The organism is Stenotrophomonas maltophilia (genome assembly GCF_004920835.1).
Classification (GTDB): Bacteria; Pseudomonadota; Gammaproteobacteria; order Xanthomonadales; family Xanthomonadaceae; genus Stenotrophomonas; species Stenotrophomonas maltophilia_AQ.
In genome coordinates, this window is record NZ_QFHO01000002.1 from 114,203 (window position 1) to 169,607 (window position 55,405).

The 55,405-nt window shown below is 65.7% G+C and carries 54 protein-coding genes (2 of these 54 cut by a window edge); 27 read left to right on the plus strand and 27 right to left on the minus strand.

Going from position 1 to position 55,405, the window contains the following annotated elements:
* From DI041_RS02005 to otnC, 8 genes are all read right to left on the minus strand, one after another.
* Positions 1 to 617: the 5' end (the start) of a M1 family metallopeptidase gene (locus DI041_RS02005; protein WP_136638680.1), read on the minus strand. Its footprint begins 757 nt before the window's first position; the window shows 617 of its 1,374 coding nt (coding positions 1-617); it begins with the start codon at positions 615 to 617; its stop codon lies beyond the left edge, outside the window.
* A 153-nt stretch (positions 618 to 770) separates the two neighbouring features.
* Positions 771 to 1,853, minus strand: coding sequence for a calcium:cation antiporter (locus tag DI041_RS02010; RefSeq protein WP_211195196.1), 1,083 nt, complete (start codon positions 1,851 to 1,853; stop codon positions 771 to 773).
* 391 nt (positions 1,854 to 2,244) lie between these two features.
* The gene (locus DI041_RS02015) at positions 2,245 to 2,631 is read right to left on the minus strand and encodes a glycine zipper 2TM domain-containing protein (RefSeq protein WP_136638682.1); all 387 of its coding nucleotides are present in this window, start codon (positions 2,629 to 2,631) and stop codon (positions 2,245 to 2,247) included.
* Positions 2,632 to 2,788: 157 nt separating this feature from the next.
* Positions 2,789 to 4,045: a 3-oxo-tetronate kinase gene (otnK, locus tag DI041_RS02020; RefSeq protein ID WP_136638683.1), complete on the minus strand. Its 1,257-nt coding sequence runs from the start codon at positions 4,043 to 4,045 to the stop codon at positions 2,789 to 2,791.
* A 101-nt stretch (positions 4,046 to 4,146) separates the two neighbouring features.
* The gene (gene denD, locus DI041_RS02025) at positions 4,147 to 5,118 is read right to left on the minus strand and encodes a D-erythronate dehydrogenase (protein WP_136638684.1); all 972 of its coding nucleotides are present in this window, start codon (positions 5,116 to 5,118) and stop codon (positions 4,147 to 4,149) included.
* The gene (otnI, locus tag DI041_RS02030) at positions 5,115 to 5,954 is read right to left on the minus strand and encodes a 2-oxo-tetronate isomerase (RefSeq protein ID WP_136638685.1); all 840 of its coding nucleotides are present in this window, start codon (positions 5,952 to 5,954) and stop codon (positions 5,115 to 5,117) included. The genes denD and otnI overlap by 4 nt, the downstream gene beginning before the upstream one ends.
* A 26-nt stretch (positions 5,955 to 5,980) precedes the next feature.
* Positions 5,981 to 7,198 (minus strand): MFS transporter, encoded by a 1,218-nt coding sequence (locus DI041_RS02035; protein WP_248298457.1) that lies wholly within the window; start codon positions 7,196 to 7,198, stop codon positions 5,981 to 5,983.
* Between the two features lie 166 nt (positions 7,199 to 7,364).
* The gene (otnC, locus tag DI041_RS02040; RefSeq protein WP_136638687.1) at positions 7,365 to 8,015 is read right to left on the minus strand and encodes a 3-oxo-tetronate 4-phosphate decarboxylase; all 651 of its coding nucleotides are present in this window, start codon (positions 8,013 to 8,015) and stop codon (positions 7,365 to 7,367) included.
* A gap of 388 nt (positions 8,016 to 8,403) precedes the next feature.
* Here otnC and DI041_RS02045 point away from each other — a divergent pair, with 388 nt between their 5' ends.
* The 5 genes from DI041_RS02045 (at position 8,404) to DI041_RS02065 (ending at position 15,180) form a co-directional block, all read left to right on the plus strand.
* The gene (locus tag DI041_RS02045; RefSeq protein WP_169050340.1) at positions 8,404 to 9,918 is read left to right on the plus strand and encodes a tannase/feruloyl esterase family alpha/beta hydrolase; all 1,515 of its coding nucleotides are present in this window, start codon (positions 8,404 to 8,406) and stop codon (positions 9,916 to 9,918) included.
* Between the two features lie 84 nt (positions 9,919 to 10,002).
* Complete coding sequence (locus tag DI041_RS02050) at positions 10,003 to 11,298, plus strand: carbohydrate porin (protein WP_169050341.1); 1,296 nt, start codon at positions 10,003 to 10,005, stop codon at positions 11,296 to 11,298.
* A 63-nt stretch (positions 11,299 to 11,361) separates the two neighbouring features.
* Positions 11,362 to 12,684 (plus strand): spinster family MFS transporter, encoded by a 1,323-nt coding sequence (locus DI041_RS02055; RefSeq protein WP_136638690.1) that lies wholly within the window; start codon positions 11,362 to 11,364, stop codon positions 12,682 to 12,684.
* Positions 12,681 to 14,327 (plus strand): AMP-binding protein, encoded by a 1,647-nt coding sequence (locus DI041_RS02060; protein ID WP_248298451.1) that lies wholly within the window; start codon positions 12,681 to 12,683, stop codon positions 14,325 to 14,327. Before DI041_RS02055 ends, DI041_RS02060 begins: the two co-directional genes overlap by 4 nt.
* Positions 14,314 to 15,180, plus strand: coding sequence for an SDR family NAD(P)-dependent oxidoreductase (locus DI041_RS02065; RefSeq protein ID WP_136638691.1), 867 nt, complete (start codon positions 14,314 to 14,316; stop codon positions 15,178 to 15,180). The genes DI041_RS02060 and DI041_RS02065 overlap by 14 nt, the downstream gene beginning before the upstream one ends.
* 28 nt (positions 15,181 to 15,208) lie before the next feature.
* Here the strand turns inward: DI041_RS02065 and DI041_RS02070 are convergent, their stop codons facing one another.
* The gene (locus tag DI041_RS02070) at positions 15,209 to 15,454 is read right to left on the minus strand and encodes a hypothetical protein (protein ID WP_136638692.1); all 246 of its coding nucleotides are present in this window, start codon (positions 15,452 to 15,454) and stop codon (positions 15,209 to 15,211) included.
* A 104-nt stretch (positions 15,455 to 15,558) separates the two neighbouring features.
* Between DI041_RS02070 and DI041_RS02075 the strand changes: the two genes are divergently transcribed.
* A complete protein-coding gene (locus DI041_RS02075; RefSeq protein ID WP_046982877.1) occupies positions 15,559 to 16,341 on the plus strand; it encodes a 3-hydroxybutyrate dehydrogenase in 783 nt (260 codons plus the stop codon).
* Here DI041_RS02075 and DI041_RS02080 read toward each other — a convergent pair.
* The 4 genes from DI041_RS02080 to DI041_RS02095 all read right to left on the minus strand — a co-directional run bounded on the left by DI041_RS02080 (position 16,338) and on the right by DI041_RS02095 (position 18,452).
* Positions 16,338 to 17,102, minus strand: a complete 765-nt coding sequence (locus DI041_RS02080; protein WP_046982876.1) for a COG4705 family protein — start codon at positions 17,100 to 17,102, stop codon at positions 16,338 to 16,340. The genes DI041_RS02075 and DI041_RS02080 overlap by 4 nt on opposite strands.
* Before the next feature lie 101 nt (positions 17,103 to 17,203).
* A complete protein-coding gene (locus tag DI041_RS02085; protein ID WP_046982875.1) occupies positions 17,204 to 17,671 on the minus strand; it encodes an SRPBCC family protein in 468 nt (155 codons plus the stop codon).
* Between the two features lie 2 nt (positions 17,672 to 17,673).
* Positions 17,674 to 17,988 carry an ArsR/SmtB family transcription factor gene (locus DI041_RS02090; protein WP_046982874.1) on the minus strand — a complete coding sequence of 105 codons (315 nt, stop codon included), beginning with the start codon at positions 17,986 to 17,988 and terminating at the stop codon, positions 17,674 to 17,676.
* A gap of 8 nt (positions 17,989 to 17,996) precedes the next feature.
* Positions 17,997 to 18,452, minus strand: a complete 456-nt coding sequence (locus DI041_RS02095; RefSeq protein ID WP_136638693.1) for an SRPBCC family protein — start codon at positions 18,450 to 18,452, stop codon at positions 17,997 to 17,999.
* Between the two features lie 290 nt (positions 18,453 to 18,742).
* Here DI041_RS02095 and DI041_RS02100 point away from each other — a divergent pair, with 290 nt between their 5' ends.
* On the plus strand, positions 18,743 to 19,267 hold the full coding sequence (locus DI041_RS02100) for a GNAT family N-acetyltransferase (RefSeq protein ID WP_136638694.1): 525 nt from the start codon (positions 18,743 to 18,745) through the stop codon (positions 19,265 to 19,267).
* A gap of 12 nt (positions 19,268 to 19,279) precedes the next feature.
* Here DI041_RS02100 and DI041_RS02105 read toward each other — a convergent pair whose 3' ends face one another.
* A complete protein-coding gene (locus tag DI041_RS02105; protein ID WP_099783733.1) occupies positions 19,280 to 19,735 on the minus strand; it encodes a MarR family winged helix-turn-helix transcriptional regulator in 456 nt (151 codons plus the stop codon).
* Positions 19,736 to 19,817: 82 nt separating this feature from the next.
* On the opposite strand from DI041_RS02105, the gene DI041_RS02110 reads away from it, so the two are divergent.
* Positions 19,818 to 20,912, plus strand: a complete 1,095-nt coding sequence (locus DI041_RS02110) for an FAD-dependent oxidoreductase (RefSeq protein WP_136638695.1) — start codon at positions 19,818 to 19,820, stop codon at positions 20,910 to 20,912.
* 120 nt (positions 20,913 to 21,032) lie between these two features.
* A complete protein-coding gene (locus DI041_RS02115; protein WP_046982869.1) occupies positions 21,033 to 22,802 on the plus strand; it encodes an oleate hydratase in 1,770 nt (589 codons plus the stop codon).
* A 48-nt stretch (positions 22,803 to 22,850) separates the two neighbouring features.
* On the opposite strand, the gene DI041_RS02120 is transcribed toward DI041_RS02115, so the two are convergent.
* Positions 22,851 to 23,552, minus strand: coding sequence for an oxidoreductase (locus DI041_RS02120; protein ID WP_282567782.1), 702 nt, complete (start codon positions 23,550 to 23,552; stop codon positions 22,851 to 22,853).
* Positions 23,553 to 23,572: 20 nt separating this feature from the next.
* Between DI041_RS02120 and DI041_RS02125 the strand changes: the two genes are divergently transcribed.
* From DI041_RS02125 to DI041_RS02135, 3 genes are all read left to right on the plus strand, one after another.
* Positions 23,573 to 24,376, plus strand: coding sequence for an AraC family transcriptional regulator (locus DI041_RS02125; protein WP_248298453.1), 804 nt, complete (start codon positions 23,573 to 23,575; stop codon positions 24,374 to 24,376).
* A 122-nt stretch (positions 24,377 to 24,498) separates the two neighbouring features.
* The gene (locus DI041_RS02130; RefSeq protein WP_136638696.1) at positions 24,499 to 25,086 is read left to right on the plus strand and encodes a TetR/AcrR family transcriptional regulator; all 588 of its coding nucleotides are present in this window, start codon (positions 24,499 to 24,501) and stop codon (positions 25,084 to 25,086) included.
* 91 nt (positions 25,087 to 25,177) lie between these two features.
* Complete coding sequence (locus tag DI041_RS02135; RefSeq protein ID WP_046982867.1) at positions 25,178 to 25,672, plus strand: hypothetical protein; 495 nt, start codon at positions 25,178 to 25,180, stop codon at positions 25,670 to 25,672.
* Positions 25,673 to 25,705: 33 nt separating this feature from the next.
* Here DI041_RS02135 and ftrA read toward each other — a convergent pair whose 3' ends face one another.
* Positions 25,706 to 26,707, minus strand: a complete 1,002-nt coding sequence (gene ftrA / locus DI041_RS02140; RefSeq protein WP_136638697.1) for a transcriptional regulator FtrA — start codon at positions 26,705 to 26,707, stop codon at positions 25,706 to 25,708.
* Positions 26,708 to 26,968: 261 nt separating this feature from the next.
* On the opposite strand from ftrA, the gene DI041_RS02145 reads away from it, so the two are divergent.
* The 9 genes from DI041_RS02145 (at position 26,969) to DI041_RS02185 (ending at position 37,558) form a co-directional block, all read left to right on the plus strand.
* On the plus strand, positions 26,969 to 29,545 hold the full coding sequence (locus tag DI041_RS02145) for a TonB-dependent receptor plug domain-containing protein (protein WP_136638698.1): 2,577 nt from the start codon (positions 26,969 to 26,971) through the stop codon (positions 29,543 to 29,545).
* Positions 29,546 to 29,596: 51 nt separating this feature from the next.
* Entirely contained in the window at positions 29,597 to 30,178 is a 582-nt protein-coding gene (gene msuE / locus DI041_RS02150; RefSeq protein ID WP_136638699.1) for an FMN reductase, read from the plus strand.
* A gap of 142 nt (positions 30,179 to 30,320) precedes the next feature.
* Positions 30,321 to 30,698: a DUF3088 family protein gene (locus DI041_RS02155; RefSeq protein ID WP_219626372.1), complete on the plus strand. Its 378-nt coding sequence runs from the start codon at positions 30,321 to 30,323 to the stop codon at positions 30,696 to 30,698.
* Between the two features lie 14 nt (positions 30,699 to 30,712).
* Positions 30,713 to 31,690 (plus strand): MsnO8 family LLM class oxidoreductase, encoded by a 978-nt coding sequence (locus DI041_RS02160; protein WP_136638700.1) that lies wholly within the window; start codon positions 30,713 to 30,715, stop codon positions 31,688 to 31,690.
* Between the two features lie 18 nt (positions 31,691 to 31,708).
* Positions 31,709 to 33,052 (plus strand): LLM class flavin-dependent oxidoreductase, encoded by a 1,344-nt coding sequence (locus DI041_RS02165; protein WP_136638701.1) that lies wholly within the window; start codon positions 31,709 to 31,711, stop codon positions 33,050 to 33,052.
* A 4-nt stretch (positions 33,053 to 33,056) separates the two neighbouring features.
* Complete coding sequence (locus DI041_RS02170; RefSeq protein ID WP_136638702.1) at positions 33,057 to 34,277, plus strand: M20 aminoacylase family protein; 1,221 nt, start codon at positions 33,057 to 33,059, stop codon at positions 34,275 to 34,277.
* Positions 34,274 to 34,825, plus strand: coding sequence for a GNAT family N-acetyltransferase (locus tag DI041_RS02175; RefSeq protein WP_136638703.1), 552 nt, complete (start codon positions 34,274 to 34,276; stop codon positions 34,823 to 34,825). The genes DI041_RS02170 and DI041_RS02175 overlap by 4 nt, the downstream gene beginning before the upstream one ends.
* Positions 34,822 to 36,567, plus strand: coding sequence for an amino acid ABC transporter permease/ATP-binding protein (locus DI041_RS21505; RefSeq protein WP_136638704.1), 1,746 nt, complete (start codon positions 34,822 to 34,824; stop codon positions 36,565 to 36,567). Before DI041_RS02175 ends, DI041_RS21505 begins: the two co-directional genes overlap by 4 nt.
* A 16-nt stretch (positions 36,568 to 36,583) precedes the next feature.
* On the plus strand, positions 36,584 to 37,558 hold the full coding sequence (locus tag DI041_RS02185; RefSeq protein ID WP_136638705.1) for an ABC transporter substrate-binding protein: 975 nt from the start codon (positions 36,584 to 36,586) through the stop codon (positions 37,556 to 37,558).
* A gap of 126 nt (positions 37,559 to 37,684) precedes the next feature.
* Here DI041_RS02185 and DI041_RS02190 read toward each other — a convergent pair whose 3' ends face one another.
* The 3 genes from DI041_RS02190 to DI041_RS02200 form a co-directional block, all read right to left on the minus strand.
* Positions 37,685 to 38,056 carry a hypothetical protein gene (locus DI041_RS02190; protein WP_136638706.1) on the minus strand — a complete coding sequence of 124 codons (372 nt, stop codon included), beginning with the start codon at positions 38,054 to 38,056 and terminating at the stop codon, positions 37,685 to 37,687.
* Positions 38,057 to 38,075: 19 nt separating this feature from the next.
* Positions 38,076 to 41,195, minus strand: a complete 3,120-nt coding sequence (locus tag DI041_RS02195; RefSeq protein WP_136638707.1) for a discoidin domain-containing protein — start codon at positions 41,193 to 41,195, stop codon at positions 38,076 to 38,078.
* A 162-nt stretch (positions 41,196 to 41,357) separates the two neighbouring features.
* Positions 41,358 to 42,434: an MBL fold metallo-hydrolase gene (locus DI041_RS02200; protein WP_136638708.1), complete on the minus strand. Its 1,077-nt coding sequence runs from the start codon at positions 42,432 to 42,434 to the stop codon at positions 41,358 to 41,360.
* Positions 42,435 to 42,538: 104 nt separating this feature from the next.
* On the opposite strand from DI041_RS02200, the gene DI041_RS02205 reads away from it, so the two are divergent.
* Positions 42,539 to 43,150 carry a TetR/AcrR family transcriptional regulator gene (locus DI041_RS02205; protein WP_136638709.1) on the plus strand — a complete coding sequence of 204 codons (612 nt, stop codon included), beginning with the start codon at positions 42,539 to 42,541 and terminating at the stop codon, positions 43,148 to 43,150.
* On the opposite strand, the gene DI041_RS02210 is transcribed toward DI041_RS02205, so the two are convergent.
* The 4 genes from DI041_RS02210 to DI041_RS02225 all read right to left on the minus strand — a co-directional run bounded on the left by DI041_RS02210 (position 43,147) and on the right by DI041_RS02225 (position 47,341).
* Positions 43,147 to 45,093, minus strand: coding sequence for an EAL domain-containing protein (locus DI041_RS02210; RefSeq protein WP_136638710.1), 1,947 nt, complete (start codon positions 45,091 to 45,093; stop codon positions 43,147 to 43,149). The two genes, DI041_RS02205 and DI041_RS02210, sit on opposite strands and share 4 nt — an antisense overlap.
* Positions 45,094 to 45,187: 94 nt before the next feature.
* On the minus strand, positions 45,188 to 45,904 hold the full coding sequence (locus tag DI041_RS02215; RefSeq protein ID WP_136638711.1) for an SDR family NAD(P)-dependent oxidoreductase: 717 nt from the start codon (positions 45,902 to 45,904) through the stop codon (positions 45,188 to 45,190).
* Positions 45,905 to 45,932: 28 nt separating this feature from the next.
* Entirely contained in the window at positions 45,933 to 46,661 is a 729-nt protein-coding gene (locus tag DI041_RS02220; protein WP_136638712.1) for a GNAT family N-acetyltransferase, read from the minus strand.
* A 14-nt stretch (positions 46,662 to 46,675) separates the two neighbouring features.
* Positions 46,676 to 47,341 (minus strand): ArsR/SmtB family transcription factor, encoded by a 666-nt coding sequence (locus tag DI041_RS02225; protein ID WP_046982852.1) that lies wholly within the window; start codon positions 47,339 to 47,341, stop codon positions 46,676 to 46,678.
* 55 nt (positions 47,342 to 47,396) lie between these two features.
* Here DI041_RS02225 and DI041_RS02230 point away from each other — a divergent pair, with 55 nt between their 5' ends.
* The 5 genes from DI041_RS02230 to DI041_RS02250 all read left to right on the plus strand — a co-directional run bounded on the left by DI041_RS02230 (position 47,397) and on the right by DI041_RS02250 (position 51,570).
* Positions 47,397 to 47,900 carry a DUF2938 domain-containing protein gene (locus DI041_RS02230; RefSeq protein WP_046982851.1) on the plus strand — a complete coding sequence of 168 codons (504 nt, stop codon included), beginning with the start codon at positions 47,397 to 47,399 and terminating at the stop codon, positions 47,898 to 47,900.
* Between the two features lie 71 nt (positions 47,901 to 47,971).
* Entirely contained in the window at positions 47,972 to 48,745 is a 774-nt protein-coding gene (locus DI041_RS02235) for an APH(3')-II family aminoglycoside O-phosphotransferase (RefSeq protein WP_430543757.1), read from the plus strand.
* 97 nt (positions 48,746 to 48,842) lie between these two features.
* Entirely contained in the window at positions 48,843 to 49,433 is a 591-nt protein-coding gene (locus DI041_RS02240) for a TetR/AcrR family transcriptional regulator (protein WP_136638713.1), read from the plus strand.
* Positions 49,430 to 50,464, plus strand: coding sequence for a DUF418 domain-containing protein (locus tag DI041_RS02245; protein WP_136638714.1), 1,035 nt, complete (start codon positions 49,430 to 49,432; stop codon positions 50,462 to 50,464). Before DI041_RS02240 ends, DI041_RS02245 begins: the two co-directional genes overlap by 4 nt.
* Before the next feature lie 98 nt (positions 50,465 to 50,562).
* Positions 50,563 to 51,570, plus strand: coding sequence for an aminoglycoside phosphotransferase family protein (locus DI041_RS02250; RefSeq protein WP_136638715.1), 1,008 nt, complete (start codon positions 50,563 to 50,565; stop codon positions 51,568 to 51,570).
* 142 nt (positions 51,571 to 51,712) lie between these two features.
* Here DI041_RS02250 and DI041_RS02255 read toward each other — a convergent pair whose 3' ends face one another.
* The 4 genes in view from DI041_RS02255 to DI041_RS02270 are tightly spaced (at most 32 nt apart) and all read right to left on the minus strand, a layout consistent with a single transcriptional unit that may run on beyond the window.
* A complete protein-coding gene (locus tag DI041_RS02255) occupies positions 51,713 to 52,600 on the minus strand; it encodes a DMT family transporter (RefSeq protein ID WP_136638746.1) in 888 nt (295 codons plus the stop codon).
* 32 nt (positions 52,601 to 52,632) lie between these two features.
* The gene (gene murB / locus DI041_RS02260; protein ID WP_136638716.1) at positions 52,633 to 53,694 is read right to left on the minus strand and encodes a UDP-N-acetylmuramate dehydrogenase; all 1,062 of its coding nucleotides are present in this window, start codon (positions 53,692 to 53,694) and stop codon (positions 52,633 to 52,635) included.
* An 8-nt stretch (positions 53,695 to 53,702) separates the two neighbouring features.
* Positions 53,703 to 54,758, minus strand: a complete 1,056-nt coding sequence (locus tag DI041_RS02265) for a quinone-dependent dihydroorotate dehydrogenase (protein ID WP_136638717.1) — start codon at positions 54,756 to 54,758, stop codon at positions 53,703 to 53,705.
* A gap of 8 nt (positions 54,759 to 54,766) precedes the next feature.
* On the minus strand, positions 54,767 to 55,405 hold the 3' portion of the coding sequence (locus DI041_RS02270) for a class I SAM-dependent methyltransferase (protein WP_136638718.1). It continues 132 nt past the right edge of the window; only the last 639 of its 771 coding nucleotides appear in the window; its start codon lies off the right edge, out of view; the stop codon is at positions 54,767 to 54,769.

The window sequence follows — 55,405 nt, forward strand, 5'->3', positions numbered from 1 at the left end:
CCGCCGAAGAGGAGGATGGGCCGCGCGTTGTCGCTGCGGAATCGCCCCTGCGCGCCTTCGATGGCCGGGCTGCCGTTGATATACAGGAAGCGGCAACCGCTGCAGTCCACCTGCAGGTCGTAGCGGCTTTCGCTGCTGCGCAGGCGTGCCTTGGGGTCGAACGCCTGCGGCAGCCATGCGGACTGTTCGGTGAAGCGGGCGCTGTCGCCGTTGAAGGCCATCAGGCCCTTGAAGTCGGTCGGGGCATCGTGCCGGGCATAGACCGGGAAGGCGCCCACATACTGCACGCAGAGCGTGGCGGGTGGCTTGGTCACGGTGTACACGCGCGCCTCGCCATCCACGCCGGGGTCGTACCAGCCTTCGAAGTCCAGCGGCGCGCCATCGGCATCGGTCACCCGCGCGACGTTCAGGCCGGCGTTGAGCACGAAGGTGCCGAGGGAATCGGCAGGTCGATTGGACACGCAGACATCGCCTTCCACGCGGCCGGTCGCTATATCCACTCGCACGCTGCCGGTGGTGAGTGGCGTCGCGTCCTGAGCAGGCGGCGCAGCCAGGCTGGTGGCAGGGGCGAGCAGTGCGGCAACAACGGCGGGCAGCAGGGCTTTGCAGGGGTTCATCGGGCCATCCGTGGTGGAGTGCGTTGACTATAGCGCCAACGCAAACCCGCCCGAATGCCGGCTAGCCACCCGGACATGTGGCTCTGGCGGAATGCCGTGGCCTGGGGCAGGGCTCGAACGGCATGTGCTCCCTATGGAACACGTGCGATGCGGTTACGAATGGAACAGCAGTAGGCCGAACAGGCAGAACACGGAGATGTGCAGGAAGCCTTGGATGGGAGACGCGCGCTGGCCGTTGAGTGTCTGTGCAGTCAGGAACAAGGTGATCGCCAGCAGCGCAACTTCCATGTCCGATATGCCCATGATGACCCGCTTTCCGGTGAGCAGCCCAATGACCAGGATGGCGGGCACGGTAAGCCCCACGGTCGATACGAAGGCGCCCAGGCAGAGATTGATGGCCCTTTGCATTTCATTGTTCATCGCTGCCTTGATGGCGGTGATCGACTCCGGGGTGAAGACAATGATGGCGATCAGCACGCCACCCGCTGCGGCCGGTGCGTCGAGCGCGGCGATGCCGTAGTCGGTGACCACTGCCAGGTGGTGCGCCAGCAACACGATGGGCAGGATCAGGCTGACCAGAAGGATGGAACGCGCCAGCAGGGTACGCCGGGTAGCCGCGCTCACCGGAGCCTTCGGCGTGGCCGGTCCGCGGAGCTCTCCACGCATTGCCGGCATGACCATCATCTGCCCAATGGGCGGTTGGATGAAGTAGTGCCTTCGGCTCCTCATCTGCATCCAGAGGAAGACGACGTAGACAAATACGGTAATGGCCGTGATGCCTATCGCCTGAGCATTGGTGAAGGTGTTCCCGGTGCCGGTGTACTTCGGCAGAATCAGCGTCATGCCGGTCAGTACCATGATCATCGACAGGTAGGTAATGGCACCCTGTGCGTTGTACTCCTGATCACCATTGCGGGCGCCACCGATGAGGCAGGCGCCCAGTACCAGGTTCATGATGATCATCATGACCGCGAAGATGGAATCGCGGCCAATAGTCGGGTTGTCGCCGGGACCCAGCAGCACCGAGACGATGAGTACAACTTCAATGAGCACGATGGCAAGTGTGAGGATCAACGTTCCGTAGGGCTCACCAAGTGCCTCGGCAAGATGATCGGCCTCGCCGACCACGCCGAACGATGCGGCCAGGATCGTGGCGAACAGTGCGAGGAAGATTCCGCCCGCGATGGCCGGTGTGAGTCCTGCTCCCATCCAGCCCGGCCCCCAGAGCGTGAACACGACCACGACACTCCATGCGCCAAGCAGCAGGGCGATGCTGCGTGGTGGGAGAAGCGAAGATATGGGGGGATGTGCCTTGGCACTGTTCTTTCTTGTCATGTGATGGTCGTGATGCCCGGTGACAGAGGTGTGGCGCGCTTCATCGTCGGCACAGACGCCTGACGGAGTGGTTGTCCTGCTCGCAGGAGATCGGGCGTGGACAGCTGCCTAGCATCGTGTCTGCCTGATTTCCCGCCGGTGTTGATTGTTCTGACGGCGCAGGCAGGCTAGCGTGAATGTGCGCTGCATTCAAAAAAATCACATTTGTAATCTTTGGCACGATGTTGCTTGCAGAGACGGCCAGGAATCTCCCCGGCCGTCTGTTACACCTTCACGTCGGCCAGGAACACCACTAGCGCCCGTGGTTGCGTTGCCGCTGGCTGTGGCCCCGGCCATGGTGGCGGTTGCCGTAGTGGCGATCGCGCTGCCAACGGCGATCATGGCCACGGTCATGCTGGCTACTGCGGTAGTCGCGGCGATCGTAGCGGTCATGGCGACGATCATTGCCATGCGACGTGGACAGGTTGCCGATGGCACCGCCCGCTACGGCGCCGCCGACGGTGGCTGCAGGGTCGCCGTTAGAGAGCATGTGGCCCGCAATGCCGCCTACCACCGCACCGGCGATGGTGTGCTTGTCCTTCTTTGACAGTGCGCTGGCATTGCCGGCTGCCGCGATGCCAGCAAGCAGTGCCAACGTTATCGCCAGACCACGGAAGCGGGGCGCGGAAGTACTGGTCATGTTCGGATCTCCTGGGAGGTGTGTGCCACGTTGGATGGGGAGTACGCAGGCACCCGGTTCCTGCAGGTATGACGCTGGTGACTCAACATTGTCGGAACATTGCCCTGGCCCGAGGCCCGCTGCGGGTATTCATCTGGCTGCCGGAAGAATGGGCTCGCTAGCCCAACGCTTTTAGGAAGAACTCCGGTGAGCCGAAATTGCCGGATTTGAGCGCGATGCTGATCGACGTTCCCGCGATTGCCGAATGGCCGGTGCACCAGGGAACACCGGGGTCGATCTGCTCGCCGACCTGGAGCTGTTCAAGCCGAAGCGCCTGTACGACGGCGCCGGACGTCTCGCCGCCAGCCACCACCAGCCGACGCACGCCGCGCTTGACCAGGCCGCAGGCGATCCGGGCGATCTCGGCTTCGATCAGGGCGCCAAGCTGTCCTGTGCCGTCCTGCGCCTGTACGCGGCGTACATCCTCGGGAGATGCGGTTGAATAGATCAGAGCAGGCGTGTGGCCGGCATGCTGCATGGCCCAGCGCAGGGCTTCACTCGCGACGTCTTCGCCTGCGGCAATGCGCAGTGGATCCAGCGCGAGCGCAGGATGCCCGGCGGCGATGAACGTGGCGATCTGCCCACGTGTGGCTTTGGAGCAGCTTCCGGCTAGCAGGGCGCACGGTCCCGTTGCGCGCGCGGGCAGTGCGGTACCTTCGGGCTGCAGGTTCCAGTTCGCGGGCAGGTGAAGGGCAATCCCGGACGCCGCGGTGATGAGTGGAAGATCCTTCAGTGCCGGTGCCAGCCGTTCCATATCCTGGTTGTCCAGGGTATCGACGATGGCGATCTCCACGCCCTCTGCCTGCAGTCTGGACAGCGCCTCGCGTATGGCTGCGCCGCCACCGGCGACGACCGAATGCGGTAGCAGCCCAACCCGCCGCCGGGTCTGCGCACCGAGCACGCGCACGAGATTGGCATCGGTCATCGGCGTAAGCGGGTGATGCTGCATGCCGGACTCGCTCAGCAGCGCGTTACCCACGAATAGATGCCCTTTGAACACCGTGCGCTGGTTGTCCGGAAACGCGGGTGCAGCGATGGTGAACTCCGCACCCAGGTACTGCATCAATGCATCGATGACGGGCCCGATGTTGCCCTGCGGTGTACTGTCGAACGTGGAGCAGTACTTGAAGTAGAGCTGATCTGCACCCTGGGTGCGCAGCCACTGTGCAGCGTCAAGCGACTGCTGGACGGCGTCGCTGGCGGGTACACTGCGCGTCTTGAGCGCGATGATGACTGCGTCGGTAGCTTCCCGGAGGGGACTGTCGGGCACGCCGAGTGCAAGCACCACCCGCATGCCGGCACGTACGAGGTTGTTGGCCAGGTCGGTGGCACCGGTGAAATCGTCGGCGATTCCGCCGAGTTTGATGCGTGGCATGGCCGCACCGCCGGAGATTCCGTCGGTGCGATGGGAAGGGGCGTGGCGCATGTTGAATGGGACTCGGCAGAGGAGGGACCTTCTGGGCAGCAGACAGGCAGTCAGCGCATGAAGTCGTCATCCATGTAGGCGCGGATGATGGACTCGAAGTCTGGGTCGGCGCGCAATCCCAGTGCTTGGGCGCGCGTGGTGTCCCAGCGTCCGGGCCAGCTGCCGACGATCCGTTCGATGCGCTCGTCCGGTTGCCAACGGATACGGTCGGCGGTGGCGTCGCCCGCTACGATGCGGAGCGCCTGCGCCATTTCGCACGCGGTGACACTGACGCCCGGAAGATTGATGGGCGATCCGTTGTCGAGCCGCGCCGCATCCAGTTCGCTGCCTGCAATCAATGCGGCGATGGCACTGCGGGGGGACAGCAGCCAGAGGCGGGTTTGGGGATGGACCGGGCAGGCGGCGGGCTCTCCGTTGAGCGGTTCGCGGATCATGCCGCTGGCGAACGAGGACGCCGCTGCATTGGCCCTGCCGGGACGGACGCTGATGGTGGGTAGGCGCAGTACGCGGCCATCGACGAAGCCGCGCCGGGTGTAGTCGGCCAGTAGCAGTTCGGCGATGGCCTTCTGCGTGCCGTAGGACGACTGTGGGCGCAGTGCGGTGTCGTCACGCACGGTGTCGGGCAAGGCGCCACCATAGACGGCCACCGAGCTGGTGAAGATCACCCGGGGTCGATGGCCCGCGTCGCGGCAGGCGTCCAACAGGTGGCGCGATGCATCCAGATTGATGCGCATGCCCAGATCGAAGTCTGCTTCGGCCTGGCCGCTGACCACGGCGGCCAGGTGGAAGATGATCCGTGTATTGCCATCGATGGCGTCGCGCAGTGTTGATTGATCGGCGATGTCGCCGACGCGAGCCCGGACGCGGAGCTCGCCGAGAGTATCGGCCGGGACGACATCGAGCAGGTCGATGCGGGTAATGGGCACTTGCGTGCCGTCGATCCGGAGGTGCCCTTTCGCGAGCAACCTGCGAGCCAGGCGCTGGCCGAGGAAGCCGGCCCCGCCGGTGATGAGTACTTTCATGTGATGGAACCTCGATGGGATGGCAATGGGGTATCCACCGCCGGGCTTGTACCCGTGGGCCGCAGATACGGGCGCGCCCACCCCAGGCCTTGGCGCGTTCCGGCTCTGGGGTGGTACTCGCACCCGACCCAGCCCGGGTAACCGAGCGTGTCCAGCTGCTCGAACAGGTAGGCGTAGTTCACTTCACCCAGGTCGGGTTCGTGGCGATCCGGGACGCCGGCGATCTGGATGTGGCCGATGCCGGCAATATCCCGGCGCAGGGACATGGTCAGGTCGCCTTCGACGATCTGGCAGTGGTAGTTGTCGAATTGCACCTTCAGGTTGTCGACGTTGAGTTCGCGGCGGATGGCGTGGGCCTCGGCCTGCCGGGAGAGGAAGTAGCCGGGCATGTCGCGCGGGTTAATCGGCTCGATCAGTACGGTGATGCCGGCGCTTGCAGCTTCCGACGCGGCATGTGCGAGATTCTCCAGATAGATGGCCCGGTGCGCGTCCGGGTCTTGGTCGCTGCGCAGCAGGCCCGCCATGACGTGCAGATTGCGATTACCGAGCCTGACGGCATACTCGAGCGCTTGCTGCACGCCCCGGCGGAAATCGTCTCCGCGGCCTGGCAGGGACGCCAGTCCGCGCTCACCGGCGTGCCAGTCGCCGGGAGGTGTGTTGAACAGCACCAGGTGCAGTCCATGCTCCTGCAATCGTGATTGGATCTCGGCCACCGCGTGCTCGTAGGGAAACAGGAACTCCACGCCCTGGAACCCTTCGCTTGCCGCAGCGGAGAAGCGCTGCAGGAATGGGTGCTCGGTGAACAGGGTGCTGAGGTTCGCGGCCAGGCGTGGCATACGTGTTCCTTGTCCAGCGGGAGAGGTCAACGATTAACCAGACGTGCCGGTGTCAGCCAGACGGCGATCGCGCCGAGCACCAGCAGCCCGGCCAGCACGTGCATGCCGGTCTGCGTGGAGTGGGTCACGTCCTTCAGGTAGCCGATCATGTAAGGGCTGACGAAGCCCGCCAGATTGCCCACCGAATTGACCAGGGCAATGCCTGCGGCGGCTGCGGTCCCAGAGAGGAAGGCCGTGGGCAGCGACCAGAACAGTGGGGCGCAGCTGAGCACGCCGGCCGCTGCCAGCGACAGGAAGACCAGCGACAGGGCCGTGTTGTCGGCGAAGGAAGCGGCGGCGGTGAATCCAACCGCACCGGCCAGTGCAGGCACGATAAGGTGCCAGCGACGTTCACGATGACGGTCGGCGCTGTGGCCCAGCAAGTTCATCACCACAATGGCGCAGAGGAAAGGAATGGCACTGAGCAGGCCGATGTGCAGCGCGCTGCTCACACCAGTGGACCTGATCAGGGTGGGCATCCAGAACGTCAGGCCATACTGCCCGGCAACAAAGGTGAAGTAGATGAGGCACATCCACCAGACACGCTTGTCGGTGAAGATCCCGCGCAATGAATGCTGCTGGGTACCCGAAAGCGATTGATCGACTTTGATTGCGTGGGCCAGTACGCGCTTCTCGTCTTCTTTCAGCCACTTTGCACTGCCAATGCCGTTGTCCAGATAGGCCACGGTCACGAAGCCGATGGCAATGGCGGGTATTGCTTCGATCACGAACATCCATTGCCAGCCCTGCAGGCCGTGGACGCCCTGGAAGGCTTCCATTATCCAACCGGACAGCGGATTGCCGAAGATGCCGGCCACCGGAATGGCTGACATGAAAAGTGCGATGATGCGCGCTCGACGCTGCGCCGGGTACCAGTACGTCAGGTACAGGATCACGCCGGGGTAGAAGCCCGCTTCTGCGACACCCAGCAGGAAACGCAGGATATAGAAGCCCGTTGGCGTTTCAACGAACATGAACATCGCCGACAGGATGCCCCAGGTCACCATGATGCGGGCGATCCACAGGCGTGCTCCGACACGTTGCAGCAGCAGGTTGCTGGGTACCTCGAACAGGAAGTAGCCGAGGAAGAAGACGCCTGCGCCGAGGCCGAACACCGCCTCACTGAACCCCAGGTCCTGCGACATCTGCAGCTTGGCAAAGCCCACGTTGACCCGGTCCAGATAGGCGATCACGTAGCAGAGCATCAGGAACGGAACCAACCGCCAGAAGACCTTCGCGTAGGCGCGTGTGGCGATGTGGATGTCCGCATCCGAGGATGGAGTGGCGGTGACCGGATGGCTCATCGAGTGTCTCCGAAGGGCAGCATGGCTCTGGGCTGTATTGGATGGCGTGGGCCGAGCGAGGCGGAGATCACCATCGCACCCCGAACGTGGCGTGTAGATCGGCCAGCGCGATGGCATCCAGTGGCTCTGGCCTTGGACGAGTCATCAGCCACAGCCGCGCGGTTTCCTCGAACTCTTCCAGCGCATACGCGGCATGACTCACGCTGGGGCCCCACAGCACGGGTCCCAGGCGCTCGAGCAGTACGCCACGAACCAGTCTGGCCAGTGCAGCAACCTCCTGGGCAACGGCAGTGTGTCCGGGGCGTTGGTAGCGGATCAGCGGTATGCGGCCGACCTTCATGACCTGGTAGGGCGTGACGGGCGGCAGCACTTCGTGCTCGCGCCATACCCCAGCGAGGGTGAGGGCGACCAGATGTGTGGAGTGGGTATGCACGACGCCGCCGGCGTTGGGATTGCCGTGATAGATGCCCTGGTGCAGGACCAGGGTCTTGGAAGGCCTTTCCCCGGAGAGCCAGTTGCCTGAGCGGTCAACCTTGGAAAGTGCCGCCGGATCAAGTTGGCCAAGGCAGGCGTCGGTGGGGGTGATCAACCAACCGTCGTCCAACCGCGCGCTGATGTTGCCGGCCACGCCTACGGTATAGCCTCGATCAAAAAGTTGAGTGCCGACCCGGCAGATCTCCTCCCGGATGCGTGCTTCGTTGCGATCGTGCGTGCTCATTCAGCACTGCCTCGGAGCAGACGGGAATCGCCGAGCGCCGGTGACGGCGTCCCTGCGCTGAACCGACAGCAACAACTCGCTTGCCCACTGCTTCACGTGCATGCATCCGATATCTGCGGAAGTGCCTGTGTATGTCAGTTCGAATCTGCCGCCAACCGAAAGATCGTGAAAAAGTGTGTCGTTGCACCGGTACGCAGCGCATTGGCCTGTGCCAAGCGTTCGAGGATGGTGGCGGCTCGCAGTGACGGCGCGCGATGCGGCATTGGGCTGTACGGGAGCGCACTGAAATGAATCGCAACATCTGCACAATTGCGCAGCGCCTGGGGCCCGGCTAGCGTTCTTCCACCACCGCGGGGTTGCCATGCGGTTCGTTGCGGAGGACAGCAGGATGATCCTTGAAGTGCACGTTGGCGCGCGTCCAACACACGTGATCTCCCGGTCGCTTGGGATTGCACTTCTGGTGGGAATTGCCTGCTGGAGTGATCGATCGGCGGCGTCGGACCTGGCAAGGGCGTGCGACGATCTGGGCGCATCAGCACGCGCGGGATCGATCCAGATTCATCGTCACCTCAACGATGATCCCAACAAGGTGGTGTTCAATGCCAAGGACATCCGGGGAGGGGCCGGGGTGGCGGTAGGTGGTCAATCCGCATTTCTGACCGAGGCGATGATTGCCCGGATGGATACCTCTCCATCGCGGGAACTCAGGACCGGTGGTGCCTATGTCACCTCTGCCAGAAAGGCGGATGTGGGCTCGATTGCAGCGTGTGACATCGTCGGCGTCATTCTGCCGGAGAGTGTTCGGGATCCAGCGGTTGCCAGTCCCCGGCACGAAGTGCCCAGCATCAGCTTCAGGCTGCTTGTGCCCCTCGACTGGAATGGGCTGTTGAAAGGAAAGCTCATCCAGTTCGGTGGCGGACTGTTCAATGGTGAGGTTGGAGATCCGGGATCGGTTCTGCAGAACTTCAATTTCTGGTCTGGAGGTGTTGCGCCGCTCGGCAAAGGCTATGCGCTGGTGACCAGCGATTCGGGACATCGAGGCAAGAGCAGTTCCCTGGCCTTTGCGAAGCTCCCCGCACCTGGCTACACAGTGGCTCAGCAAGTAGCAGTGAAGAACTACGCCGGTGAGCACATCAAGCGCGTCCGCGATACCACCACGGCCATTCTCCAGCAGCTGTCGCTTGCCCGGCCGGCACGAACCTACTTTGTGGGCATCTCGACAGGCGGCAGGGAGGCGCTCAAAGCGGTTTCCCGGTTTGGCGCTGACTACAACGGTGCGATTTCCGTGGCGCCAGCCTGGGACGTGACCGCAGGTACCGCAACGGGCGAGCGCTGCAATGGCCTGACTGTCCGGTCAAAGGGTTTCCGCGATCTGGTCAAGCCAACCGCACCCGGCGCGACGTTGGATGAGAAGCTGGACAACTTCTGCCAAATGGTGGATCTGGCCTGGCAGCCCGCGGACGATCTGATGGCGTTCGGCGCAGCCGGCGGCAAGCTGCTGATCGTGCAGGGTACGAGTGACAAGATCGTGCCTGCGAGCAAGACGGATCTGTACTGGAACCGTTTCGCGGCGCTGACGCCGGAATGGGATGAGTTTGCTCGCTATTACCAGATCCCGGGCTTCGATCACGGTTATGGCTACGTCCCTGATTTCGATCTGATTGGTGTGCTGGATCGCTGGGTGGATGACCACGCACAGGCGCCGGAGGTGCAGCAGCTTGGCTACCGGTACGCGCTTGCGACGGTTCCCGGGGTGCTCTGGGAGGGGCTCTTCCATGGCATCCGCCTGCCATGGAACGTGCATGCGCAGGAGAGGAAGACGGTCTGCCAGTACCCATCGACTTCCACGCTCGCGGTCAACGCCTTCAACTGGCGTGATGCCGGGGAGTGCACGAAGCGCTAGCCACGCCTTCGGTACGGACGACAGCGGCTTGCCGATACCGGCGGCCCTACCGCGACTCATCCACCAGAAACGATGGACCATCCGATGAAGATCAGATCCAGGGCGTCTGCAATCGTCATGGCCTCGCTCGGCTCGCTGGCAGCGCCTGCGATGGCCGCGGAGTTCGACGCACGCAGATACCTCAGCGGCGACTGGAACGGGGCCCGGAAATCGCTGGCGGAGACTGGCGTACAGCTCCGGCTGCAGTACATCAATCAAACCGCGCATAACGTGAGCGGTGGTGATCGTCGCACAACGGCCTATGCCGATCAGATATTCGCTGCCGGCATCTTCGACCTGGAAGCCTTGTGGGGCTGGAAGGGGGCGGAGTTCCAGATTGAAGTGGCCAACCGCAACGGCGCTTCGGTGAGCAGCGAGGCCGGCATTGGCGCGTTGATGGGACCGCAGTTCATCTACGGTCGCGGCACCGTGACACGCCTGCGCCAGTTTTCGATCACCCAGCGCTGGCTGGATGATCGGTTGAGCCTGAAGGTGGGCCGGATCCACCCGGGAGCGGATTTCTTCGGTGCCAGCTGCACCTTCCAGAATCTGACGTTCTGCAATGCCGGTGTGTCGAATCGCATCAGCGACCGTTGGTTTGGCGCGCCGCTGAGTGCGCTGGGTGCGCAGGTGACATTCAGTCCTGACGCCCGATGGTTCTTCAGGGTTGGAGGGTACGACGCCAATCCGCAGAACCTGTCGAAGGAGCAGGGCTTGAGGCTCGGCACCTCCGGCGATGACAACGGGACGCTGCTGGTGGCCGAAGTCGAGTTCAGGCCCGCATCCGGAAGCGGAAAAGAAGGCTCGTACCGCCTTGGCGTTGCCCGCAACAGCAGCGACCTGCCACGGCTCGTCAACCGGGCGGGGTATCCCCCCGGCACTACTGCAGATGCGGTCGGAACACACGATACCGATCGCGCGCTCTACGCCAGCTTCGAGCAGCAGCTCACGCGCAATGATGCGGGAGGAGGACTGCGCCTGTTTGGTAGCGTGATCCGCGGCGATCAGCAGGTAACCCGGATCGGTGAGGTGATCAGTCTCGGTGCGACCTACCGAGCGCCGTTCGCATCAAGGCCGAACGATCGTATCGGCGTGGCGATCGGGCGCGCGTCGATCAGTTCCGAGCTGACATCGGCCCAGCGGCGGCTCGCCCTTGATCTGCCGGACCGAATGGGCGCCGTTGGCGTGCAGCGGCATGAGATTCCCATTGAAGTGAACTACGGGATTGCCGTGGCCCGCGGTATCGAGCTCATGCCGAACATCCAGCACGTGAGGCACCCGGGCGGCCGCGACGTGAGCAGCGCCACGATCCTGGGCCTGCAGTTGAACGTTGAACTATGACGGGGACCGGGCCAGCTGCCCGGCAACCGGATCCAATCGTGGGTAGCGGACAGTGGAGATGACATGAAGGATCCGTCGATCGCGTTGCAGCAGGGAGCTCATGCTGCGCCCCGAAAAGGGGCATGGTGGGTTCTGGGTATCCTGTGTTTCGTGTACATGCTGAACTTCCTGGATCGTCAGCTTCTTTCGATCCTGGCCAAGCCCATCCAGGACGAGCTGGGAGTCAGTGATGGCCAGCTCGGTCTGATCGGTGGCCTCTACTTTGCGCTGTTCTACTGCATCCTTGCCATTCCGGTCGGATGGTTGGCGGACCGGACCAATCGGGTCAAGGTGCTCGCGTTCTCCTGCGGCCTCTGGAGCGCTGCCACTGCGACATGCGGCATGGCATCGAGCTATCCGCAACTGGTGATGGCACGGATGATGGTCGGTGTGGGCGAGGCCGGTGGCGTGCCGCCTTCTTACGCGATCATCACCGACTATTTCCCACCACACCTGCGCGGTCGGGCACTTGGGTTGTTCAACCTGGGGCCCGCGATCGGCCAGTCGCTGGGTGTAGCACTCGGTGCATGGATCGCTGCCGCATACGACTGGCGGCTGGCGTTCATCGTGCTGGGCGTGGTGGGGGTGGTCGCGGCCGTGTTCGTGTACGTGGTCGTCAAGGAACCCGAGCGGGGCGGGCTTGATGCCAGGCCTGCAGTGGCTGCGAATGCACCTGTGCAACGCGCCGAGCCCGCCCGCTTCTGGTCCACGTGCAGGATGTTCCTGACCACGCCCAACCTGATGATTGCCGCACTGGGCGCGGCCGCAAACCAGTTCGTAACCTACGCCATCATGGGGTTTGCGACCTTGTTCCTGATGCGCGAGAAGGGCATGACGCTTCAGCAGGTGGCGTTCTTCTACGCACTGGTGGTGGGCGTGACGGTCTGTGGCGGCATGTATGCCTCCGGCCGCCTGCTGGATGCCTTCAAGAAGCGATCCAGAGCGGTCTATGGCGTGCTGCCGGGTGTGGCCATGATCCTGGCATTGCCCTTCTTCATCGGCTTCGTCTGGGCCCCTACCTGGCAGCTTTCGCTGCTGATGCTGGCCCCGCCGATGTTTCTCGGCTTCTTCTATCTCACGCCATGTGTGGCTCTGGTCCAGGAGGAGGTGCAGCCCAACCAGCGCGTACTCTCCGGAGCGATCCTGCTGCTGATCATGAACCTGATAGGCCTGGGGCTGGGACCGACCTACCTGGGACATGCCAGCGATGCATTTTCGGGGACCAGCCCTGGGAACTCGTTGCAGATGGCGTTCTATACGCTGGCGCCCTTCTTTGTCCTGGCATCAGTGCTGTTCCTGGTGCTGGCCCACCGCCTGCGCCGTGAGCGTTCCCCGGAGGTTCCGTGACGACGCCCTGGACGTGTGACGGAGACATGCAGCCCTTTGCGCTGACCCTGGACAAGTTCCTGCTGCATGCAGCCAGGTGGCGCGGTACGGTCGAGGTATCGACGGCGCATGAGGATGGGACGGTCAGCCGTACCAGTTATGCGGACCTGTGCACTCGCAGCCGGCGGGTATCGAGGCTGCTGCAACTGCATGGGGTAAATCGTGGTGAACGGGTGGCTACGCTTGCATGGAATACCCAGGGACACCTTGAAGCCTGGTTCGCGATCATGGGCATCGGCGCGGTGTGCCACACACTGAATCCCCGCCTGACGGCAGAGCAGCTGGCGGCGATGGTGATCCAGTCGGGGGCACGTATCCTGCTGGCGAGTGCGGATCTGCTCGCGCAGGCGCAGCAGATTGCGGCGCTGGCTCCCGACATCCGTTGTATCTGGATGCTGGATCAGGCCAGTCATCCGGCTGCTGCGGCCGGACCGGTGGACCTGCAGGCGCTCGAGCGTCTGTTGGGTGATGTCACTGAGCCGGCGGAGTGGGGGGACTTTCCCGAGACTTCACCGAGCGGGCTGTGTTTCACCTCCGGGACGACGGGAGCGCCCAAGGGCGTGACGTACACCCATCGTTCCAGCTACCTGCACACGTTGCGCGTGCTGCAGGCCGAGATGATGGCGATCACGGGTGAGGACAGCGTGCTGCTGGCCGTGCCGATGTTCCATGCCAATGCCTGGGGGCTGCCGTTCGCCGCTGCGGCGGTTGGCGCACGCCTGGTCTTGCCTGGTCGTCATCTTGAGGGTGCGCGTCTTGCGCGCCTGCTCCAGTCGGAGGCGGTAACAGTGGGGGTAGGGGTGCCGACTGTCTGGTTGGCGCTGCTTGAGCATGTGGAAGCAGAAGATCTCGCCCTTCACTCTCTGCAGCGCATCATCGTAGGTGGTGCGCCGCTGGCGCCCGCGCTGATGGAGCGGCTGGAGCGGCGCCTGGATGTGGTGGTACAGACAAGCTGGGGCATGACCGAACTTTCTCCCTGTGGCACGTTGGCGCCGCCGGAGGGGGCGCGTTCGGCGGCACAGTCCGGGCGACCGGCGCTCGGTCTGGATCTTCGGATGGTTGATGAGTTTGGGCAGCCTTTGCCAACGCAGCGTGGCGTGGAGGGACACCTGCAGGTACGCGGTGCGGCTGTGCTCCAGCGCTACTTTGGTGAAAAGGAGGATGCGGTGGATGCGGAGGGCTGGTTTGCCACCGGTGACCTTGCACGCCTCGACGCCAAGGGCAATCTTTCCATTACCGGCCGCGCCAAGGACCTGATCAAATCGGGCGGCGAGTGGATCAATCCGGCCGAGATCGAAGCACTGGTGGGCGCAGTTCCGGGCGTGGCCCTGGCCGCCGTCATTGGACGTCCGGACCCCAGGTGGGGCGAGCGGCCGATACTGATTGTAGAAGTTTCCGGAGAAGCGTCGCTGGACGACAACGCATTGCTGGCCGCGCTGCGCGACCACGTCGCGTCATGGTGGATTCCCGACGCGGTGTACCGGCTTGAGCGCATGCCATTGGCTGTCACTGGAAAGATCGACAAGAACCGGCTGCGGGCAGAGTACGCATCGGCCCGGGAACGGAACAGGGCGGGAGGAGACCAGCACAATGAGATTGGATGAACGCGTTGCCATCGTGACGGGAGCAGGACAGGGCCTGGGCCGTAGTCACGCTCTTTACCTTGCCGGGAAAGGGGCGCGTCTGGTGATCAACGATCTGGACGTACACGCTGCCGAAGCGGTGCAGGAGGCGGTGGTAGCGGCCGGGGGGGAAGCCATTGCCTGCAGCGGCTCAGTCACGGACGAAGCATCCGTGCAGTCGATGGTGGCCGATGCGCTCGCGCGCTGGGGCAGGATCGACATCCTCGTCAACAATGCCGGAATCCTGCGCGACAGGAGCTTTGCGAAGATGAGCCTGGATGATTTCCGTCAGGTGATGGACGTGCATCTGATGGGTGCGGTGATCTGCAGCAAGGCGGTCTGGGACATCATGCGGGCGCAGAACTATGGGCGGATCGTGATGACGACATCATCGTCGGGATTGTTCGGGAACTTTGGCCAGGCGAACTATGGCGCGGCCAAGATGGCACTGGTGGGTCTGATGCAGACGCTTGCCATCGAAGGCGCGAGATATGGCATCCGGGTCAACGCGCTGGCGCCCACGGCGGCTACCTCGATGACGTCCGGCGTGCTTTCCGATGATCAGTTGATAGCACTGGATCCGGCGTTGGTGAGCCCTGCGCTGTTGGCGCTGGTAACGGAATCTGCTCCGACCCGTGCGATTCTCTGTGCGGGTGCCGGACACTTCGCGCGAGCAAACGTGACACTGACTCCCGGTATACGCATTGGCGGAGGAGCCTGGGCAGGAGAAGCAGTGGTGGCGCACTGGGTTGCGGTGTCCGACCGGGATGGCGAGATCGTGCCGGAGTGCGGGTGGGAGCAGGTTGAGCAGGAAACGGGTCGTTCGCCGGGGTGATTCGATGAAATGGCACGGGCCGTGAAGATCAGTCGTCGATCAGCAGGTGCGCCAGTGCGCGTCCCGCCTCCACGGCAGAGTCCAATGTCGGGAAGCGGCGTCCTGTTCCAGCGAAAGGTGGGTGGCCCTCGATCACCACTTCGAGTATCTCGAATATGCCGGGATAGGATTGGGTGATGGTGCATTCATATCTGCATCTGGCGTGGTAGCCGTGGATTCGTGCGCGCAGTAGTACAGACGGCATGGATGCTTCCATAGATTCAGCGGCGCGCATGCTAAACGCGTTGGCAGGTGGACAAAAGTCACATTCCGTTGCTGATTCAGCAAAGACCGTGTTAACCGCTACACTGGCGGCCTACGCTCGATGGAGTCACGCCCATGTTCAGTGGAAAGGTCGCGGTGGTTACCGGATCCACCAGCGGTATCGGCCTTGGCATTGCCACCGCGCTGGCGCGGCGAGGCGCCGATATCGTGTTGAACGGATTCGGCGATGCGTCGGAGATCGAACGCATCCGTTCCAACCTGGAAGCTGAGTTCGGCATACGGGTGGCGCATGATGGCGCCGATCTTTCCCGTGGCGAGGCGGTGCGCGGAATGATTGACCACGCCGTTGCGAAGATGGGGCGCATCGACATCCTGGTGAACAATGCAGGTATCCAGCACACCGCGTCGATCGAGGAATTTCCCATCGAGAAGTGGGATGCGATCCTCGCGCTGAATCTCTCGGCGGTGTTCCATGCAACGGCGGCCGCCTTGCCCCATATGAAGCAGCAGGGCGCCGGCCGCATCATCAACATTGCGTCGGTACATGGGCTGGTGGGCTCGGTGAACAAGTCGGCCTATGTGGCGGCCAAGCATGGTGTGGTGGGGTTCACCAAGGTGACCGCGCTGGAGAACGCGGGCACCGGCATCACCGCCAATGCGATCTGCCCGGGCTGGGTGCGGACGGCGCTGGTCGAGCGGCAGATCACCGCGTTGGCCGAGCGCGAAGGCACGGATCAGGAATCCGCCGCGCGCGCGCTGCTGGCTGAGAAGCAGCCTTCGTTGCAGTTCGTGACGCCCGAGCAGCTGGGCGAGATGGTGGTGTTCCTGGCCTCGGACGCTGCGGCGCAGATTACCGGCACGGCGCTGCCGGTGGACGGGGGCTGGACGGCGCGCTAGCTGGCGGGCTGTGCCCGTCGTTGCAGCATCGGCAGCGCCACCAGCGTGGCGAGAATGGTGAACAGCACCAACGACGAACCCACCGTGCCGAAGCCCAAGCCGCCCTTTTCCAGTGGCTTGGTGAGCAGGTCGCCGAAGGTGGCACCGAACGGGCGGGTGAGCACGAAGGCGATCCAGAACAGGATGACCCGGTTGATGCCCTTGATGCGGGTGGCCAGTGCGGTGAGCGCGATGAGGCTGCCGATCAATAGCGCGCCGCCGGTGAAGCCGAGCCCGGAATCGTCGGCGAGGAAATCGCCCAGGGCGGTGCCGAGCGTGTTGGAGAACAGCACGGCGGTCCAGTAGAAACCTTCGGCGCGGCGCGATGCGATGTTGCTGACCGAGATCGACTTTTCCGACAGGCGCCACGCCAACAGCACCAGCGCCAGGCAGCCGGCCAGCAGGCTGGCGCCGGTGGCGTAGCCCAGGCCGAGCGTGCGGTCGAGCAGGTCGGACATGGTGGTGCCGGCGGTGCTTGTGGCCAGCACCACCGACCAGAACAGCAGCGGATGGAAGCGTCGCGCGGACAGCTGCACGGCCAGCAGGCCGGCGAAGACCGTGAGCAGGATGGCCGAGCTGGCCACGTAGCCCAGGTTGAGCGTCATCGACAGCAGATCGCCCGCGGTCTCGCCGAGGGTGGTGGCGGCGATCTTCATCACCCAGAAGCCGAGGGTGACCGCCGCCACTTTGCTGTGCAGGGACTCTGCGTCTGAAGCACTCATCGAAGGTCGCCAAGGATGCCTGCGGGCGATCGTGTCGGTGCGCGCGTCGGAACGCGGTCGAAGCGGCCTTCGTATTGCGTCAACCTATTGCCGCGATTCAGCTAGCCGGCAGCACTCGGCTTCGCAAACACATCCAACCCCTTGCCCGTCTCCAACAACGACTTCAGGCTCGACAACACGATCGGCCAGCCCTGGCGGATGCCGGTATCCATGCCGCTACCGGGCTCCAGTTCGTCGTGGGTAACGGTCAGCCGCACCATGTCCTGGTAGGGCACGATGTCGAAGGTGACGCGGCTGTAGGCATCGGGGTTTTCCGCCTGCGAAGCGGCGGCCCAGGTGATGACCAGCCGCGAGGGCGGGGTGCTTTCCACCACTTCGCCGACCAGCTCGACCGAGCGCGTTTCGTTGGCGCGCACATGCTGCCAGCGCGAGCCGGGTTTCCAGTCCGAGACGTTCTCGTGGCCCCAGTAGCGGCTGGCGATCTCGGGCCGGGTGATGGCCTCGAACACCTTCTGCGGTGTGGAGGCGATGTAGATCACGTGGATGAAACGGGTGGATTCTGCGGTCATCGTCATTCTCCTTCCAGTTCCTGTTTGAGGTCATGCAGCAGGCTCAGGCGCTGCTGTTCGAACTTGCGTACCCAGCGCTCGTAGACTTCATGTAGTGGCACCGGGTTGATGAAGTGCAGCTTCTCGCGGCCACGGCGCACGGTGCTGATCAGGTTGGCGTCTTCCAGCAGGCCGAGGTGCTGGGTGACCGATTGCCGGGCCATCTGCAGGTGCTCGCAGAGCTGCCCCAGCGTCTGCCCGTTGCGCTCGCACAGCAGGTCCAACAACGTGCGGCGCGTGGGGTCGGCCAGGGCCTTGAACACCTTGTCTGCATCCATGGGGGCCTTCAGTTCCAGTTGTCGATCTTGACGTCGTGCGGGCTGGGCTGGCCGCGCCCGGTTTCCAGCAGGGATTTCAGACTCATCAGGAAGATGGCCCATTTGGTGCTGCAGTGGTGCATGAATTCCACGCGTTCTTTCCAACCTTCATGGCTGAACAGCACGATGCAGCAGTCGCCGTCCTGGTGCAGGGCGAAGCGCGCGGTGGTGCCGATCCATTCCGGTGGGCCGTCGATGAATTCCCACAGCACCAGCTCGTTCGGCTGCAGCTGCAGAAGCTTCATCTGCATGGCGCCGATTTCCTGGCCGTTGGCGGTGAAGCGGGCGGTGATTGTGCCGCCGATGTGGCGGTCGCCGGTGGTGTCTTCGGCCCACCAGGCGGCGATGCCTTCGGGGGTGGCCAGGGCCTGGTAGACCTGGGCAGATGGGGCGTTGATGCCGACTCTGTGTGCGATATCCACCATGACTGCGGCTCCACGGTGGGCGGCGGGGTGCCGTCCGTGGGATCACAATAGGCAGGTAAATGCCTGCATGTCAACTCCGCCGCCGTGAATGCCCGGCCGTGGTAGTGCCAGCCGCTGGCCGGCACCCTGGTGGAGTTGGAGGATTGCAGCTGCCGGCCAGCGGCCGGCACTACCGGTTGGCGGCGCGCAATGGACTTTTGGCCGTGGTGATGCCTGGTGCGCGGCGGCATTCTGGGCGGAGCCGGGTGATTGCAGCCGTTCGGGTTCGTTGAATGAAAGGAGTACTACGCGTGAGTGATGCTGGAAAAGAGGCGCTGACGATCCGTCGCGCCAGCGCGGCCGATGCGCCTGCGGTGCTGGAGTTGTTCGATGAAGTGATTGCGTGGTTCGTGGCCATCGGCAATCCGCAGCAGTGGGGTACCGAGGCGTGGTCGTCCATTCCGCGCCGCATTACCCAGGTGACCGATGCCTGCGCACTGCCCGGTGCGTGGGTGGCGGAAACCGCGCAGGGTGAGGTGCGTGCGTTCCTGGCGTTGGGCGAGGCCATGCCCTATGTGCCCGCGGCGACCGAGCCGGAGCTGTATGTACGCGTGTTGATTGCTTCGCGCGATGCGCGGGTGCGTGGCATCGGCCGGCGTTTGATGGCGTTCGCGGACGAGCAGGCACGCGCAGCGGGATTGGATTACCTGCGCGTGGATTGCTATGGCGGTGGCAGTGGCGAGCTGGTGCGCTTCTACGAATCGTGCGGTTACGAACGGCTGTCGACCTTCAACGTGGATGGCTGGCCGGGGCAGGTGTTGGGCCGCCGTCTGTGACCTGGCGGCGTCTCAGTTCTCTGCGTCCTGTAGTGCTGCATGCAGTTTGTCGGTGATCTGCTGCAGCGCGGCCAGGTCATCGGCTGAGAGGTGGTCGAGGAAATTCCGGCGCACGCTGGCGACGTGTACCGGCCGCGCTGCGCTCAGCTGGGTGCGGCCTTCTGCAGTCATGCGGATCACCACCACGTTGTCACTGTCGGTGTCGCGCTCGATCAGGCCACGGCCGGCCATGCGGGTGAGCTGGTGCGAGAGGCGCGTCTTGTCCCATTCCAGGTAGTCCAGCAGTTCCCGCTGGCGGCGGCAGCGGTCCTTGGCCTTGCTCAGTTCCATCAGCACGACGAAGTCGGCACTGGAAAGCCCGGTGCTGCGGGTGATGTCGTGGACGATGCGGCCGGAGGTGATCTCGGCCATGCGCCGGAAGCCGCGCCAGGCGGCCCACTCGTCAGGGGTGATGGTGGGTGGGGTCATGCGCTCACGTTGCCCGGGACGGGTTGACGTGTCAACCCGAACGTTCTACGGTTGATATATCAACCAAGATGCAGGCCGCTCCATGCCACACCCTCCACGTATTGCCATCATCGGCGCGGGGCCCGCCGGCCTGACCGCTGCGCTCATCCTGCATCGCGGCGGCCATCGCGCGAGCGTGTACGAGGGCGAGTCGTCCGGGCAGCAGCGCACCCAGGGCGGCACGCTGGACCTGCACGAGGACTCCGGCCAGGTGGCGCTGCAGCGCGCTGGTCTGCTGGAGGCGTTCCGGGCGGTGGCGCGCCATGAAGGCCAGGAGGAGCGGACGGGCGACCCGTGGACTGGAGCGATTGTCGCCGGTGGATTCGGGCCGGAGGGCAGCATGGACAAGCCGGAGATCGACCGCGGCGACCTGCGCCAGCTGCTGCTGGACGCGTTGCCGGCCGACACGGTGCAGTGGGGCCACTGCTTGACCGAGCTGGCGCTTGCGCAGGCAGGATCCCACAGTCTGCGCTTCGCCAATGGTGTGCAGGCCGAGGCCGACATCGTGATCGGTGCCGATGGCGCATGGTCGAAGGTGCGCACAGCCCTGAGTGCCTGCCAGCCGTTGCCGACCGGCATTACCTTCTTTGAAGGATGGATCGCGCAGCCGGCGGCGGATATCGCGGCCATGGTGGGTCAGGGCAGCCTGTTCTGCTTTGGCGGCGAGGAAGCGCTGTTCGTGCAGCGCAACAGCGGCGATCGATTCTGCGTGTACGCGGCGCTGAAGCGGCCCTCTGATTGGCTTGATGCGCAGATCGCGCAGCAAGGCATGCGTGCGCTGGTGACCGGCAGCTACATCGGCTGGGCACCGAACCTTCGGCGGCTGCTGGAGGCGTGCACCGACTTCGTGCGGCGGCCGATCTACAGCCTGCCGGCGGATTTCCGTTGGACACCGCGCAACGGCGTGACGCTGATCGGCGATGCTGCCCATCTGATGCCGCCAGTGGGTGTGGGCGTGAACCTAGCGATGCTGGACGCGTCGGATGTGGCGATGGCGGTGTGCGCGCATCCGGATGCAGTGAGTGCTATCCGCCAGGCCGAATCCGTGGTCTGCGAGCGCGCCTGCGCGCTGATGCCGGACGCCATACAGGGGTTCCAGCGCTGGTTCACTACGGAGTCGACGGCTGACGGCGGTTGAGGCCGCTGGAAATGCGGGGACAGCAAGCACCTGCGTCACTGCGTCGCAGCCTATCTGCAGGATGCGGTACATCGGATCAGCGCTAGAGTGGGGGCTACCCCCTCCAGGAAGGAGCAACGCATGTACTACAGCAGTGGCAACTACGAAGCCTTCGCGCGTCCGCGCAAGCCCGCCGGTGTCGATGGCAAGCGCGCGTGGTTCGTCGGTTCGGGCCTGGCCTCACTTGCCGGCGCCGCGTTCCTGGTGCGCGATGGCCGCATGGCCGGTGAGCGCATCACCATTCTCGAGCAGCAGCAGATTGCCGGTGGCGCGCTGGATGGCCTGAAGGTGCCGGAGAAGGGTTTCGTGATCCGCGGTGGCCGCGAGATGGAAGACCACTTCGAGTGCCTGTGGGATCTGTTCCGCTCGATTCCGTCGCTGGAGATCGAGGATGCCAGTGTGCTGGACGAGTTCTACTGGCTGAACAAGGACGACCCGAACTATTCGCTGCAGCGTGCCACGATCAATCGCGGCGAGGATGCGCATACCGACGGCCTGTTCACCCTGAGCGAGCAGGCGCAGAAGGACATCATCGCGCTGTTCCTGGCCACTCGTAAGGAGATGGAGAACAAGCGCATCAACGAGGTGCTGGGCCGGGACTTCCTGGACAGCAACTTCTGGTTGTACTGGCGCACGATGTTCGCGTTCGAGGAATGGCACTCGGCGCTGGAGATGAAGCTGTACCTGCACCGCTTCATCCACCATATCGGCGGCCTGCCGGATTTCTCGGCGCTGAAGTTCACCAAGTACAACCAGTACGAATCGCTGGTGCTGCCGCTGGTGAAGTGGCTGCAGGAGCGCGGCGTGCGGTTCCAGTACGGCACTGAAGTGACCGATGTTGACTTCGACCTGCAGGAGGGCCGCAAGCAGGCCACGCGCATCCACTGGACGCGGGACGGCCAGGCCGGTGGCGTGGACCTGGGCGCGGACGATCTGGTGTTCATGACGATCGGCTCGCTGACCGAGAATTCCGACAGCGGCGATCACCACACCGCTGCGCACTTGAATGAAGGCCCGGCACCGGCGTGGGACCTGTGGCGGCGCATCGCGGCCAAGGATGCGGCGTTCGGGCGCCCGGATGTATTCGGCGCGCATATACCGGAAACCAAGTGGGAATCGGCGACGGTGACCACGCTGGATGCACGCATTCCGGCGTACATCGAGAAGATTGCCAAGCGCGATCCGTTCAGCGGCAAGGTGGTGACCGGCGGCATCGTGAGCGTGCGCGATTCGCGCTGGTTGATGAGCTGGACGGTGAACCGCCAGCCGCACTTCAAGAACCAGCCGAAGGACCAGATCGTGGTGTGGGTGTATTCGCTGTTCGTGGATACGCCGGGCGATTACGTGAACAAGCCGATGCAGGACTGCACGGGCGAGGAGATCACCCGCGAGTGGCTGTACCACCTGGGCGTGCCGCTGGAAGAGATCGATGAACTGGCTGCTACCGGCGCGAAGACGGTGCCGGTGATGATGCCGTACATCACCGCATTCTTCATGCCGCGCCAGGCCGGTGACCGCCCGGATGTGGTGCCGGAGGGAGCGGTGAACTTCGCCTTCATCGGACAGTTCGCCGAATCGAAGCAGCGCGATTGCATCTTCACCACCGAGTATTCGGTGCGTACACCGATGGAAGCGGTGTACACGCTGCTGGGTATCGAACGTGGCGTGCCGGAGGTGTTCAATTCCACCTATGACGTGCGCTCGCTGCTGGCCGCCACCGGTCGCCTGCGCGATGGCAAGGAACTGGACATTCCAGGCCCGGCGTTCCTGCGCAACCTGCTGATGAACAAGCTGGACAAGACCCAGATCGGTGGCCTGCTGCGCGAGTTCAAGCTGGTGCAGGAAGACTGAGCAGGTAGGAGGGAGGTCGCCGGTGACGGCATCGGCGGCCTCAAGGTCTCACGCTACGCCGTCGGTCGAACGGCTCAGCTGTTCCCACGCGTCGATGCTTTTGGCCATCGTATCCAGCTTCGCTCGTACCAGCTGCAGTGCGTCGCTGCCCAGCAGCAGGTGGCTGGGCGGGGCATCGCTGTCGATGATCTGCAGCATGGCCTGTGCAGCCTTCACCGGATCACCCAGCTGGTGACCACTCTTTGCCTCACGCGCGCTGCGGATGGGGTCGAACAGGGCATCGTAGTCTTCAATGCTGCGCGGTGCCCGCGACATCGAGCGGCCCGCCCAGTCGGTGCGGAATGAGCCCGGCGCGACGGCAGTGACGTGGATGCCGAACGGCGCAACCTCCTTGCCGAGCACTTCGCTGATGCCTTCCAGGGCGAACTTGCTGCCGCAGTACCAGGCGATGCCGGGCAGGGTGATGAAGCCGCCCATGGAGGTGATGTTGAGGATGTGGCCACGGCGGCGCGTGCGCATGTGCGGCAGCACGGCCTTGATCAACGCCGCAGGGCCGAACACGTTCACTTCGAACTGCTGCCGCAGCTCGGCGAGCGTGGATTCCTCGAGGATGCCTTCGTGGCCGTAGCCGGCGTTGTTGACCAGTACGTCGATGGCCCCGATGTCTGCTTCGATATCGGCGACGAGCGCGTCGATGGCGGCGGTATCGGTCACGTCCAGCAGGCGGCCGAGCGCGCGGCCGGGCGCCAGCGTTTCGAACGCGCACGCCGGTGTTGTACGATCCCGGCATCGTAATCGTCTGCCAGGGCGTGAAGCGCGGCTACCTGGGCGGGCAGATCTACCAGTACGACGCGCAGCACTATCTGGCGGTGTCGGTGCCGGTGCCGTTCACGATGGAAACCGATGCCTCTGCGGAGGCGCCGCTGCTGGCGATCTACCTGCATCTGGATCTGCAGTTGGCGGCAGATCTGCTGATCGAACTGGGTGAACAGGTAGGCACATCGCAGGCACCGGCACAGAGCATGATGTCCAGCCCGATGCAGGCGCCGATGCAGGCCACGGTGCTGCGCCTGCTGGAAGCGCTGGCCGACCCGCTCGAAGCGGCCGTGCTGGCCCCGGCGCTGGTACGCGAACTGTACTTCCGCGTGCTGACCGGCGCGCAGGGCGGTGCGATGCGGGAGGCGCTGGCCATGCGCGGCCGCTTCGGCAGCATCGGCAGGGTTCTGCGTACGATCCACGCCTCGTATGCCACTGCGTTGGACGTGGGCCAGCTGGCGGCCGAGGCGGGCATGAGTGTGGCCACCTTCCATGACCACTTCCGCGCGATTACCGGCACATCGCCGATGCAGTACGTGAAGTCCACCCGCCTGCATCAGGCGCGGCTGCTGATGCTGCGGGAGGCGATGACCGCCGAGGCCGCATCGCTGGCGGTGGGGTATGCCAGCCCGTCCCAGTTCAACCGTGAGTTCAAGCGGCTGTTCGCGCTGCCGCCGGCGGCCGAGGTGGCGCGGATGCGGCGCAGCTTTGCGCTGCCACCAGCGCCAGCGGATGCGGTGTACGTGTCTTCGCATTGAGGCGCAATCGAAGGTCACGTTGCCAGCAAGCCGGCCAGCGGTGGGCTCTACCGGGGACGATGCCTCGCGAGTGCGGCAGTGGATGGTTGACAGGGAATCTACCTACTAGTAGGTTAAGTGCCATGAAAGAGTCGCTCTCCCCCAAGGCCCAGGAAATCCTGGCCCACGCTCGCTCGTTGCTGGAGGCCGGTGGCTACAACGGTTTCAGCTACGCGGATGTGTCGGCGCGGGTGAACATCAGCAAGGCCAGCATCCATCACCATTTCCCCAGCAAGGCGGATCTGGTGCGCACGGTGGTTGAACTGTATCGGGCCGAGGCACGCGAGGGCCTGGCGCTGCTGGACCGGCAGCTGGATGACCCGCTGCAGGAGCTCAACGCCTACGTGGACTACTGGTCCAGCTGCATCGCGGGTGGCACGTCGTCGTTCTGCATCTGCGCGATGCTGGCGGCGGAGACGCCGATGATCCCTGCGGAGATTGCCGATGAAGTACGGGGGCATTTCGAGGATCTGAGCGGGTGGCTGACCGTCACACTGGAAAAGGGTGCCGCGCAGGGCCAGTTGCGACTGCAGGGTTCGGCTGTGGACGAGGCCAAGGCGTTCATGTCATCGGTGCATGGCGCGATGCTGGCAGCCCGTGGTTTTGGTGATGCGGCGACGTTCGCGACGCTCGCGCGGTTGGCAATCGCGCGGGTGAGTGCGGCCACCTGAGGTGATGTGTAGTGGCCTGCGGCAGCGCGGGCCTTCTTTTTGCATCCAATGCCTACCTACTAGTAGGTTTATTTAACTGATGGAGATTCCCATGGCACATCCGCTTTCCCTTCCCGGTGCGATCCATACCGCCATCAGCCTGGTGCCGATCCTGGCTGGCCTGTATGGCTTCATCCGCTACCGGGCGATCGATCCCGGCACGCGCTCGGGCAGGGTTTATCTGATCGGCCTGGTGCTGTCGGTGGCGACCTCGTTCACCGTCTCCAGCACGGGCGGGCTCAATCCGGGCCATGCATTCGGTGTGATCGTGCTGCTGGTGGCCTTTGGCGGTGTGCTGGCGGCACGCCTGAGCTGGCTGGGACGCTCGGCGCGTTACCTGTCGACGTTCGCGTTGTCCTTCAGTTTCCTGCTGTCATTGGTGCCGGGCGTAAACGAAACGCTGACGCGCTTGCCGCTTGCGCATCCGCTGGCAGCAGCGCCGATGGCACCGGTGGTGCTGCAGACACTGCTCGGCTGCCTGGGCGTATTCGTGATCGGTTTTGCGGGGCAGTGCTGGCGAATCCATCGACGCGCCATCCGGTCGTGAACCCTGCCGGTCAGCGGCCGGCACTATCTGGAATCAGCAGCCCACCAAGCGGTCCGCACCGATGCCACTGCGATGATGGCTGCGGTATTCGGTGGGGCTGGCATCCACCTGCAAACGGAAGTGGCGGCGGAACGATTCCTGCGAACCAAAACCGGCCTGCTCTGCGATCCATTGCAATGGCCGGTCGGTGGTTTCCAGCAGGTCGCGGGCGAAGGCCACGCGCTCACGGATCAGCCAGTCGATGGGCGACAGGCCGGTGGCTTCCAGGAACTGACGTTGCAGGGTGCGCTGGCTGAGTGAGGCCTGCTCGGCAAGGCTGCCGAGTGAGTGTGGCTCGCGAAGGTTGCGGCGCATCCATTCCATCAGCTTTGCCAGCCGCGTTGGCTCGCCATTGGGAATGGCCCGGCTGACGCGCTGGCTGCGCCCGGCGTCACGCCATGGCGCCAGCACCAATCGCTCGGCAACCAGGTTGGCCACGCGGGCACCGTAATCCTTGCGCACCATGTGCAGCATCATGTCCATGCCGGTGGCCGAACCGGCCGAAGTGATGATGCTGCCGGTGTCCACGTACAGCACATCCTCGCGCACATCGATGCGCGGAAACTCGCGTGCCAGCGCTTCGGTGAGGCGCCAATGGGTGGTGGCCTGGCGGCCATCGAGCAGCCCGGCCCAGGCCAGCACGAACGCACCGGAGCAGATCGAAGCGATGCGCGCGCCGCGTGCGTGGGCGCGGATCAGTGCATCGAGCAGTGCCTGCGGCGGACGTTCGCTGGGCTCGCGCCAACCAGGGATGACGATGATGTCGGCATCATCGACGCTGCTGAGATCGTAGGGCAGCTGCACCTGGGTGCTGCCGAGCATGCGCAGCGCACCGGGCTCGCCTGCGCACAGCTGGGTGCGGTACCAGGCTACGCCCAGCTCTGGCCGCACGGGTGCGAACAGGCCGACCGCACAGCCAAACTCGAACAGCCCCTGGCCGTGGCAGGCGACGATGGCAACGAGCGGCGCGGTGGGATCGGCGGGTGGGCTGGGCATGTCCTGATGCTACGGGGGCGGTGCGTGGCGCTGCGTGGTGCGAGGGCATGAGGTGATACCGGGTGGGTATATGGAGGCTGGGGTCAGAGCCCTTTCCTTTGGAAAGGGATCCGACCCCGTGCGTGTGGGCTGCCTAACGTCATTACCAGCGGTCATGTGGATGGCCGGATATGACGGTTGGGTGACGTGATCCCGCCTGTCGCGGCAGGTGAACAGGCCCTTGAATGGAAGCGTGTTTCCGGCCCACCCCGACGAGCCCACATGCCTGCCGCCCACGCCCCTGTCCTGCGCACTCTCGCTGTTCTGATCACAGCTATTCTCGCCGCCACACCGAGCCATGCGGCTGAAGCCGATGCAGATCCTGCTACCACCGGCGCGACGGCCAACGTGGCGGCCTCCACGCTGGATGCGGTGGTGGTGACCGGCTCACGCACCAGCACGCGCACGGTGAAGAACAGTTCCACACCGATCGATGTGATCTCCGCCGAGGACCTCGCTGCTACCGGACAGGGCAATCTGCTCGAAGCGTTGCAGCGCAGCCTGCCGTCACTGAGCCAGATCGGTGGCTACCAGAGCGACCAGGAAAGCCTGATCCGCGGTTACCAGCTGCGCAATCTGTCACCGGGCTACACGCTGGTGCTGGTCAACGGCAAGCGCCGCAACGCCAGCGCCTATGTGAGCGGGGCCAATGGTGGCGGCTTCCCCGGGCATGCCTGGGCTGACCTGGCGCTGATTCCGGTGTCGGCCATCGACCACGTGGAAGTGCTGCGCGATGGTGCCTCGGCCATCTACGGTTCGGACGCGATCACCGGCGTGGTCAACGTGATCCTGAAATCGCAGGCACACGGTGGCGATGTGTCGGTAGAGAGCGGGCAGGGCACCGATGGCGATGGTTCGCGTACCAGCGTGCGTGCCAACGTGGGCCTGCCGTGGGGCGAGGATGGCTTCGTCAACCTGTCCGGCGAGACCACTCGCCAGCATCATGCAATCCGCACGCGCCGCTACATCGACGGCTATCTGAGCTATCCGGCGGTGGATGGCAATGGCAATCTGGTGGCATTGCGGCCGAACAATCGATTGCCAGCAGGTGCTACGCCGAACCCGGCGGAAGCCAACCGCGATGCTGAGGCCAACACCATCCTCAGCTCGCCGTCGTATGCGTTGAAGGCCTTCGCGGTGAACGTGGGCCATGGCCTGGGCGAGAGCGCGCAGTTCTACGCCAATGCTACGGCCAGCGATCGCACCGCGCAGGCGATCCAGAACTTCCGCCTGCCGGCGACCATCTTCACTACCTACAAGGCACCTGGCGTGCTGAGCGTGTTTCCGGATGGCTTCCTGCCGGTGCTGGAAACCAAGGAAAAGCAGTACACCGGTACGGCCGGGGTAAAAGGCCAGATCGCTGGCTGGGACTACGACGCCAGCCTGACCGGTAACCGCAGCACGGTGCGCACCTACACACGCAACTCGGTGAACTACTCACTGCCGTACCCCGGTTCGCCCACCGACTTCTACGACGGCAAGCTCGATTACCAGCAGGGCATCGCCAACCTGGACCTGCGCCGTGGCTTCGAGGTGGCGGCATTTGCTTCGCCGCTGGAAGTCAGCGCCGGCGCCGAGTACCAGCATGAACAGTACGAGCGCGGGGCAGGGCAGTGGGAGTCGTACACCGGCTTCGGTGCCGCGGCCTTCGTCGGCTATTCCACTGCGGATGCGGTGAAGGCGACCCGCAACAGCAAGGCGGTGTACGCGGGTGCGGCCACCAACATCACCTCGCGCTGGTACCTGGATGCGGCCGCGCGCTGGGAAGACCATTCCGACTTCGGCAGCGTCTCCACCGGCCGCCTGACCACGCGCTTCGACTTCACCGATGCGCTGGGCGTGCGCGCCACGGTCAGCAACGGCTTCCATGCGCCCAGCCTGGGGGCGCAGTACTACCAGGCCACCGGCAGCTGCCCGTGCGGTACCACGCTGGTGGCGCAGGTGTCTTCGCCGGCGGCGATTGCGTTGGGCGCCACACCGCTGAAGCCGGAAAAGGCCACCAACTACAGCCTGGGCGTGACCTGGGACCCGAGCCCGGCCTTCCACCTGGCAGTGGATGCCTATCAGATCGACATCCGCGGCCAGCTCGGTCAGTCCAGCCAGATCGGCTACAACGCGCAGGATCCGGCGCGCGTCACCGACAACAGCGGCACGGTGCTGAGTGCGGTGCAGAAGAACACGATCGATGCACTGCTGGGTTCGGCCGGCATCAGCATCCTGCCGGGTGATGCGTTCTACGCCAGCTACTTCACCAACGTGGGCAACACCCGCACACGCGGTGTGGAGCTGACCCTGGAAGCGAACCAGGAAACGGCGTGGGGCAAGCTGCGCTGGAGTTACGCGGCCAACGTCGGCCGCACCACCATCCAGAAGGTCAGCGACATTCCGGCGGCGCTGCAGGGGCTGCCGAACATCAACCTGCTGACCAAATCCAGCGAGTACGCGCTGCGCTTCCGCACGCCCAGCTATACGCAGGTGGCGGGACTTGGCTGGCAGAACGGACGCTGGCGCTCGAACCTGGACTTCACCTACTACGGCCCCATCAAGCGCCTGAACAACGGCGTGGAGTACAAGCAGCCGCCGGTGCTGGTGACCAATCTTTCCGGTGCTGTGGAACTGGGCGCGGGCTGGAGTGCGGCGCTGGGCATCAACAACGTGTTCGACAAGCGCACCCGCAAGGTGCCGGAGTATGCGCGCAGTGCCACCGATGTGGCCAGCATCCAGACCACGTGGGACAGCGGCGATGTGCTGGGCAACGTTGGTACGTACTGGTATGGGCGGATCAATTACCGGTTCTGAGGTTCAGGCGAAGCGTCGCCGGGCATGGCCCGGCGCTACGAGGAGGGGGTCATGTCTTCTGCATTGAGGGTGGTTGCATTGGTGGGGTCGCCGACCAGCTCGGCGACATCGCGCACGTTGCTGCTGGTGCGTCATCTGCTGGACTCGCTGCAGCAGCGGGTGCATGTCAGCGTGGAGCTGGTGGAGCTGGCACCTATCGCGCGCGCGCTGGGCCAGTCGCTGTCGCGCGGCGAGGCAGAGCCGGCAGTGGAGCAGGCATTGCAGACCATCGAGGCGGCAGAGCTGCTGGTGGTGGCCGCGCCGGTGTATCGCGGCTCCTATCCTGGGTTGTTCAAGCACCTGGTCGACTTCATCGAGCTGGAGGCGCTGGTGGATGTGCCGGTACTGCTGGCAGCCACCGGCGGCAGCGAGCGACATGCGCTGGTGATCGACCACCAGCTGCGGCCGTTGTTCAGTTTCCTGCAGGCGCACACGCTGCCGATCGGGGTGTATGCCACAGCGGCCGACTTCGAGGGCGAGCACATCAACAGTGCCGCCCTGCAGGCGCGCATCGAACTGGCGACCGAGCGCGCAGCCGGGCATCTGGCCGCGCAGGCGCTGACTGTTCCGGCGCCGCTGCGACGTATTGCCTGACGCCATAACCGGCGGCGCTTTGCTTATGGCTACACCGCATCTGCATGGCCGGATCTGACCGCCGATTGTCGCCAGGCATCGCTGCTGCGGCCGTCGGCATCTCTAGCATCGATATCGAAGCGGCATCGCATTGCCGGCCCCGATGAGGACGACCCCAGTGACCTTCGACGCAGCAAGCAAACCCATCCTGTTCCTGCTCGACCGTGAGTTCGAGGACGGCCAGATTCCCGGCCAGCGCTTTTTCTGCCGGCACAGCCTGTTGCTGGAGGGCGCGCTGTCGAGCATCGACGGCCTGGACGCGCAGCTGGACGTGCGCCGCATCGGCTTCGCGCGGCCGCGCCGTGAGGTGATTGCCGAGATCGGCGAGCAGGACCAGTCGCTGCCGAAGCTGGTGCTGCCGCAGGGCGTGCGCAGCGAGCTCGCCAGTGGCGCGCACCAGGACCGCCAGTACATCTCCGGTGCCGAGCCGATCCTGGCTGCGCTGAACGGGTTGCTCGGCATTCCCGTGGCCCACCCCTGAGCGAGGACGTAACCATGAGCTATCAGATCAGCGTGTTGGACAAGAGCCCGGTGGCCGAGGGCGCTTCGCCGGAGCAGGCACTGCGCAACAGCCTGCAGCTGGCGCAGCGCGCCGAGCAGCTGGGCTACCACCGCTACTGGTTTGCCGAACACCACGCCGCACCGACGCTGGCCAGCCCCGCACCGGAAGTGCTGGCGGCCTGGGTGCTGGCGCAGACCCGGCGCATCCGCATCGGCAGTGGTGGGGTGATGCTGCGCCACTACGCGCCCTACAAAGTGGCGGAGAACTTCAATCTGCTGGCGGCGTTGGCGCCGGGGCGCGTCGATCTGGGCGTGGGCAAGGCCCCCGGTGGCCTGCCGGCCTCGACTGCCGCGCTGGCGGCCGGGCGCCCGGCGTTCGCCGACTTCGATCAGCAACTGCGCGACCTGGAAGGCTATCTGTCGGGGGCAGACACCGAGGCGCTGGCCCGACCGGTGCCGCAGCAGGCGCCGGAGCGCTTCCTGCTCGGGGCCAGCCCGCAGAGCGCGCAGCAGGCGGCCCAACTGGGCTGGCGCTTTGTCTATGCCGCTCATTTCGATGGTGAGCCGAAGCACATCGAAGCTGCGTTCGACGCCTACCGCAGCGTCTCCTCGCAGCCACCGTTGCTGGCCACGGTGGCCTTCGCCGCGCCGACGGCCGAAGCCGCAGCCCGCCATATCGGTGCACTGCGCGTCTACAAGCTGCACCTCGGTCCCGGGCAGACGGTGAACCTGCCCAGCCCCGAAGCAGCTGCCGAGTACGCGCGCCAGGTGGGCGTGGCCGACTTCCGCATCGAGGAGACACGCCCGAGCGTGTTGTCCGGTGATGCGCAGCACGTGCGTGACGAACTGGACGCGCTGCACCGCCGCTTCGGCGTGGGTGAATTCATTCTCGATGCGCCGGTAGCCGACCTCGACGCACGCCTCACATCCCTTGAACTGCTGTCGCCCGCGCCGCGCGCGGCGGTGGCCTGACCTGCAGGAGCGATTCCCATGAGCACGACCCCGCGCCACATTCCGTTCGGCATCATGTTGCAGGGCCCCGGCAGTCACATGCATGCCTGGAAGCATCCGTCCAATCCGGCCGATGCCAGCGTCAACCTGCAGTTCTACATCGACATCGCGCGTACCGCCGAGGACAACGGCATCGCCTTTGGTTTCGTGGCCGATGGCCTGTACATCAACGAGAAGTCGATCCCGCACTTCCTCAACCGCTTCGAGCCGATCTCACTGCTGTCGGCGCTGGCCACGGCAACGAAGAAGATCGGCCTGGCCGGCACGCTGTCGACCTCCTACAGCGATCCGTTCACCGTGGCCCGGCAGTTCGCTTCGCTGGACCTGCTCAGCGGCGGCCGCGCCGGCTGGAACGTAGTGACCTCGCCACTGGAGGGCTCGGGCCGCAACTACGGTCGGCCGCATCCGGAGCACGCGCTGCGCTACCAGATCGCCGACGAGTACCTGGACGTGGTGCAAGGGCTGTGGGATTCCTGGGATGACGATGCCTTCGTGCGTGAGCGCGACAGTGGCACGTTCTTCGCGCCGGAAAAGTTCCGCCGCCTCGACCACAAGGGACGCTTCTTCCAGGTGGAAGGGCCGCTCAACATCCAGCGCTCGCCGCAGGGCCAGCCGGTGATCTTCCAGGCGGGGTCGTCCGACGATGGCATCGCGCTGGCCGGCAAGTACGCCGATGCGGTGTTCACCCATTCGCCATCGCTGGAGGAGACCCGCGCGTTCACCCAGAAGGTGAAGAACTCTGCGATCGCCCATGGCCGCAGCGGCAATGACGTGAAGATCTTCCCGGGCATCGGCCCCATCGTCGGCCGCACCGCCGAGGAGGCCGAGGCCAAGTACCAGGCGATTGCTGCGTTGGCGACGCTGGAGGATGCGCTGGCCTATCTCGGCCGCTTCTTCGATCACCACGATTTCAGCCAGTACGACCCGGATGCGCCGTTCCCGGAACTGGGTGACATCGGCAGCAACTCGTTCCGCTCCACCACCGACCGCATCAAGCAGGACGCGCGCGAGAAGGGCCTGAGCCTGCGCCGGGTAGCGCTGGAAGCGGTCAGCCCGCGGCCGAACTTCATCGGCACACCGGAGCATGTAGCCGATGAGCTGATCCGCTGGTTCGATGCCGGTGCCAGCGACGGCTTCATCCTCGGCTTCGCGGCGCAGCGCGAAGGCCTGGACGATTTCGTGACCCAGGTGCTGCCGATCCTGCAGGCGCGTGGCTACCATCAGCGTGAACTGGAAGGGCAGACCCTGCGTGAGCATCTGGGCCTGCCGTACAAGGCCAGCCGCCATTCGACCGACGCCGAACCGGCGCGGAAGGTGGGGTAAGGCGATGAGCGGAGAAAACGCCGTAGCGCCGGGCCATGCCCGACTGAATTCCCCAACGACTGGCGTGCTGCCGGAAATTGCGGCACGCGCCGAGGTGGCCATCGCGATCCGCCATGACCTGCACCGCCACCCGGAGCTGGCCTTCGAGGAACACCGCACCAGCGCTCGCGTGGCCGAGCTGCTGCAGCAGTGGGGCTATGAGGTGACCACCGGCCTCGGCGGTACCGGCGTGGTCGGTACGTTGCAGCGCGGGCAGGGCAGCCGTCGCCTCGGCCTGCGCGCCGACATCGATGCACTGCCGATCCACGAGGACTCCGGCCTGGCCTACGCCAGCCAGAACGAGGGACTGATGCATGCCTGCGGCCACGACGGGCATACCGCCATCCTGCTTTCCGCGGCGCATTACCTGGCCCATCACGGCGATATCGACGGCACCCTGCAGCTGGTGTTCCAGCCGGCCGAAGAAACCGGCTCGGGGGCTTCGAAGATGATTGCCGATGGCCTGTTCGAACGCTTCCCGGTCGATGCCATCTATGGCCTGCACAACTGGCCGGGCGTGCCGGTGGGGCACTTCGGCTTCGTCGACGGACCGGCGATGGCATCGGTGGACTGGGCGCGTCTGCGGGTGATCGGCAAGGGCGGCCACGGCGCCGAGCCGCAGGGCAGCGTCGATCCGATCCTGGCTGCCGCGCACATCATCACCGCGCTGCAGAGCGTGGTGTCGCGCAATGTCGATCCGCGGCAGATGGGCGTGGTCACCGTCGGCTCGATCCACGGTGGGCAGGCAGCCAATGTCATCCCCGATGTGGTGGAGCTGAAGCTGACCGTGCGCGCGTACCTGCCGGAGGTGCGCGATACGCTGCGCCGGCGGGTGACCGAGATTGCCGAGCAGACCGCCGCTGCCTTCGGTGCGCGTGCCGAGATCGAATTCCCGCGCGGCTTCCCCAGTGTGATCAACCACCCTGAGCAGACCGCCTACATCCGTGAGGTGGCTGTGCAGGGCTTCGGCAGCGAACGCGTGGTGCCCGAATTCGCGCCGCGCACTGCCAGTGAGGATTTCGCGTTCCTGCTGCAGGCGCGGCCGGGCAGTTTCGTGTTCGTCGGCAACGGCGACAGCGCGCCGCTGCACAGCCCGCGCTATGTGTTCAATGACGCCGCCATCGCACCGGCCGCCAGCCTGTGGGCGCGGCTGGCCGAAGACTACCTGGTGAAGGACGTGGCATGAGCAGCAACGAACGCTTCCTCTACACCTCGGTGGACGATCCACTGGCCCGTCCACTGTTCGATGGGCTGGAACAGGAGTACGACAGTCGCTACGCCGATGTGCGCCGCCGTATCGGTGGCAGCGCCCGCGAGGAGCTGCAGCGCTACCCGGCGCAGGCCTTTGCGGCGCCGGTAGGGGCGTTCGTGCTACTGCTGCGCGACGGTGTGGCGATTTCCGGCGGCGCCTTCATGCCACACCGCGATCCGGACACCGCCGAGTTCAAGCGCATCTGGACGCTGCCCGGGCTGCGCCGCCAGGGCATCGCGCGGCGTGTGCTGCAGGAGCTGGAAGAGCAGGCGGCGCGGCAGGGTTACCGACGGGTGTTCCTGACCACCGGCTTCCGCCAGCCCGAAGCGGTTGGCCTGTATCTCAGCCACGGTTACACCGCGCTGTTCGATATGGATGCCGATCCGGAATCCATCGCCCACTTGCCGTTCGAGAAGCGCCTGGGCGTATCGGCGCCAGCCGTTGTGCCATCACAGACCGTGCTGCATGGAGCCCACGCATGAGCACGCCTTCGACTGCGCTGGATGGAATTGCCACACGCCCGGCGCCAACCCCGGCGTTGAAGATCGTGCCGGCCCGGCATCCACTACAGCTGGTCGGAACCCTTCTGGCGTTGGCGCTGATCCTCATCGGGCTGCAATCAGTGCTGGGCAATCCGCGCTGGGGCTGGGTCACCTTCGCCGAATGGTTCTTCGCGCGCCCGGTGCTGGAAGGCCTGGGCCGCACGCTGCTGCTGACCGCACTGGGCACCGGCCTCGGTTTCGCGCTGGGCACGCTGCTGGCGCTGGCCCGCGTCTCCGGTTCGCCGCTGCTGTCGGCTGTGTCGTGGGGCTATGTGTGGCTGTTCCGCTCGATCCCGCTGCTGGTGTTGTTGCTGCTGCTGAACAACCTGGGCTATCTGTACAGCACCATCGAGCTGGGGGTGCCGTTCACCGGCATCAGCCTGTTCTCGTACCCGACCACGCAGCTGATCGGCGTGTTCACCGCCGCGGTGTTGGGTTTGACTCTGAACCAGGCGGCGTTCTCGGCCGAAGTGATCCGCGGTGGCATTCTTTCGGTCGACCACGGCCAGTACGAGGCCGCAGCCGCGCTCGGCCTGCCGCGTGGCCGCCAGGTGCGCCGCATCATCCTGCCGCAGGCGATGCGTTCGATCCTGCCGGCCGCCTTCAACGATGTGATCGGCCTGGCCAAGAGCACCTCGGTGGTCTACGTGCTGGCACTGCCCGAACTGTTCTACACCGTGCAGGTGATCTACCGCCGCAACCTGGAGGTGGTGCCGCTGCTGATGGTGGCCACGGTCTGGTACCTGGTGATCCTGACCGTGCTGTCGCTGCTGCAGCGGCGGGTGGAGCAGCGCTTCGCGCGTGGCCAGTTGCAGCGTGAGCGCTCTGTGTCGCGGGTGTCGTCGCCGGTGCGGACATCCAGTGATGCTGCACCGCGGGTGGTCAATCGCCCGCGCATCGCCACTCAGGTTGAAGCGGGCGAGGGTGCGGCGGTGTCGCTGCATGGTGTGGGCAAGGTGTTCGGCGATCAGCCGGTGCTGGAAGAGGTGAACCTGGATCTGCGCGCTGGAAGCGTGACGGTGCTGATCGGTCCCTCCGGCGCCGGCAAGTCCACGCTGCTGCGGCTGATCAATCATCTGGAACGCGCCGACAGTGGTTATGTGACTGTGGGCGGGCAGCTGATCGGTTACCGCCGCGACGGTGACACCCTGTACGAGCTTCCCGAGCGTGAGATCCGCCGCCGTCGTGCGGAGGTGGGCATGGTGTTCCAGGGGTTCAACCTGTTCCCCCACCTGACCGCGCTGGAGAACATCATCGAAGCGCCAATCGCGGTGCGTGGTGTGCCGCGTGCGCAGGCCGAGCAGCAGGCGCGGACACTGCTGGAGCGGGTCGGCCTGGCCGACAAGGCCGACGCCTTCCCGCGCCAGTTGTCCGGTGGCCAGCAGCAGCGCATTGCGATTGCCCGCGCACTGGCGCTGCAGCCGAAGGTGCTGCTGTTCGACGAACCCACTTCGGCGCTGGACCCGGAACTGGTGGCCGAGGTGCTCAGCGTGATCGAGGAACTGGCCCGCTCCGGTACCACCCTGGTGATTGTCACCCACGAACTGAGCTTCGCCCGCCGCGTGGCCGACCACGTGGTGATGATGGACCAGGGCCGGGTGATCGAGCAGGGCACGCCCGAGGCTCTGTTCGAGCGCCCGCGCCAGCAACGCACCGCCGATTTCCTCGCCAAAACACTGTAACCCCGAAAGGAACGCCATGAGCCCTGCCGCACCGCGTCGCCCCTCGCGCAGCACCCTGTTGATCATGGGCGTGCTGGTCATTGGCATTGCCGGCATCGTCTACTCACGCGTGCGCCAGGCACCGGACGCGAGCGTCGTGGCCGCGACCAGCCTTGCCGGTGCGAATACGGCGGTGCTGAAAGGAACGCTCGATCCCAAGGCGCAGGCATTGATCCCGGCCGGCTACCGCTTCGTCACGCCGGGTGCGTTCACCATCGCCACCCATCCTGGCCAGCTGCCCTTGGCCGACTACGGCGCCGACAGCAAGGACGTGGTGGGCGTCGAGCCGGATATCGCTCGCCTGATCGCCGATGGGCTGGGGTTGAAACTGGTGGTGGTGCCGGTGGCCTGGGCCGACTGGCCGCTGGGGCTGGAGTCGGGCAAGTACGATGCGGTGCTGTCCAATGTGACCGTCACTGAAGAGCGAAAGAAGAAGTTCGACTTCTCCAGCTACCGCTACGATCTGCTCGGCATCTACACGCGCAGTGATGGGCCGATCCAGAAGATCGAAAAGCCGGCCGACGTGGCCGGTCTGAAGGTGGTGGTCGGCGCCAGCACCAACCAGGACCAGATCCTGCGCCAGTGGGACCAGCAGAACATCGCCGCAGGCCTGAAACCGGTGGAGTACCAGTACTTCGATGATGCGGTGATCGGGCGGTTGGCAGTGATCACCGGCCGCGCCGACGTGTCGTTCGAGCCGAATGCTACCGGCGCCTACTCGGCGCGCGATGGCAAGGTGCGGCGTGTGGGCTTGTTCCCCGGTGGCTGGCCGAACGCCGCGGCGATTTCGGTGACCACGCGCAAGGGCAGCGGCCTGGCCGATGCGGTGACGCAGGCGTTGAACACCCAGATCAGCAGCGGCACCTATGCCCAGGCGCTGGCGCGCTGGAACGTAGCCGAGGAAGCGGTGCCGCAGTCGCAGACCAATCCGCCGGGGTTGCCAGGGTTCTAGCGATGCCGCTTGGTAGGCGTCGAGCTTGCTCGACGGAAGGCGTGCCGACCAAGGTCGGCATCTACCGGAGGGCAGCCACCGGAATGCGAGGCGGGGCATGCCGACCAAGGTCGGCCTCTACCGGGGTCAGGGCTGCCAATCGATGTGTTCCAGGCGGGCGCCTCCAGTGCCGTGAAAGAAACTGATCGCGGTGAAGCACGCCTCGATGCCGATGCACCACGCCAGGGGATAGCCATCCACCTGGCCATTGTCGAGGCGGAAGTAGGCGTTGCCGGCGCGGTGTTCGTTTCCACAGGAATGGAAGCCGTCGTCGCCGGGCTCGCGCAGGTACATCAGCCATGCATGCTCCGCGTTGCGCAGCATACACAGCGATGGACCGTCGGGCACCGATGCCCACAGCTCGAACTGGGGCATGGATGCGGCCAGCGCCAGTGCGCTGGCCAGCTGATCGTCGGTAGCGGCGGCGACAGGGCTGCCATCGAGTAGAAGTTCGATCACTTCGGTTCCTGCATCGGCATTACTGCCAACGTGCCTCCAGGGTGCGGAACGGGCCATCGAGCAGCACGCCGTCCTTGTCGAAGTTCCGTACCGATCGCCCATCCACGCGTACGTCCTTGGGCAAGGTACGGCTGGGCCACCATACGCGTACCGGCGTGCCCTTGCGCAGCCCCTTGCCGAGCGACACGGTCAGGTTGCCGTCGCGCTGGCGTGCCTGCATCTGCAGGGTGCCATAGGCGGTGGGCAGGCGGTCGACGGCCAGGCCCTCGCCAGCGACCCACGAAGGAGGCGTACCCGGCAGCAGCGACAACGCGTCGTCGTCCTCGCGCATCAGCATGCCGAACAGGGTGCGGCCGTATTCGGCGCCGATCCAGGTGTGCGGCATGTCGCCCAGGTAGCGCGGGAAGCGCAACCGCGAGTGCACGACCTCGGCCAGCACCTGCCATTCCAGCGGCCTGCGATCGTGCAGCAGGCCCTGCAGCAGCTCGTCGGCCGCTTCGGGCTGGCCCAGGTGCACGTAGCTCAGCACGTTGCGGATTTCATACGGCGTGTAGGCATACAGCGCACCGGGCTGGTTGCGCTTGCGCACATCGTCCAGGTAGCGGGCGAAGGTGGTGCGCAGGGCTTCGGCCGGCAGCACGCTCTGCGCACCGGTGGGATCCAGCGCGATCGATACACCGGTCGGGTCGCCATCGCCGAGGTCGGCCGATGACGGAATGAAGTCGATGCCCTTCCATGCCATCGTTGCGCGGATCGAGGCATGCAGTGCGTCATACAGCGCCTTGTACTGTTCGCGCGCCCACGTGGCGGTTTCGTGGTCGCCCAGCGATTCGGCCAGCCACGCGCCGTCATGCCAGCCCTTCAGGCCCCAGTAGTCGTCCCAGTAGCTGTGGGTGGGTGAGGGATAGCCCTCGTGGCTGATCGACGGCGCAAGAATGCCGGCGAAGCGCTCCGGCGATGGCTGGTCGGCCATGTAGCCCGGCACCAGCGTGCGTTCGCGCAGTTCCTGCAGGAAGCGCAGCGCGGCCTTCACCTTGGGCAGGTAGGCACGCACGCTTTCCGGCCCGCCATCGAGCCGGGCGACGTCGGCAACGAGGGTGACGTACTGGCCCTGGCTGTCGTACTCGATGTCCGAGCCGAAGCCGGTATTGACGCTGCCATCGTCGTTGAGGATGGGCGACACCAGGCCATTGCCGTGCACGCCGTGTTCGCTGTACCAGGCCAGGTAGTCGCGTGCCACTTTGGCTTCGCCCATGCGCAGCAGCACGGCCGAGGTGGCCATGCCGTCGCGGATGAAGGAGCGGTTGTAGTTGCGCGGGCCGGGCTGCATGGCCGGGCCGGTCTGGTTGATCAGCATGTAGGCGGCCTGCGCGCGCAGCATGTCCACCAGTGAAGGGTCGGGCAGGCGCAGACCGACCTGGCCCAGCCGCGCCTGCCAATCGGCGGAGGCGCGGCTGGCCAGCGTGTCGAAGGCCTTGTCGCCGTCGCGCGGCAGCGACGCAAGGCTGAGGGCCGGTGCTTCCGGCAGCACGCCATTGGCATCGGCGGTGCCGGTACCGAGCGGGAAGGCCACCACCACCGCGTCGCTGGCACCGGGGGCGAGGCGGATCCGGTAGCTCAATGCGGCTGCGGCCAATCCTTGCTCATCGCGTGCCTGCTGTGCGGCAGGCAGCTGCCCGCTGGCGATGGCCGTGGTGATCTCGGTGTCGCCTTCGTTGCCGAAGGGGGCGGTGCCAGCGGCATCTACCGCGCTGAGTGACTGCAGCAGCGTGCGGCCATTGACGCGCACGCGGTTGCCTTCGACGGCCACCTGGCGGATCGGCGACAGGCCGCCGTTCTGCCACGGCGGATTCATCTGCATCGGTCGCACTGCGAGGGTCAGCGTGCCTTCGATGGCCGCGCTGCCGGTGTTGCGCAGGCGATGGCGCACGAAGGTGACCGGTTGCCCGTCGCGCTCGATGGCAAAGGCTTCGCTGCGCAGTTCCAGCCCGGGCTGCGGTGACCACGTGGCAGACGGCATCGGCTTCCAGCCATCGCGCAGTGCGTGCTGCACCGGTTGTTCGGCGGCACCGGTCGCGCGGCCATCGGCACTGCGCCAGATCGGCTGCACCAGCGGTGCGCCCTTGTAGGCTTCGATGTTGCCGTATTCGTCGAAGATCGATTTCTGCCGGCCCGCATGCACGCCGACTGCGGTCCAGTAGGTCTGCTGCATGTGCAACGAGGCAGGGAACAACGCGCGCTGCGCGCCGCTGGCGGCGATCTGGTAGCGCTTCATCGGCGTCATCACCGCCTTCGGGCCGAGCAGGCGGATGCGTTTGACCTGGGGGGCATCACCTTCCACGGTCAGCCGCAGTGCCTTGATGTCCAGTGGCGCGTCGGCCGCCAGCCAGCTCTGCTGCCGGGTCGCCGCCTGCGCGTCGCGCGCCAGTTCGTGCCAGCGGCCCTGTGCGTCCTGTGCCTGCAGGCGTGCAGCGCCGTGCACGTTGGCCCAGTCCACTGCCAGCCCGGTGCTGGGCTGGGCGCGGGGCAGGGTGATGTCGAGCGTGTGGATGCCGCCTTTGCCTGCGGGGATGGCAACCGTGCCGCCGCCCTGCCACAGCGCAGCGGACTGGGTGGCGCCCAGCCCGGTCACCCGTGCGCTGAGTGCGGTGTCGAGCGGTTCCATTTCGAAGATGGATACGCCCCAGTCGGAGGTGCGCTGCGGGCTGGCCAGGCGCAGGTAGCGGGCCTGTCGCGGCGCGAAGTACAGGGTTTCGATGCCACCCAGCGAATCGCCCATGACGTAGGCGCTTTGCCACTGCTTGCCGTCGAGCGAGGTCTGCAGCGAATAGCCTTCGGGGTTGGAAACATCCCAGGTGAGGCGTGCACCGGCCAGCATCGCAGGCTTGCCGAGATCGATCTGGAACCAGTGGCCGGGGCTGAACGCGCCACCGGTCACCGTCTTCGGATCGTTGTCGATCAGGTGGCTGATCGCCATCGCCGGAACCTGCTGCGACGACGCGCTGGCCTGCCACTGGGTACGGGGAGGCAGGTTCTGCGCGTGTGCGGCCGAGGCGAGGGTGGCAAGCAGCAGCGTGAAGGCTGGCCGGACGAAGGGGGGCAGGGGGGAGAGCCTGGAACGTTCAACGCGCAACGTCATTGCGGACAGCCTCGCAGGTGCGGCCGGAATCGGGCAGGCGCTACGCTAGCAGGGCGTGTAATCGGTTACATGACGCACTGCAACGCTGCTGGGCGTGGCCGGTGCCACCGCGGTCTGCTTTCCGGTGTAGAGCCGTGGGATGCATTGCGTCGAGTTACCCCGTTACAGCTCCACCATCTCCCACCAGCGCGTGCCCGCTTCGGGCGCCTGCATGTCCAGTGCTTCGCCCATCATCGGCGTGGCCACCGGCACGTTCTTTGCGGCGGCCAAGGCGGTGATGCGCTCGAACGGCTGCTGCCAGGCGTGCAGGGCCAGGTCGAAGGTGCCGTTGTGGATCGGCAGCAGCCACTTGCCCCGCAGGTCCAGGTGCGCCTGCAGAGTCTGTTCGGGCTGCATGTGCACGAACGCCCAGCGCGGGTCGTAGGCGCCGGTTTCGATCATGGTCAGGTCGAACGGGCCGTACTTCTCGCCGATGGTCTTGAAGCCATCGAAATAGCCGGTGTCGCCGCTGAAGAAGATGCGGAAGTCGCCGTCCTGGATCACCCACGAAGCCCACAGGCTGCGGTCGCTGTCGCCCAGCCCACGGCCGGAGAAGTGCTGGCCCGGGGTGGCGGTCAGGCGCAGGCCGCTGGCTTCGGTCGACTGCCACCAGTCCAGCTGTTCCACCTTGCTGGCGTCCACGCCCCACGCAATCAACTGGTCGCCCACGCCAAGCGGGGCGATGAAGCGCGTGGTCTTGCCGGCCAGCTGCATCACCGCGGCGTGGTCCAGGTGGTCGTAGTGATTGTGCGAGAGGATCACGCCGGCGATCGGCGGCAGTTCGTCGATGCTGATCGGCGGCGCGTGGAAGCGGGCCGGGCCCATCCATTGCACCGGCGAGGCGCGCTCGGAGAACACCGGGTCGGTCAGCCAGTACTGCCCGCGCAGCTTCAGCAAGATCGTGGAATGCCCAAGCCGGAACAGGCTGCGATCAGGTGCGGCGTCCAGGGTTGCGCGGTCCAGCGGCTGCACCGGAATGGGGTGCGCCGGCACGGTGCCCTTGGGCTTGTTGAACAGGAAGGTCCACCAGATCTCCGCGCCATCGCGCAGGCCCATTGCCGGACGCGGCAGGGCATTGCGGAACCTGCCATCGCGGTACTGCGGCGAATCGGGGAAGTCGGGGAGGGACCAGGACTTGCAGAAGGTGTAGGCGGTCACGGCGAGGATTCCAAGCAAAAGGACAAGGAGCAGGCGCTTCATGGGTGACGTCCGCTGGGTACACTGCACAGTGTAGTTTCGTGTTTTTCAAAAGTACACTCCCGGGTGTAAAATGTGCGCATCCGTTCAGTTATCTGGTTTCCGCCATGCCCCGTGCCCCGCAACGCCTGACCGACCGCAAACGCGAAGCCATCGTGCGGGCGGCGGTGGAGGAGTTCCGCGCGGCCGGCTACGAGGCGACCAGCATGGATCGCATCGCCGAGGTGGCCGGGGTCTCCAAGCGCACCGTCTACAACCACTTCCCGAGCAAGGAAGCGTTGTTCTCGATGATCCTGGAGGAGCTGTGGGAGCGCAGCGTGGCCAGCGACGCTTTGCCGTATCGCACCGATCAGCCACTGCAGGCACAGTTGCTGCAGCTGCTGGGCCAGAAGCTGGAACTGCTCAGCGATGCCAACTTCATCGACCTGGCGCGGGTGGCGATGGCCGAGATCATCCATTCACCGGAACGGGCGCAGGCGATCGTTTGCCGCATGGGCGAGAAGGAGAGTGGCGAGAGTGCCTGGATCCGTGCGGCCATCGCCGATGGGCGGCTGCGCAAGGTCGATCCGGAGTTTGCTGGCCACCAGCTGCACGGCCTGGTGAAAAGCTTTGCGTTCTGGCCGCAGGTGACTATGGGGCAGGCGCCGTTGAACGAACAGGAGCGCGCACGCGTGGCCGAATCGGCGGTGGCGATGTTCCTGGGTTTCTACGCGATCTAGCTGGCAGCGAAACGGCGGAACTCATCCGCCGGTAGCGCTGCCGAGTACAGATAACCCTGCCCGACATCCACGCCCAGGGCGCGCAGCTGCTGCTCCTGGGCAAGGGTCTCAGTGCCCTCGGCCACCACGATGGCGCCGCAGCGATGCGCGACTTCGACGATGAAGCGGACAATGGACTGTGACTTTGCATCGGGCAGCGTGGCGATCAGCGCCTGCTCGATCTTGACCTCGGCAATGGCCAGCTGTGAGAGCAGGATCAGGGTCGAGTAGCCCGCGCCGAAATCGTCCAGTGACAGTGTCACCTCGGCGGCCAGCAGCTGCGCGATGTTGGCGTCGACCACATCGCGCTCGACGATCTCGGTCCACTCGACGATTTCCAGGCGCAGCATCAACCCCGGCACGTCGTGCAACTGCAGCAGCTCCTGCAGGCGCAGGCCGAAGTCGGGCAGGCGCAGGGACTCGGCGGAAACATTGACCGCGATCGTCAGCTTGCTGCCTTCCTGATGGCAGCGCTGCAGGAAATGGATGGCTGACTGCAGCGTCGCCCATTCCAGATCGGCCAGCCGGCCGTGCCGACGCAGCAACGAGATCACCCGCATCGGTGCGATCAGCCGGTCCTCGCCGTCACGCATGCGTAGCAGTGCCTCGGCGCCGACCAGCTGCCGGTCCCGCAGGCGATGCTTGGGCTGGTAGCACAGCGGCGCGTCGCCATGCTGCAGCCAGTGCTCGAGCGCGCGCTCGATCAACGCGTCGATCTCGCTGTCGCGCTGGACCGGATCATCGAAAAACACCACGCCCGACTCGATCGCACTCAGCGCCAGGGTGATCGCGCGGAATGGTAGATGGCCATCGTCGGCAGTGGCCGGTGGCTTCAGCTCGACCACCGCACAGCGGAACAGTGGGCGGAAACCCGGCCAGTCGCGGCCGACCAGATCAGCCAGGTTGCGTGCCAGGTCGGTGATCTGTGCCTGCGTGCGCAGCTCGGGCAGCGAGGTGTCAGGCACCAGGATCGCCAACGCCGCGTCGCCGAACTGGTAGATCTCCAGTTGGTGCGCCGGTAGCGAGGGCAGCAGCTGATGCACTTCGTCGGTGCTGTCGTGCCGCCACAGGCCGCTGTCCTGCAGCGGCCCATAGCGCAGGCGAAGGTCGCGCAGGTTGCCCATCTCGGCCACCACCAGGCAGGCCTTGCCGACGCCATCATTGTCACGCCAGTAGTGCTTCAGCCGCTCGCCGAGCGCGCGCATGTTGGGCAGGCCACTGATCGGGTCGATGCGCAGCCAGGCCTGCTCACGCTGCCGCTGTGCATCGATCTGTGCATCGTTGTAGACCAGCGCGAACACTGCGCCGAGCACCAGCAGCGACACGGGCAGCGCCAGTACGCGCTGGATCGCCAGCTCGGCAACCGGCAGCTGCGCGGCCCCGATGATGGCCACGCCCAGCGCCAGCCCCAGCGCCGTCACTGCGATGCGCACGCCCCACGCCTGCAGGATCATGCGCGCTGACAGCTCGCCGAGCATGCGTGGGTGCAGGCGCGTGCGCAGCCAGATGCCGGCCATCATCTGCAGGGTGGCTTCGATGCTTGCGGGAAGGAAGAACTGGGTGCCCGAGAACTGGTAACGGGCCAGCAGGCTGGCGGCCAGGCAGGCAAGGCCGCCGCGCCAGCCACCGAGCAGTCCACTGATCAGCAGGATGTCGAAGCCGAGATTGAGCTTGACTACACCCTGGGTGTAACCAGCGACGAACCAGGCGTTGAACAGGTAGATCAGGCCGAGTGCCACGCCTACATACAGGCGGCGGCCTTCGATGGCATGGCCGGAGCGGCGGGTGGCGATCAGCAGTACGCCGATCATGCCGATCACCGCCGTGGCCTGCAGCAGGTACAACGGCAGGCTGGGCAGGGCGCTGTCCAGGACCTGGGCCGAGACCCGTGATAGCGCATCCATAGCAGGTTCCCGCCTGTGACCGACGGCCAGTGCGAGCAGGTTAAACCACAGGCGCGTACGCGGCCACCATGGGTCCCGACCAAGGTCTCTACGGTCAGTAGCGCGGGTCGGCGATGGCCGGCAGCACCAGTTCGCGCACGAAGCCGGACGGTGACAACTGCAGCAACGCGCGCACCATCGCGACGACGTCATGCACCGGCACCAGTGCGCCGTCGCCGCGGGCTGCGGCCTCTGCAACCGGCACCGACAGTGCATCGTCGGTGTTTAGGTAGCCCAGTTGCAGGCTGGTCACCGCCAGGCAGCGATCGCGGAAGCCTTCGCGCAGCGCATCGGCGATGCCATTGAGTGCGAACTTGGACGCACCGAACGCCACTTCCGGGCGGCCGCTGCGCGGCAGTGCCGAGGTCGAGCCGGTCAGCACCAGCTGCGGGCGCGGCGAGGTCAGCACGCGTGGCAACAGCCGCTGCAGCAGCACCAGGGTCGCACTGATGTTGACGTCGACCAGCTGCGTGAGCGCGGCATCGCTTTCATCGAGGAAGTCGTACGCGTCGCTGAAGGCTTTGTCCTCCCAGATGCCCAGGTTGTGTATCAGCACATCGATATCGGCCGGTGCCTGCGCCGCGATGTGGTCGGCAGCCACGGTCGGCTGGGACAGATCGGCTTCAATCCACTGCAGGGTGACGCCTTCGGGGCATTCAAGGTCGCGCGGACGGCTGCGCGAAACGCCGATGACGGTGTCGCCGGCACTGCACAGGCCTTCCACGAACGCCCGACCGAGGCCCCTGCTGGCGCCGATGACCATCAATTTCATGTTGCTTCCTTGTTGTACTGCGGCGGCCTCAGTCGGCCGCCAGAAGGGTGTCCCAATCGGCGAACGCACGCAGGCCGCTACGCTCGGCGGTAATGATCGAGGCGGTGTTGTCGAGCTGGCAACGGTACTGAGGCTGCAGCCCGGCCGCCTGCGCGGACACGGCCATGGCGTGTACCAGCTGGCGCGCGTGCCCGCGGCCGCGGGCCTCGGGCAGGGTCAGCACGCCCATGTCGGCCAGGGCTGGATCCAGGCTCCAGGGGTACATGCTTCCCGCAGCAACCAGCCGCTCGCCAGCGAAGGCGCCGAATACCTGCCAGTGATCGAGTTCGACCCAGGCCGCATCGAGATCCTCCTCGCTGGCGCTGGCCTGGAACACGTCAAACGCAGCAGCGTCGGCCGGGCCGAGACGGCGGATGTGGGGTGGAGCAGGGTGTTCGGCCAATGCCGCCAGGGATGCGGCAGGGAAATAGAAAATGCGGTCTGCGCCATGCGTGCGCTGGCCGATGTCGATCAGGCGCTGTTGCAGATGTTGCAGGGTCCAGTGTGCGCGTGCCTGCAGTTGCAGGCGTTCAGCCAGCGCAGGGCGCAGCAGTGCGCGCGCAGGGCCGGAAACCGGCTGCAGCAGCATGCCGTCCTCGCCCTCATCGAGCTCGTCGCTGCAGGCAATGTGCAGCGCTGGGCCATCCTGCAGGACGCCTTCGCCCGCGAACAGGCGCCGCCAGCAGCTGTCGATCAACGGGGAGAACACATCATCCATGACACGCAACTCACTCAGTGCTGGGGCAGATCGACCTGCAGGCCCGCGGCTTTCCATTCGGGGTAACCGGCGGCGAGCCGCTGCGCGGTCAGTCCGGCCTCGCGCAGCATCGCCACCGCATCGTTGGAAAGCACGCAGTAGGGCCCGCGGCAATAGGCCACAATGTGGACGGCACGCGGTAGTTCATCCATCCGTGCACGCAATTCCGTAACGGGAATGTTCAGCGCGCCGGGCAGGTGCCCCAGCGAGAATTCTTCCTGTGGCCGCACATCCAGCAGCACCACACTGTCTCGTTGCTGCAGCAGCTGTTCCACCGTCAGCCCATCCAATGCATCGCGGCGCAGCACGCTGTCGGCAATCACATCGTGCATTTCGCTGCGCTGGTGGTCGGCGTAGTCGCGCAGCGCGGCCATCAGGTTGCCCAGCGGGCCATCACCACTGCGGTAGAGGATGCGCTTGCCGTCGCGACGGGTCTGTACCAGGCCAGCGCGGCGCAGCTGCTGCAGATGCTGGGAGGTATTGGCTACCGACAGCCCCGTCAGCTCGGCCAGCCGTTCCACCGCGCGTTCACCCTGGGCGATGTGTTCCAGCAGGGCCAGGCGGTGAGCATGGCCGAGGGTGCGGGCGATCTCGGCCAGTGCTTCCAGCGGCGACGGTGGCGGATCGGTTGCGGCGTTCATGCGGTTCACGCTAGCATCGCTCTATCATTCAAGCAAATAATTGAAGGTATGCGATATGAGCGGGCTGGCGACATGGGCAGTGGATGCGGTATTGATCGGTGTGGGAGCGACCGCAGTGATGGATCTGTGGGCGCTGCTGCAACGGCGCCTGCTTGGCATTCCCTCGTTGGATTTCGCGATGGTGGGGCGCTGGCTGGGCCACCTGCCGCGCGGGCGCTTCCGTCACGATGGCATCGGCCGCTCGGCGGTGGTCGACGGTGAACGCGCGCTGGGCTGGACCGCGCATTACCTGATCGGGGTGATCTTCGCTGGGCTGCTGCTGGCGGTGGTCGGCACAGATTGGCTGCGTGCCCCTACCGTGCTGCCCGCACTGCTGTTCGGCATTCTCAGTGTGGCCGCGCCCTTCTTCATCCTGCAGCCGTGCATGGGCGCGGGCATCGCGGCATCGAAGACGCCGGCGCCGGGCAAGGCCCGCCTGCGCAGCCTGGTCGCACACAGTGTGTTCGGTCTGGGCCTGTATCTTGCAGCTGCGCTGCTGGCTGCAGTTGCCACGGAATGAGCGAGAATCCATGGGGTCACCGGCAACTGGAGCACCCCGGCATGCAGGCAACACCCGCAAGCAGCGACGGCATGCCGTTGCCATCGGCGTGGCGCGAAGCGCTGGCCGGCGCGCGCATCGAGCGGCAGTCGATCGGGGTTTCGCGTGCGGACGTCGCTCGCGTGCATCGACCGGGGCAGGCCGATGCCTTCCTGAAATCGGAAGTGATCGATGCCTTCAGTGAGCTGGGTCATGAGATTGCCCGCCTGCGTTGGCTGCAGGCGCAGGGCCAGCCGGCGCCGACGGTGATCGCCACCGCCGAGGACGCGGGCCGGCGCTGGTTGCTGATGAGCGCGTTGCCGGGCCGTGATCTGGCGTCCTCGCCGGAACTCGCCCCGCAGCAGCTGGTGGAGGTGCTGGCCGACGCGCTGCGCGGGCTGCATGCCTTGCCGGTGGCGGCCTGCCCGTTCGACCAGCGGCTGGCGTCGCGTGTGCAGGCCGCGGTGGCGCGCGTCGAAGCGGGCCTGGTCGATGCCGATGATTTCGATGATGAGCGCCTGGGGCAGAGTGCGCAGCAGGTCGTTGCCGAGCTGCTCGCCAGCCAGCCCGCGCATGAAGATCTGGTGGTCAGCCACGGTGATGCCTGCCTGCCCAACCTGATGGTGGCCGAGGGCCGCTTCAGTGGTTTCATCGATTGTGGCCGGCTGGGCGTGGCCGACCGCTATCAGGACCTTGCGCTGGCCGCGCGCAGCATCGTCCACAACTTCGGTGACACGCGCTGGGTAGCCCCGCTGTTCCAGCGCTATGGCGCGGTGGCTGATGAGCGTCGGTTGGCGTTCTATCGGCTGCTCGACGAGTTTTTCTGAAGCTGCGCAGGGTCGGGTAGGGCGGCGCTGAACGGTGCCCTGCCGATGGATTTCGCCCCCTTTAAAAATGTACGAACGTTCGTTCACAATTGATGCCATGAACCGAACAGACCGCAACGAGCAACGTGTCACGCAAATCCTGCAGGCCGCCCTGCAGTGCTTCCTCGCCAAGGGATTCCACCAGACCAGCATGCGCGACATCGCGCAGGCTGCCGGGGTCAGCCTGGGCAATCTCTACAACCATTTCCCGGGCAAGGAGGCGATCATCCTTGCGGTAGCGGTGGCCGAGAGCGAAGAGCTGGCTCCGATGCTGCAGCGCCTGGCGGCCGCCGACGGTGAGCGGACACAGGTGATGGCCTTCCTGCAGGATTTCCATGCACTGTGCCGGCAGCCGGAATGGGCAACGCTTGCGGTCGAGGTGCTGGCCGAGAGTGCGCGCAACCCTGCCGTGGCCAAGGCCTTTGCGGCCAACCGCAGGCAGCTGCAGCAGGTGCTGGGCGATGCCCTGCTGCGTGTTGCGCAGCGCGAGCGGCGGCGACCCGCGCTGGCCCCGGCGCTGCAGGCGCAGGTGCTGTTGGATGCGATCGAAAGCGATGCGCTGCGTCGGGGGCTGGGCGAAGCCGATGGCACCGAGGATGCATCGCTGGATCTTGGCCTGCTCGTGCTGCTGCTGGGGGCGCGTGCATGAGCGCTGCTGACCGGCGACTGCACGGGCTGGACCTGGCGCGTTACCTCGCACTGGCCGGCATGGTGCTGGTCAACTTCCGCCTGGCGATGGCCGTGCCTGCAGAGGGTACGAGCTGGTTGGCCGGCGTCTTCCATCTGCTGGAAGGCAAGGCCTCGGCGACGTTCGTCACCCTGGCCGGTCTTGGCCTGGTGCTGGCAACGCAGCGGCAGCCCTGGTGGCAGGCCAGCATGCAGACCTGGCGGCGTGCTGCGTTCCTGCTGGCGCTGGGCCTGCTCAACCTGACCCTGTTCCCGGCCGATATCCTGCACTACTACGCGGTGTATTTCGCGTTGGCCGTGGTGTGGCTGCGCGCCTCGCCGCGGGTGTTGCTGGGCAGCATCGTGGGTCTGGCGGCCTGTTCGTTCTGGGCGTTGCTGCACTGGGATTACAGTCAGGGATGGAACTGGCAGACGCTGGAATACGCCGGTCTGTGGCAATGGCCGGGCGCGGTCCGCAACCTGCTGTTCAATGGCTTCCATCCGCTGCTGCCGTGGCTGTGCTTCTTCTTGCTGGGGATGCTGCTGGCACGCCTGCAACTGTCGCAGCCGAGGGTCCAGCACGCGCTGCTGGTGCTGGGCCTGCTGCTGATCGGCGCCGGCCATGGTGTGCAGCATCTGGCCCAGGGAACGCCGTGGCAGGCTTGGTTGGGAACGCAGCCGATGCCGCCGGGTCCTGCCTATGTGCTGACCGGGGCGGGCGCGGCCTGCAGTGTGATTGCCGCCTGCCTGTGGCTCATGCGGGTACACCCGGGTGACTGGCTGGAGCCCTTCACGGCGGCGGGACGCATGACCTTGACCCTGTATGTCGGCCACATCCTGCTGGGCATGGGCACGCTGGAAAGCCTGGGCCTCCTGGACGGCAGCGCGTCATTGGCCTCGGTACTGCTGTGGGCACTGCTGTTCCTGATGCTCGCGACCGCTGCGGCGTGGCTGTGGTCATGGCAGTTCGCGCGCGGTCCGCTGGAGGCGGTGATGCGCCGTATTGCGGGCTAGTTCTTTGGTTGCGCCGCACGATGTTGTGACGGACATGTCTGTGTCGCAGCGAAGTCATCTGCGATAGTGGCGGCAGGTAATACTTTCCGCTTGCATCCATGTCATTCGCTTCGGCGCAGCATCTCGGCGAAGTCCTTCAACAATCCTATGGCATCACGGCCACTGCGGTGGTGCCGCGCCCGGTGGGTGCCGACGCCAATGCCAGCGTGTATCGCATCGATGCGCGGCACGGGCAATGGTGGCTGAAATGCCGGAACTACCAGGTTGATCCCTCGGTCTGGGACAGCCTGCATTGGCTGCGCGGCACCCTCGGCATAGACGAAATCGTCGCGCCATGGCCGGCGCTGACCGGTGGCGCGTCGGTGCAGCGCTGGGGCCTGCAGTTCACCCTGTTCCCCTATATCGAAGGCCAGTCCGGCTTCGAGGCGGCGCTGAGCCGCACGCAGTGGCGGCGGCTGGGGGAGGTGTTGCGACGCCTGCACGGTGCGCGGCTGCCTCCGGAGTTGCAGCAGGCATTGCCGATCGTACGGCTGGAAACCGCGGCGCTGGAGACGGTGGGGCAATGGTTGGCCGGTGAAGGGCTGGCGGTGGCGAAGGATGGGCTGGGGCGCGCATTCGCTTCGGTCTGGGATCAACAGCATGCGCGCATCGCGGCACTGCATGCGCATGCGCTGGAGCTGCGCGCTGCATTGAAGGAGGCGCCGGTCGACCTGCATCTGTGCCACACCGACCTGCATGCCGGCAATCTGCTGATGGGCAACGATGGCGGTCTGCATCTGATCGACTGGGATGGCCTGTCACTGGCGCCGCGCGAGCGCGACCTGATGTTCATCGGTGGCGCCGTGGGCGGTCGCTGGGGTCGCGAGAATCCGCTCGATTTCGCGGAGGGTTATGGCGGCGACCTTGGGGATCCGCGCTGGATCGCGTGGTACCGGCACTGGCGCATCCTGCAGGACCTGATCGAGTTCCAGCAGGTGCTGCTGGGCAGCGACGGTGAGGAGCGCTCGCCGCAGCTGCGCCGGCAGTCGCTGCACTACCTGGGTGAGCAGTTCGCGCCGGGCAATGTGTTCGATGCGGCGGAGCGGGTGTATCGCGCGTTGGATTAGGTTCTGGGCCGTTGCCAGGATCGCCCCGGGTAGAGTCGACTGTTAGTCGACTGCTCTTCGATTGGAACAGGCAAAGCCCGCGCTGCGCGCGATAGTCGACTAACAGTCGACTCTACCAAGGGCTTGTCCATTGAGGCGGTTTTCATTCGGCGGGCTTGGCTGCTGACGAGGCCGCTGCGCTCGCTGCGCGGCGCGACAGCACCGCTTCGCGGTGGGCGATGTAGGCGTTGGCGGCGAGGATGATGCCGGCGCCGATGATCGTCCAGCGATCCACGGTTTCATTGAACAGCAGCCAGCCGCACAGCGTCACCAGTGGCAGCTGCAGAAAGCTGATCGGGGTCAGCGCCGAGACTTCGCCCAGGCGCAGCGCACGTGTCCACAGCAGCTGGCCGATGGTGCCGAGCACGCCGGTGGCCAGCAACCACAGCCACGCCATGCCGGTGGGCCAGACCCAGACGAACAGTGCCGGGACCAGCGAAAGCGGCACCCAGAACACGTAGGTATAGAGCACCACGGTGTCGGCGCTGTCGATGCGGGTCAGCTGCTTGATCTGGATCGCCACTAGCGAACTGAGCACGGCCGCACCCACCGCTACCAGGCTGCCCGCAGTGAAGCCTGCGGTACCTGGGCGGACGATCACCAGCACGCCGATGAAACCGACCACCACCGCGGCCCAGCGGCGCACGCGCACGGTCTCGCCCAGCCACAGCACGGCGGCGATGGTGACGAACAGCGGCGTGGAGTAGGAGAGCGAGACCGCCTGTGCCAATGGCAGATGGCCCAGCGCCCAGAATGCGCACAGCATCGAGCCGAGGCCAATCGCACTGCGTACGAAGTAGCGCGGCAGCTGCTGGGTCTTCAGCGGCGCGTGGCCCGGACGCAGCAGCATCGGCAGCAGCGCCAGCAGGCCGAAGGCATTGCGGAAGAACGCCACTTCCTGGGTTGGCACGTAACGGGTGGCATAGCGGATTGCCACCGCCATCAGGCCGAATGCCATCGTGCTGCCGAGCATCAGCAGCGCCGCCCGCATCGGGGTGGCGCTGGGGGAGAGGGCGGGGCTGTTCACCACTGTGCGCCGAGCAGGCGGGGCTCCGGTTCGATCGGCACGCCGAACTTCTCCAGCACCGAGGCCGAGATGCGACGCGCCAGCGCCAGCAGCTCAGCGCCGGTGGCGTTGCCGTGGTTGACCAGCACCAGTGCGTGGCTCGGCGCAACGCCGGCATCGCCTTCGCGGAAGCCCTTCCAGCCGCAGGACTCGATCATCCATGCCGCCGAGACCTTGCGCTTGTCTTCGCGGTCTGCCGGGAACACCGGCAGCTCAGGGAAGTGCTGCAGCAGCACGTCGACCTGTTCCAGCGGCAGCACCGGGTTCTTGAAGAAGCTGCCGGCATTGCCAAGCACATCCGGGTCGGGCAGCTTGCGGCGGCGGATCGCGATCACCGCGTTGGCCACGTCCACCGCGCTCGGCAATTCCACGCCCTGCGCCTGCAGTTCCTCGCGGATGCCGGCGTAGTCCATGCGCAGATCATGCAGCAGCGGCAGCTTCAACTCGACGGCGGTGATCAGGTAGCGATCCGGTTGCTGCTTGAACACGCTGTCGCGGTAGGCGAAAGCGCATTGTTCATTGTCCAGCCGCACCCAGGCCTGCTCCTCGCAATCCCAGGCTTCGACCGCCTGGATGAACTCGCCAACCTGCGCGCCGTAGGCGCCGATGTTCTGGATCGGCGCGGCACCAGCCGTACCGGGAATCAGGGCCAGGTTTTCCAGGCCGGACAGGCCTTCCTGCAGCGACCACATCACCAGATCATGCCAGGGCACACCGGCGCCGGCGCGGATCACCGCATGGTCGGCGCGGTGCTCAAGGAAACTGATGTCACGGTTGCCGAACACCAGCACGGTGCCGGGCAGGTCTTCGGCGATCAGCACGTTGCTGCCGGCACCCAGCACCAGCAGCGGGCCGTTGGCCACGTCGGGCAAGCCGAGTACCTCCGGCAGCAGCGCGGCATCGTGCAGTTCCAGCAGTTGGGCTGCGCTGGCCTGCACGTGGAAGGTGTTCAGTGCCTGCAGCGGCGCGTTGCGGGTGAGCGTCCAGCGCAGCGGGGCATTGCCATCGACGGTATCCATGGGCGCGCTCACAGCGGGGCCACCGCGCCGCGGCTCGGCGCTTCGCGGCGGCGACGGATCGCCTCCACGCACTCCGATACCAGCGGGGGGCCACGGAAGATCAAGCCGCTGTAACACTGCACCAGCGCCGCACCAGCAGCCATCTTGGCCACCGCATCGGCACCGGACAGGATGCCGCCGACGCCGATCAGCGGCACCGATTCGGGCAGGCGCGCGCGCAGGCGGCGCAGCACCAGCGTGGACTGCTCCAGCACCGGCGCACCGGACAGGCCACCGGCTTCGTTGGCCAGCGGGTCGCCGGCCACCTTGCTGTGGTCGACGGTGGTGTTGGTAGCGATCACGCCGTCCACCTGCAGTTCGCCCAGCACGCGTGCGGCGGCGTCGATGTCGCGCTCGCTGAGGTCCGGTGCAACCTTCACCAGCATCGGCACGCGGCGGCCATGCCGGGCGGCCAGGCTTTCCTGGTGCTCACGCAGCTGGCTGACCAGCTGGCGCAGCGAGGTTTCTTCCTGCAGTTCGCGCAGGCCGGCGGTGTTCGGCGAGGAAATGTTGACGGTGATGTAGTCGGCCAGCGGGTACACCTTGTCCAGGCAGGCGATGTAGTCATCTGCGGCCTGTTCGTTGGGGGTGTCCTTGTTCTTGCCGATGTTGATGCCAAGCATGCCGCGACGGTTGCGCGCGCGCTCGACGTTGCGCACCAGCGCATCCACGCCCGCATTGTTGAAGCCCATGCGGTTGATGATCGCGTTGTGCGCCGGCAGGCGGAACAGCCGCGGCTGCGGGTTGCCGGCCTGCGGGCGCGGGGTGATGGTGCCGATCTCGACGAAGCCGAAGCCCAATGCGAACAGTGCGTCGATGTGCTCGCCGTTCTTGTCCAGCCCGGCGGCCAGGCCGACCGGATTGGGGAAGGTCAGCCCGAACACCGTGCTGGGCATCGGCGCGATGCGTGCGGCCAGCAGCGGCGTGGTGCCGGTGCGATAGGCCAGGTCCAATGCGGACAGGCCGAGGCCGTGGGCGCGCTCGGCGTCGAGCGAGAACAGGAAGGGGCGGGCAAGCGAATACATGCGTCGGTTCAGTCCAGCGTGCCGAGGAAGGCTCGGGTTCGATATTCAAAAGCAACCTGGCCGTCGACCGCATGGGCGGCGAACAGGTCCTGCAAAGCATCGATCATCGGCGCGTGGCGCGGATGACCGGATTGGGGGGCATAGGAGGAGGACAGCAGGCGCCCGCGCAGGGCGTCGAAGTCCAGGTGCTGCACGTTGGGCAACTCCACCATGCCGCGCAGGCCTGCGCCGAACCAGGCCAGCATGGTGGCGTCATCCTGGTAGCGCTCGGCCACAGCGGAGTAGTCGGTGCCGTAGTCCAGCAGCAGCTGTTCGTAGCCGACCAGGAACGGGCTGGCATCGAGCAGGCGCGAGTTCCAGTAGATCAGTGCCAGGCCACCGGGGCGCAGGATTCGCTGCCATTCGGCGCGCACCGCCACGGTATCGAACCAATGGAAGGCCTGTGCGACGCTGACCAGATCAATGCTGGCGTCGGCCAGTCCGGTGGCCTCGGCGCGGCCGTCGACTGCGGAAAAGTCCGGATACTGCGGCGCCAGCCACTGTTCGGCGGCGCCTCGCATGGCCGCATTTGGCTCAACCGCAACAACGGGATGACCGCTGGCCAGAAACTGACGGCTGGAGATGCCGGTGCCGGCGCCGATATCGGC

Excerpts from the sequence above, each read along its gene's own strand:
- DI041_RS02015 (WP_136638682.1), bottom strand. The coding sequence starts at position 2,631 with ATGACCAGTACTTCCGCGCCCCGCTTCCGTGGTCTGGCGATAACGTTG.
- otnK (WP_136638683.1), bottom strand. The coding sequence starts at position 4,045 with ATGCCACGCATCAAACTCGGCGGAATCGCCGACGATTTCACCGGTGCC.
- denD (WP_136638684.1), bottom strand. The coding sequence starts at position 5,118 with ATGAAAGTACTCATCACCGGCGGGGCCGGCTTCCTCGGCCAGCGCCTG.
- otnI (WP_136638685.1), bottom strand. The coding sequence starts at position 5,954 with ATGCCACGCCTGGCCGCGAACCTCAGCACCCTGTTCACCGAGCACCCA.
- DI041_RS02035 (WP_248298457.1), bottom strand. The coding sequence starts at position 7,198 with ATGCTCTGCTACGTGATCGCCTATCTGGACCGGGTCAACGTGGGCTTT.
- otnC (WP_136638687.1), bottom strand. The coding sequence starts at position 8,015 with ATGAGCACGCACGATCGCAACGAAGCACGCATCCGGGAGGAGATCTGC.
- DI041_RS02045 (WP_169050340.1), top strand. The coding sequence starts at position 8,404 with ATGATCCTTGAAGTGCACGTTGGCGCGCGTCCAACACACGTGATCTCC.
- DI041_RS02050 (WP_169050341.1), top strand. The coding sequence starts at position 10,003 with ATGAAGATCAGATCCAGGGCGTCTGCAATCGTCATGGCCTCGCTCGGC.
- DI041_RS02055 (WP_136638690.1), top strand. The coding sequence starts at position 11,362 with ATGAAGGATCCGTCGATCGCGTTGCAGCAGGGAGCTCATGCTGCGCCC.
- DI041_RS02065 (WP_136638691.1), top strand. The coding sequence starts at position 14,314 with ATGAGATTGGATGAACGCGTTGCCATCGTGACGGGAGCAGGACAGGGC.
- DI041_RS02070 (WP_136638692.1), bottom strand. The coding sequence starts at position 15,454 with ATGCGCGCCGCTGAATCTATGGAAGCATCCATGCCGTCTGTACTACTG.
- DI041_RS02075 (WP_046982877.1), top strand. The coding sequence starts at position 15,559 with ATGTTCAGTGGAAAGGTCGCGGTGGTTACCGGATCCACCAGCGGTATC.
- DI041_RS02080 (WP_046982876.1), bottom strand. The coding sequence starts at position 17,102 with ATGAGTGCTTCAGACGCAGAGTCCCTGCACAGCAAAGTGGCGGCGGTC.
- DI041_RS02085 (WP_046982875.1), bottom strand. The coding sequence starts at position 17,671 with ATGACCGCAGAATCCACCCGTTTCATCCACGTGATCTACATCGCCTCC.
- DI041_RS02090 (WP_046982874.1), bottom strand. The coding sequence starts at position 17,988 with ATGGATGCAGACAAGGTGTTCAAGGCCCTGGCCGACCCCACGCGCCGC.
- DI041_RS02095 (WP_136638693.1), bottom strand. The coding sequence starts at position 18,452 with ATGGTGGATATCGCACACAGAGTCGGCATCAACGCCCCATCTGCCCAG.
- DI041_RS02105 (WP_099783733.1), bottom strand. The coding sequence starts at position 19,735 with ATGACCCCACCCACCATCACCCCTGACGAGTGGGCCGCCTGGCGCGGC.
- DI041_RS02110 (WP_136638695.1), top strand. The coding sequence starts at position 19,818 with ATGCCACACCCTCCACGTATTGCCATCATCGGCGCGGGGCCCGCCGGC.
- DI041_RS02115 (WP_046982869.1), top strand. The coding sequence starts at position 21,033 with ATGTACTACAGCAGTGGCAACTACGAAGCCTTCGCGCGTCCGCGCAAG.
- DI041_RS02130 (WP_136638696.1), top strand. The coding sequence starts at position 24,499 with ATGAAAGAGTCGCTCTCCCCCAAGGCCCAGGAAATCCTGGCCCACGCT.
- DI041_RS02135 (WP_046982867.1), top strand. The coding sequence starts at position 25,178 with ATGGCACATCCGCTTTCCCTTCCCGGTGCGATCCATACCGCCATCAGC.
- ftrA (WP_136638697.1), bottom strand. The coding sequence starts at position 26,707 with ATGCCCAGCCCACCCGCCGATCCCACCGCGCCGCTCGTTGCCATCGTC.
- DI041_RS02145 (WP_136638698.1), top strand. The coding sequence starts at position 26,969 with ATGCCTGCCGCCCACGCCCCTGTCCTGCGCACTCTCGCTGTTCTGATC.
- msuE (WP_136638699.1), top strand. The coding sequence starts at position 29,597 with ATGTCTTCTGCATTGAGGGTGGTTGCATTGGTGGGGTCGCCGACCAGC.
- DI041_RS02155 (WP_219626372.1), top strand. The coding sequence starts at position 30,321 with ATGAGGACGACCCCAGTGACCTTCGACGCAGCAAGCAAACCCATCCTG.
- DI041_RS02160 (WP_136638700.1), top strand. The coding sequence starts at position 30,713 with ATGAGCTATCAGATCAGCGTGTTGGACAAGAGCCCGGTGGCCGAGGGC.
- DI041_RS02165 (WP_136638701.1), top strand. The coding sequence starts at position 31,709 with ATGAGCACGACCCCGCGCCACATTCCGTTCGGCATCATGTTGCAGGGC.
- DI041_RS02170 (WP_136638702.1), top strand. The coding sequence starts at position 33,057 with ATGAGCGGAGAAAACGCCGTAGCGCCGGGCCATGCCCGACTGAATTCC.
- DI041_RS02175 (WP_136638703.1), top strand. The coding sequence starts at position 34,274 with ATGAGCAGCAACGAACGCTTCCTCTACACCTCGGTGGACGATCCACTG.
- DI041_RS21505 (WP_136638704.1), top strand. The coding sequence starts at position 34,822 with ATGAGCACGCCTTCGACTGCGCTGGATGGAATTGCCACACGCCCGGCG.
- DI041_RS02185 (WP_136638705.1), top strand. The coding sequence starts at position 36,584 with ATGAGCCCTGCCGCACCGCGTCGCCCCTCGCGCAGCACCCTGTTGATC.
- DI041_RS02195 (WP_136638707.1), bottom strand. The coding sequence starts at position 41,195 with ATGACGTTGCGCGTTGAACGTTCCAGGCTCTCCCCCCTGCCCCCCTTC.
- DI041_RS02200 (WP_136638708.1), bottom strand. The coding sequence starts at position 42,434 with ATGAAGCGCCTGCTCCTTGTCCTTTTGCTTGGAATCCTCGCCGTGACC.
- DI041_RS02205 (WP_136638709.1), top strand. The coding sequence starts at position 42,539 with ATGCCCCGTGCCCCGCAACGCCTGACCGACCGCAAACGCGAAGCCATC.
- DI041_RS02210 (WP_136638710.1), bottom strand. The coding sequence starts at position 45,093 with ATGGATGCGCTATCACGGGTCTCGGCCCAGGTCCTGGACAGCGCCCTG.
- DI041_RS02215 (WP_136638711.1), bottom strand. The coding sequence starts at position 45,904 with ATGAAATTGATGGTCATCGGCGCCAGCAGGGGCCTCGGTCGGGCGTTC.
- DI041_RS02220 (WP_136638712.1), bottom strand. The coding sequence starts at position 46,661 with ATGGATGATGTGTTCTCCCCGTTGATCGACAGCTGCTGGCGGCGCCTG.
- DI041_RS02225 (WP_046982852.1), bottom strand. The coding sequence starts at position 47,341 with ATGAACGCCGCAACCGATCCGCCACCGTCGCCGCTGGAAGCACTGGCC.
- DI041_RS02230 (WP_046982851.1), top strand. The coding sequence starts at position 47,397 with ATGAGCGGGCTGGCGACATGGGCAGTGGATGCGGTATTGATCGGTGTG.
- DI041_RS02235 (WP_430543757.1), top strand. The coding sequence starts at position 47,972 with ATGCCGTTGCCATCGGCGTGGCGCGAAGCGCTGGCCGGCGCGCGCATC.
- DI041_RS02240 (WP_136638713.1), top strand. The coding sequence starts at position 48,843 with ATGAACCGAACAGACCGCAACGAGCAACGTGTCACGCAAATCCTGCAG.
- DI041_RS02245 (WP_136638714.1), top strand. The coding sequence starts at position 49,430 with ATGAGCGCTGCTGACCGGCGACTGCACGGGCTGGACCTGGCGCGTTAC.
- DI041_RS02250 (WP_136638715.1), top strand. The coding sequence starts at position 50,563 with ATGTCATTCGCTTCGGCGCAGCATCTCGGCGAAGTCCTTCAACAATCC.
- DI041_RS02255 (WP_136638746.1), bottom strand. The coding sequence starts at position 52,600 with ATGCGGGCGGCGCTGCTGATGCTCGGCAGCACGATGGCATTCGGCCTG.
- murB (WP_136638716.1), bottom strand. The coding sequence starts at position 53,694 with ATGGATACCGTCGATGGCAATGCCCCGCTGCGCTGGACGCTCACCCGC.
- DI041_RS02265 (WP_136638717.1), bottom strand. The coding sequence starts at position 54,758 with ATGTATTCGCTTGCCCGCCCCTTCCTGTTCTCGCTCGACGCCGAGCGC.